At 62.5% G+C, this 56,211-nt stretch carries 55 protein-coding genes and 1 tRNA gene (2 of these 56 only partly in view); 37 read left to right on the top strand and 19 right to left on the bottom strand.

From position 1 onward, the window contains the following. Positions 1-626 carry the 5' portion of a ribonuclease PH gene (gene rph, locus ISP18_RS13575; protein WP_380012775.1) on the bottom strand. It extends 97 nt beyond the left edge of the window, so 626 of the gene's 723 nt are visible here — the first part of the coding sequence; the start codon lies at positions 624-626; the stop codon falls past the left edge of the window. A 74-nt stretch (positions 627-700) separates the two neighbouring features. Between rph and ISP18_RS13570 the strand changes: the two genes are divergently transcribed. From ISP18_RS13570 to ISP18_RS13540, 7 genes are all read left to right on the top strand, one after another. Beyond that, entirely contained in the window at positions 701-1,558 is an 858-nt protein-coding gene (locus ISP18_RS13570) for a YicC/YloC family endoribonuclease (RefSeq protein WP_380012772.1), read from the top strand. Next, on the top strand, positions 1,555-2,199 hold the full coding sequence (gene gmk / locus ISP18_RS13565) for a guanylate kinase (protein WP_380012769.1): 645 nt from the start codon (positions 1,555-1,557) through the stop codon (positions 2,197-2,199). Before ISP18_RS13570 ends, gmk begins: the two co-directional genes overlap by 4 nt. Before the next feature lie 99 nt (positions 2,200-2,298). Next, entirely contained in the window at positions 2,299-3,135 is an 837-nt protein-coding gene (locus ISP18_RS13560) for an ABC transporter ATP-binding protein (protein WP_380012766.1), read from the top strand. Then, entirely contained in the window at positions 3,132-3,908 is a 777-nt protein-coding gene (gene mlaE / locus ISP18_RS13555; RefSeq protein WP_380012763.1) for a lipid asymmetry maintenance ABC transporter permease subunit MlaE, read from the top strand. The genes ISP18_RS13560 and mlaE overlap by 4 nt, the downstream gene beginning before the upstream one ends. 37 nt (positions 3,909-3,945) lie before the next feature. Further along, positions 3,946-4,821 carry an outer membrane lipid asymmetry maintenance protein MlaD gene (mlaD, locus tag ISP18_RS13550; protein ID WP_380012760.1) on the top strand — a complete coding sequence of 292 codons (876 nt, stop codon included), beginning with the start codon at positions 3,946-3,948 and terminating at the stop codon, positions 4,819-4,821. A 23-nt stretch (positions 4,822-4,844) separates the two neighbouring features. Beyond that, complete coding sequence (locus ISP18_RS13545; protein ID WP_380012758.1) at positions 4,845-5,528, top strand: MlaC/ttg2D family ABC transporter substrate-binding protein; 684 nt, start codon at positions 4,845-4,847, stop codon at positions 5,526-5,528. Next, the gene (locus tag ISP18_RS13540; protein ID WP_380012755.1) at positions 5,515-5,823 is read left to right on the top strand and encodes an STAS domain-containing protein; all 309 of its coding nucleotides are present in this window, start codon (positions 5,515-5,517) and stop codon (positions 5,821-5,823) included. Before ISP18_RS13545 ends, ISP18_RS13540 begins: the two co-directional genes overlap by 14 nt. A gap of 79 nt (positions 5,824-5,902) precedes the next feature. Here the strand turns inward: ISP18_RS13540 and ISP18_RS13535 are convergent, their stop codons facing one another. Next, positions 5,903-6,697, bottom strand: coding sequence for an MlaA family lipoprotein (locus ISP18_RS13535; protein WP_380012749.1), 795 nt, complete (start codon positions 6,695-6,697; stop codon positions 5,903-5,905). Positions 6,698-6,967: 270 nt separating this feature from the next. Here ISP18_RS13535 and rpoZ point away from each other — a divergent pair, with 270 nt between their 5' ends. The 7 genes from rpoZ to ISP18_RS13500 all read left to right on the top strand — a co-directional run bounded on the left by rpoZ (position 6,968) and on the right by ISP18_RS13500 (position 15,092). Then, positions 6,968-7,258 (top strand): DNA-directed RNA polymerase subunit omega, encoded by a 291-nt coding sequence (gene rpoZ / locus ISP18_RS13530; RefSeq protein ID WP_380012746.1) that lies wholly within the window; start codon positions 6,968-6,970, stop codon positions 7,256-7,258. A gap of 133 nt (positions 7,259-7,391) precedes the next feature. Then, on the top strand, positions 7,392-9,557 hold the full coding sequence (locus ISP18_RS13525; RefSeq protein WP_380012743.1) for a RelA/SpoT family protein: 2,166 nt from the start codon (positions 7,392-7,394) through the stop codon (positions 9,555-9,557). Between the two features lie 113 nt (positions 9,558-9,670). Then, complete coding sequence (locus ISP18_RS13520) at positions 9,671-10,054, top strand: RidA family protein (protein WP_380012740.1); 384 nt, start codon at positions 9,671-9,673, stop codon at positions 10,052-10,054. 80 nt (positions 10,055-10,134) lie between these two features. After that, a complete protein-coding gene (gene recG / locus ISP18_RS13515) occupies positions 10,135-12,249 on the top strand; it encodes an ATP-dependent DNA helicase RecG (RefSeq protein WP_380015839.1) in 2,115 nt (704 codons plus the stop codon). A gap of 50 nt (positions 12,250-12,299) precedes the next feature. Continuing rightward, positions 12,300-13,241, top strand: a complete 942-nt coding sequence (locus ISP18_RS13510) for a nucleoside hydrolase (RefSeq protein ID WP_380012738.1) — start codon at positions 12,300-12,302, stop codon at positions 13,239-13,241. Positions 13,242-13,312: 71 nt separating this feature from the next. After that, complete coding sequence (locus tag ISP18_RS13505; RefSeq protein WP_380012735.1) at positions 13,313-13,558, top strand: type B 50S ribosomal protein L31; 246 nt, start codon at positions 13,313-13,315, stop codon at positions 13,556-13,558. A gap of 238 nt (positions 13,559-13,796) precedes the next feature. Further along, entirely contained in the window at positions 13,797-15,092 is a 1,296-nt protein-coding gene (locus ISP18_RS13500; protein ID WP_380012732.1) for a citrate synthase, read from the top strand. 60 nt (positions 15,093-15,152) lie between these two features. On the opposite strand, the gene ISP18_RS13495 is transcribed toward ISP18_RS13500, so the two are convergent. Then, the gene (locus ISP18_RS13495; protein WP_380012729.1) at positions 15,153-15,830 is read right to left on the bottom strand and encodes a hypothetical protein; all 678 of its coding nucleotides are present in this window, start codon (positions 15,828-15,830) and stop codon (positions 15,153-15,155) included. Between the two features lie 48 nt (positions 15,831-15,878). Next, positions 15,879-18,410: a penicillin-binding protein 1A gene (locus ISP18_RS13490; RefSeq protein ID WP_380012726.1), complete on the bottom strand. Its 2,532-nt coding sequence runs from the start codon at positions 18,408-18,410 to the stop codon at positions 15,879-15,881. A 250-nt stretch (positions 18,411-18,660) separates the two neighbouring features. Here ISP18_RS13490 and ISP18_RS13485 point away from each other — a divergent pair, with 250 nt between their 5' ends. From ISP18_RS13485 to ISP18_RS13435, 11 genes are all read left to right on the top strand, one after another. After that, entirely contained in the window at positions 18,661-19,719 is a 1,059-nt protein-coding gene (locus ISP18_RS13485) for a pilus assembly protein PilM (protein ID WP_380012723.1), read from the top strand. Continuing rightward, positions 19,719-20,420, top strand: coding sequence for a PilN domain-containing protein (locus ISP18_RS13480; RefSeq protein ID WP_380012720.1), 702 nt, complete (start codon positions 19,719-19,721; stop codon positions 20,418-20,420). Before ISP18_RS13485 ends, ISP18_RS13480 begins: the two co-directional genes overlap by 1 nt. Beyond that, positions 20,417-21,085, top strand: a complete 669-nt coding sequence (gene pilO, locus ISP18_RS13475) for a type IV pilus inner membrane component PilO (RefSeq protein ID WP_380015837.1) — start codon at positions 20,417-20,419, stop codon at positions 21,083-21,085. The genes ISP18_RS13480 and pilO overlap by 4 nt, the downstream gene beginning before the upstream one ends. After that, the gene (locus ISP18_RS13470; protein ID WP_380012717.1) at positions 21,082-21,615 is read left to right on the top strand and encodes a pilus assembly protein PilP; all 534 of its coding nucleotides are present in this window, start codon (positions 21,082-21,084) and stop codon (positions 21,613-21,615) included. The genes pilO and ISP18_RS13470 overlap by 4 nt, the downstream gene beginning before the upstream one ends. Positions 21,616-21,670: 55 nt before the next feature. Beyond that, entirely contained in the window at positions 21,671-23,833 is a 2,163-nt protein-coding gene (gene pilQ / locus ISP18_RS13465) for a type IV pilus secretin PilQ (RefSeq protein WP_380012714.1), read from the top strand. Between the two features lie 126 nt (positions 23,834-23,959). After that, the gene (locus ISP18_RS13460; RefSeq protein ID WP_380012711.1) at positions 23,960-24,955 is read left to right on the top strand and encodes an AAA family ATPase; all 996 of its coding nucleotides are present in this window, start codon (positions 23,960-23,962) and stop codon (positions 24,953-24,955) included. After that, positions 24,952-25,884, top strand: coding sequence for a DUF58 domain-containing protein (locus ISP18_RS13455; protein ID WP_380012708.1), 933 nt, complete (start codon positions 24,952-24,954; stop codon positions 25,882-25,884). The genes ISP18_RS13460 and ISP18_RS13455 overlap by 4 nt, the downstream gene beginning before the upstream one ends. Next, positions 25,881-26,384 carry a DUF4381 family protein gene (locus ISP18_RS13450; RefSeq protein ID WP_380012705.1) on the top strand — a complete coding sequence of 168 codons (504 nt, stop codon included), beginning with the start codon at positions 25,881-25,883 and terminating at the stop codon, positions 26,382-26,384. Before ISP18_RS13455 ends, ISP18_RS13450 begins: the two co-directional genes overlap by 4 nt. Then, positions 26,377-27,354 (top strand): VWA domain-containing protein, encoded by a 978-nt coding sequence (locus ISP18_RS13445; protein ID WP_380012702.1) that lies wholly within the window; start codon positions 26,377-26,379, stop codon positions 27,352-27,354. Before ISP18_RS13450 ends, ISP18_RS13445 begins: the two co-directional genes overlap by 8 nt. Further along, positions 27,351-29,273 (top strand): tetratricopeptide repeat protein, encoded by a 1,923-nt coding sequence (locus ISP18_RS13440; protein ID WP_380012699.1) that lies wholly within the window; start codon positions 27,351-27,353, stop codon positions 29,271-29,273. The genes ISP18_RS13445 and ISP18_RS13440 overlap by 4 nt, the downstream gene beginning before the upstream one ends. After that, positions 29,270-31,006 (top strand): BatD family protein, encoded by a 1,737-nt coding sequence (locus ISP18_RS13435; RefSeq protein WP_380012696.1) that lies wholly within the window; start codon positions 29,270-29,272, stop codon positions 31,004-31,006. The genes ISP18_RS13440 and ISP18_RS13435 overlap by 4 nt, the downstream gene beginning before the upstream one ends. Here the strand turns inward: ISP18_RS13435 and ISP18_RS13430 are convergent. Beyond that, entirely contained in the window at positions 30,993-31,514 is a 522-nt protein-coding gene (locus tag ISP18_RS13430) for an O-acetyl-ADP-ribose deacetylase (protein WP_380012693.1), read from the bottom strand. The two genes, ISP18_RS13435 and ISP18_RS13430, sit on opposite strands and share 14 nt — an antisense overlap. 44 nt (positions 31,515-31,558) lie before the next feature. Here ISP18_RS13430 and ISP18_RS13425 point away from each other — a divergent pair, with 44 nt between their 5' ends. Continuing rightward, entirely contained in the window at positions 31,559-32,059 is a 501-nt protein-coding gene (locus tag ISP18_RS13425) for a MarR family winged helix-turn-helix transcriptional regulator (RefSeq protein ID WP_380012690.1), read from the top strand. 55 nt (positions 32,060-32,114) lie between these two features. On the opposite strand, the gene ISP18_RS13420 is transcribed toward ISP18_RS13425, so the two are convergent. From ISP18_RS13420 to ISP18_RS13410, 3 genes are all read right to left on the bottom strand, one after another. Further along, positions 32,115-33,557 (bottom strand): M20/M25/M40 family metallo-hydrolase, encoded by a 1,443-nt coding sequence (locus ISP18_RS13420; protein ID WP_380012688.1) that lies wholly within the window; start codon positions 33,555-33,557, stop codon positions 32,115-32,117. A gap of 89 nt (positions 33,558-33,646) precedes the next feature. Beyond that, the gene (mscL, locus tag ISP18_RS13415) at positions 33,647-34,048 is read right to left on the bottom strand and encodes a large-conductance mechanosensitive channel protein MscL (RefSeq protein WP_380012685.1); all 402 of its coding nucleotides are present in this window, start codon (positions 34,046-34,048) and stop codon (positions 33,647-33,649) included. An 80-nt stretch (positions 34,049-34,128) separates the two neighbouring features. Continuing rightward, the gene (locus ISP18_RS13410) at positions 34,129-34,815 is read right to left on the bottom strand and encodes a fumarylacetoacetate hydrolase family protein (protein WP_380012682.1); all 687 of its coding nucleotides are present in this window, start codon (positions 34,813-34,815) and stop codon (positions 34,129-34,131) included. A 21-nt stretch (positions 34,816-34,836) separates the two neighbouring features. Between ISP18_RS13410 and ISP18_RS13405 the strand changes: the two genes are divergently transcribed. The 5 genes from ISP18_RS13405 to ISP18_RS13385 all read left to right on the top strand — a co-directional run bounded on the left by ISP18_RS13405 (position 34,837) and on the right by ISP18_RS13385 (position 39,631). Next, positions 34,837-35,031, top strand: a complete 195-nt coding sequence (locus ISP18_RS13405; RefSeq protein WP_380012679.1) for a hypothetical protein — start codon at positions 34,837-34,839, stop codon at positions 35,029-35,031. 68 nt (positions 35,032-35,099) lie between these two features. Further along, positions 35,100-36,335 (top strand): efflux RND transporter periplasmic adaptor subunit, encoded by a 1,236-nt coding sequence (locus ISP18_RS13400; protein ID WP_380012676.1) that lies wholly within the window; start codon positions 35,100-35,102, stop codon positions 36,333-36,335. Positions 36,336-36,434: 99 nt separating this feature from the next. Further along, positions 36,435-37,121, top strand: a complete 687-nt coding sequence (locus ISP18_RS13395) for an ABC transporter ATP-binding protein (RefSeq protein ID WP_380012673.1) — start codon at positions 36,435-36,437, stop codon at positions 37,119-37,121. A gap of 10 nt (positions 37,122-37,131) precedes the next feature. After that, complete coding sequence (locus tag ISP18_RS13390; RefSeq protein ID WP_380012670.1) at positions 37,132-38,301, top strand: ABC transporter permease; 1,170 nt, start codon at positions 37,132-37,134, stop codon at positions 38,299-38,301. After that, positions 38,282-39,631 carry an ABC transporter permease gene (locus ISP18_RS13385; protein WP_380012667.1) on the top strand — a complete coding sequence of 450 codons (1,350 nt, stop codon included), beginning with the start codon at positions 38,282-38,284 and terminating at the stop codon, positions 39,629-39,631. Before ISP18_RS13390 ends, ISP18_RS13385 begins: the two co-directional genes overlap by 20 nt. Before the next feature lie 41 nt (positions 39,632-39,672). On the opposite strand, the gene ISP18_RS13380 is transcribed toward ISP18_RS13385, so the two are convergent. Continuing rightward, positions 39,673-41,112 (bottom strand): MFS transporter, encoded by a 1,440-nt coding sequence (locus tag ISP18_RS13380; protein ID WP_380012664.1) that lies wholly within the window; start codon positions 41,110-41,112, stop codon positions 39,673-39,675. An 84-nt stretch (positions 41,113-41,196) separates the two neighbouring features. Between ISP18_RS13380 and ISP18_RS13375 the strand changes: the two genes are divergently transcribed. After that, positions 41,197-42,072: a LysR family transcriptional regulator gene (locus tag ISP18_RS13375; protein WP_380012661.1), complete on the top strand. Its 876-nt coding sequence runs from the start codon at positions 41,197-41,199 to the stop codon at positions 42,070-42,072. A gap of 3 nt (positions 42,073-42,075) precedes the next feature. Here the strand turns inward: ISP18_RS13375 and ISP18_RS13370 are convergent, their stop codons facing one another. The 4 genes from ISP18_RS13370 to ISP18_RS13355 form a co-directional block, all read right to left on the bottom strand. Next, positions 42,076-43,464 carry a short-chain fatty acid transporter gene (locus ISP18_RS13370; protein ID WP_380015835.1) on the bottom strand — a complete coding sequence of 463 codons (1,389 nt, stop codon included), beginning with the start codon at positions 43,462-43,464 and terminating at the stop codon, positions 42,076-42,078. A 111-nt stretch (positions 43,465-43,575) separates the two neighbouring features. Further along, the gene (gene yedA / locus ISP18_RS13365) at positions 43,576-44,490 is read right to left on the bottom strand and encodes a drug/metabolite exporter YedA (RefSeq protein WP_380012658.1); all 915 of its coding nucleotides are present in this window, start codon (positions 44,488-44,490) and stop codon (positions 43,576-43,578) included. 145 nt (positions 44,491-44,635) lie between these two features. After that, the gene (locus ISP18_RS13360; protein WP_380012655.1) at positions 44,636-45,505 is read right to left on the bottom strand and encodes a methylated-DNA--[protein]-cysteine S-methyltransferase; all 870 of its coding nucleotides are present in this window, start codon (positions 45,503-45,505) and stop codon (positions 44,636-44,638) included. Between the two features lie 70 nt (positions 45,506-45,575). After that, on the bottom strand, positions 45,576-45,851 hold the full coding sequence (locus ISP18_RS13355) for a hypothetical protein (RefSeq protein WP_380012652.1): 276 nt from the start codon (positions 45,849-45,851) through the stop codon (positions 45,576-45,578). Positions 45,852-45,927: 76 nt separating this feature from the next. On the opposite strand from ISP18_RS13355, the gene ISP18_RS13350 reads away from it, so the two are divergent. Continuing rightward, positions 45,928-46,272: a Rieske (2Fe-2S) protein gene (locus ISP18_RS13350; RefSeq protein WP_380012650.1), complete on the top strand. Its 345-nt coding sequence runs from the start codon at positions 45,928-45,930 to the stop codon at positions 46,270-46,272. Between the two features lie 20 nt (positions 46,273-46,292). On the opposite strand, the gene ISP18_RS13345 is transcribed toward ISP18_RS13350, so the two are convergent. From ISP18_RS13345 to ISP18_RS13320, 6 genes are all read right to left on the bottom strand, one after another. Beyond that, positions 46,293-47,573 (bottom strand): nucleotide sugar dehydrogenase, encoded by a 1,281-nt coding sequence (locus tag ISP18_RS13345; protein ID WP_380015833.1) that lies wholly within the window; start codon positions 47,571-47,573, stop codon positions 46,293-46,295. Positions 47,574-47,654: 81 nt separating this feature from the next. Beyond that, positions 47,655-49,472, bottom strand: a complete 1,818-nt coding sequence (locus tag ISP18_RS13340; RefSeq protein ID WP_380015831.1) for an SLC13 family permease — start codon at positions 49,470-49,472, stop codon at positions 47,655-47,657. A 247-nt stretch (positions 49,473-49,719) separates the two neighbouring features. Beyond that, the gene (trmB, locus tag ISP18_RS13335) at positions 49,720-50,421 is read right to left on the bottom strand and encodes a tRNA (guanosine(46)-N7)-methyltransferase TrmB (RefSeq protein ID WP_380012647.1); all 702 of its coding nucleotides are present in this window, start codon (positions 50,419-50,421) and stop codon (positions 49,720-49,722) included. 70 nt (positions 50,422-50,491) lie between these two features. Then, positions 50,492-51,292 (bottom strand): thiazole synthase, encoded by an 801-nt coding sequence (locus tag ISP18_RS13330; RefSeq protein WP_380012644.1) that lies wholly within the window; start codon positions 51,290-51,292, stop codon positions 50,492-50,494. Between the two features lie 26 nt (positions 51,293-51,318). Beyond that, positions 51,319-51,519, bottom strand: coding sequence for a sulfur carrier protein ThiS (gene thiS, locus ISP18_RS13325; RefSeq protein ID WP_380015829.1), 201 nt, complete (start codon positions 51,517-51,519; stop codon positions 51,319-51,321). A 143-nt stretch (positions 51,520-51,662) separates the two neighbouring features. Beyond that, positions 51,663-53,747: a DUF6600 domain-containing protein gene (locus tag ISP18_RS13320; RefSeq protein ID WP_380012641.1), complete on the bottom strand. Its 2,085-nt coding sequence runs from the start codon at positions 53,745-53,747 to the stop codon at positions 51,663-51,665. Positions 53,748-53,951: 204 nt separating this feature from the next. Here ISP18_RS13320 and ISP18_RS13315 point away from each other — a divergent pair. The 4 genes from ISP18_RS13315 to ISP18_RS13300 all read left to right on the top strand — a co-directional run. Further along, positions 53,952-54,025: transfer RNA gene (locus tag ISP18_RS13315), tRNA-Gly, on the top strand. A 52-nt stretch (positions 54,026-54,077) separates the two neighbouring features. After that, the gene (locus tag ISP18_RS13310; RefSeq protein WP_380012638.1) at positions 54,078-54,527 is read left to right on the top strand and encodes an ATP-dependent zinc protease family protein; all 450 of its coding nucleotides are present in this window, start codon (positions 54,078-54,080) and stop codon (positions 54,525-54,527) included. Beyond that, positions 54,524-55,450 carry a 30S ribosomal protein S6--L-glutamate ligase gene (gene rimK, locus ISP18_RS13305; protein ID WP_380012635.1) on the top strand — a complete coding sequence of 309 codons (927 nt, stop codon included), beginning with the start codon at positions 54,524-54,526 and terminating at the stop codon, positions 55,448-55,450. Before ISP18_RS13310 ends, rimK begins: the two co-directional genes overlap by 4 nt. 385 nt (positions 55,451-55,835) lie before the next feature. Further along, positions 55,836-56,211: the 5' portion of a response regulator transcription factor gene (locus ISP18_RS13300; RefSeq protein WP_115494911.1), read on the top strand. 311 nt of this gene lie beyond the right edge of the window; 376 of the gene's 687 nt are visible here — the first part of the coding sequence; the start codon lies at positions 55,836-55,838; the stop codon falls past the right edge of the window.

Below are 56,211 nucleotides of genomic sequence, written 5' to 3'. Positions count from 1 at the left end.
CCTTCGGCCGTGCCTTGCACTTCGATGATGCCGCCACCATCGTTCATCACGATGTTCATGTCGGTGTCGCAGTTGGCGTCTTCGTCGTAGTCGAGGTCGAGCACCGGCATGCCTTGATAGACACCCACCGACACCGCCGCCACGGCGCCGATGATCGGGTTGCGACGCAGGTTCTCGCGCTTCATCAGTACATTCACCGCATCGACCAACGCGACGTAGGCGCCGGTGATGGCGGCGGTGCGCGTACCGCCATCGGCTTGAAGAACGTCGCAATCGAGTGTGATGACGCGTTCCCCGAGTGCCTGGCGATCCACGCAGGCACGCAGGCTGCGGCCGATCAGTCGTTGGATTTCCATGGTGCGGCCACCCTGGCTGCCGCGCGTGGCTTCGCGCTGCGTGCGGGTGGAGGTGGCGCGCGGCAGCATGCCGTACTCGGCGGTGACCCAGCCTTCGCCCTTGCCGCGCAGCCAGGGCGGCAGGCGGTCCTCGATGCTGGCGGTGCAAAGCACACGCGTATCGCCGAAGGCGATCAGCACGGAGCCTTCGGCGTGACGGGTGTAATGACGCTCGATGGTGATGCTTCGTAACTGATCACTGGCGCGACCGCTTGGACGGGACACTGGCATATAAGGTTTATTGGGCAAGTCAGGATGAGACAGTTTACCATTGACCTCTTTCCTTACCGTGCGAGCTCATTTCCATGATCCGCAGCATGACCGCCTACGCGTCCGCCGAAGTCGCCACACCCACCGGGACGCTGACCTGCGAGCTGCGCGCGGTCAATCATCGTTACCTGGAACTGGGCCCACGTCTTCCTGACGAGATGCGCAGCTTCGAGTCCGCGCTGCGCGAGCGCATGGCCGCTCGCCTTTCGCGCGGCAAGGTGGACGTGATCGTGCGCCGGGGCGAATCGCGTGGTGAATCGCTGCAGGTAGATAGCGCCATGGTGGGCCGTCTGTCCGAGCTGGCGTTGGATATGGAAGCGCGCTTTCCGCGCATGCGCATCGAATTCACCGAATTACTGCGGTTCCCCGGCGTTCTGCAGCACGCGGAAATGGATCAGGACGCGCAGCAAGCCCTTCTGCTGGACGTGCTCGACCGGGCGCTGGATGCACTGACAGCCACACGCGAGCGCGAGGGTGCCAAGCTCGCCGACATGCTGCGCGAACGGTTGGATGCGATCGAGCGCATCGTCGCTGACGTGCGTGGCTGGATGCCGGAGATCCGTGTAGCGCTGCGCGCGCGGCTGGAATCGCGTCTGGCCGATCTGAAGCAGCCGGTCGATCCCGGACGGCTGGAGCAGGAACTGGTGTTGCAGATCACGCGCTCCGACGTGGATGAGGAACTGGATCGCCTGAGCACGCATTTTGCCGAAACGCGCCGCGTCCTCGGTCTGAAGGAGCCGGTGGGTCGGCGTCTGGATTTTCTGATGCAGGAATTCAACCGCGAGGCGAATACGCTCGGTTCTAAGTCGGTGGATGCGCGCACGACCAATGCGGCGGTGGAATTGAAAGTGCTGATCGAGCAGATGCGTGAGCAAGTGCAGAACATCGAATGAGCACGCATATCTCCAACGCAGGAAGCGGGGGCACCTTATTCATCGTTGCCGCGCCCTCGGGTGCGGGCAAATCCACGCTGGTGAACGCGCTGCTGGAGCGCGAGTCGAGCATTTCGCTATCGATCTCCCACACCACGCGTCCGCCGCGTCCGGGCGAGCAGTACGGCCGTCACTATTACTTCGTCGAGCGCACTGAGTTCCAGCGCGAGGTGGCCGAGGGCATCTTCCTGGAACACGCCGAAGTGCACGGGAATTTCTACGGCACCTCGCGCAACACTGTGCAGGAGCTGTTGCAGCAGGGGCGCGACGTGCTGCTGGAGATCGACTGGCAAGGCGCCGCGCAGGTGCGCAAGGCCAAGCCCGATTGCGTGAGTGTGTTCATCCTGCCGCCATCGCGAGCGGAGCTGGAGCGCCGGCTGCGCGGGCGCGGCTCGGACAGTGAGGAAGTGATCGAGCGGCGGCTGCGCAATTCGCGCGGGGAAATCGCGCACGCTCACGAGTTCGACTACATCATCGTGAATGACCGGTTCGAAGACGCGCTGGACACGCTGCAGGCGATCGTACGAGCGGTGCGCCAACGCACCGCGCTGCAATGTCAGCGTCACGAAAGCTTGATCCGGGAACTCCTGGCCGATCGCTGAGCTCGAATTCGGACTGTTCCGTACTATTACTGTACCGGGTCGGATAGCATTAGCTGCCCAGTTCAGTTAACTTTTACACTTTCCCCTCATCCCCTTGCCATGACCGATACCGTCCAAGCCCAATCCGAGGATCGTGCCCTAGTGCGCATTCGTGGCCTCACCACGGTGCTCAACGGCAAGACCGTGTTCGACAAGCTGGATCTGGACATCCCTCGTGGCAAGGTCACCGCCATCATGGGCCCCAGCGGCACCGGCAAGACCACCCTGCTCAAGCACATCACCGGCCAGATGCGCGGCAATGCAGGCGAAGTGTGGGTGGATGGGCTGAATGTGGCGAAGTTGTCACGTCAGGCGCTGTTCGATCTGCGCGAGCGTGTCGGCTATCTCTTCCAGAACTCCGCGTTGCTCACCGATTTCGACGTGTTCGAGAACGTGGCGTTTCCGTTGCGCCAGCACACCCGCTTGCCGGAAGTGCTGATCCGCAACATCGTGCTGACCAAGCTGCAGGCGGTAGGTTTGCGTGGTGCGGCTTCGCTGATGCCCACCGAGCTTTCCGGCGGCATGGCGCGTCGTGTGGCGTTGGCGCGCGCGATCGTGTTCGATCCCATGCTGATTCTCTACGATGAGCCGTTTGTCGGCCTGGATCCGATCGCGCTCAACCAGGTGCTGAAGCTGATCCGCACGCTCAACGAGACGCTGGGCATCACCAGCGTGCTGGTGGCGCACGAGTTGGAGGCGATCAAGCAGGTGGCCGATCACATCTATTTGATCGCCAACGGCAAGGTGGTGGCGCACGGTGATCCCAACACCATCGCCAGTGACGGTTCGCCGTGGACGCGCCAGTTCTTTGGCGGCGACGCGGACGGTCCGGTTCCGTTCCAGTATCCGGCCGACGATTACGCCGAGGCCCTCGGTTTCAGGGAAGGTGCAGCATGAGTGCGCGGATAGAGCGCGGCGAAAATGTCGTAATCGTATCGCTGGCCCAGATCGGCCGCTGCGGGTTGTTTTTGCTGCGAATCCTTGCGGCTATTCCAAACAGCTTGCGGCATGCGCGTGAAACGGTGCGCCAGCTGTGGTTCGTCGGCGCGATGAGCCTCACCATCATCATGACTTGCGGACTGTTCGTGGGTATGGTGTTGAGCCTGCAGCTCTATCACGTGCTGGCTATCTTCGGCGGCACCTCGGCTACCGGTTCTGTGGTGGCGCTATCCGTGTACCGGGAACTCGGGCCCGTGGTGACGGCGCTGCTGTTCGCGGGGCGCGCGGGCACGTCGATTACCGCGGAAATCGGTCTGATGCGTGCCACCGACCAGATCGCGGCCATGGAAATGATGGCGGTGGACCCGATCGCCTATGTGGCTGTGCCGCGCTTTCTTGCCGGCCTCGTGGCGATGCCGCTGCTGTGCTGCGTGTTCTGCGGTATGAGCATTTTTGGCGGTCATCTTGTCGCTGTGGACTGGCTGGGCGTCGACAACGGCACCTTCTGGTCGAACATGACGGCCACCGTCACCGTGTGGGATGACGTGATCAATGGTGTGATCTGGAAGAGCCTGGCATTCGGCGCGGTGATTTCGCTGATTGCGGTATTCCAGGGCTACACCACAGCGCCGACCAGCGAAGGCGTGGCGTATGCCACCACGCGTACTGTGGTCGCTTCATCCATCGCGATTCTTGCGCTGGATTTCGTGCTCACCGCCTTCCTGATGTGACCCCTATGAATCATCGCTTCTTTCTGAGGACTTCGTCGTGAGCCAGAGAAAATCCTATGCCGTCGGCACCGGCATGTTCATCGTGTTCGGTTTCGCCGCACTGGCTTATCTCGCCACGCAGACGACCTCGGTCGTCAACAGTCACCAGGGCGCCAGCTACATGATCGATGCGCAGTTCGCCAATGTCGGCCAGCTCAAGGAGCGCGCGCCGGTGAAAGTGGCGGGCGTGCGCGTGGGTCAGGTGCAATCGATCGCGCTGGAGCCGGGCAAGGACGTGGCCGACGTCAAGCTTTCGATCGACAAGAAGTTCAATCAGATTCCCACCGATTCCACCGCGGTGATCTACACCAGCGGCTTGCTGGGCGACCAGTACGTGGGCCTGCAGTTCGGCACGGGCAAGAACTATCTCGGCGAAGGCGGGCACCTGGTGCTGACCCGTTCGACGCAGCCGCTGGAGGAAATGCTCGGCAAGTTCTTCGGCGCCGGCGGCGCGGCCGACGCGATCGGCGGCAATTACAAGGTGACGGCGCACTTCACCAATGTCGGCGCGCTGGTGGTAGGCGCGCCCGTGAAGATGGCGGGTGTGGCCATCGGCAGCGTGTCCGATGTGAAAGCCGATCCGGTCAAGCTGGACGCCACCGTCACGATCGCCATCGACAGCAAGTACAACCAGATTCCCGACGATTCGGCCGCCGCCATATTCACCAGTGGTTTGATCGGCAGCCAGTATGTTGCGATCCAACCCGGCGGCTCGCCGAATTCGCTCAAGGATGGCGACCAGCTCGTACTGACGCAGTCGGCGATGCAGCTGGAAGATTTGATCGGCAAGTTTCTGGTCAGTGGTTCGTCCAGCGGCAGCAGCAATGCCGGTGGTAACGGTTCATCCAATAATCCGCCCGCCGGCAAGCATTGAGCCGGCTTTACTAGGAGTCATCCATGTTGCGTCAATTGGCTATTGCCACCGCCATTGCTCTGGGCAGCGTCGTCGCCGTCGCGCCGGCTTTCGCGCAGAGCGCATCTAGCGCGCAGTCGTCCAACGCATCGACGCCGCAGGCCGTCGTGGAGGACATCACCCATCAGCTCGATACGCAGATCGCCGACCACAAGGCTGAGCTGCAGAACAACAAGCCCAAGCTCGTCGATGAAATCAACAAGATTTTCCTGCCGTACTTCGACACCGATTGGGCGTCGATCCTGGTGCTGGGCATGCATGCGCGCGAAGCCTCACCGGATCAGCGTTCGCGCTTTGCGAAGGCCTTCTACAACTCGCTGACCAACCGTTATGCGGAAGGTCTGCTGGACTACAGCAAGGGCACGGTGAAGGTCCTTCCGTTCGCCGGCGAGGTCAATCCCAAGTACACCGTGGTGAAGACCATGGTGACCACCGACGACAAGAAGCAGATTGCAGTGAACTATGTGTTCCACCAGACCGCGGACGGTCAGTGGAAGGCCTATGACGTGATCATCGAAGGCATTTCCTACATCACCAACTACCGCAACCAGGTGGATGCGCAGATCAAGAAGGAAGGCCTGGATTCGCTCATCAAAGAACTGGAAACGCAGGGCGACAAGGCGCTGCAGCAGATGGAACAGGAAAACAAGGGCAATGGCGCCAAGTAAATCCGGCGAGTTTCGGGTTGCTTCCGACGTACCGGATACGGTCTCCGTATCCGGTACCTTGAATTTCGCCACGGCGGCGAATGCGCTTGCGGCTATGCGCGACGCTTTCGGCAAGTGTGATCGCCACACGCTGGATCTTTCCGCGGTGACCGTTTGCGACAGCGCCGGCCTGGCCTGTGTGCTGGCGGCGCTTTCCGAAGTCGATCAAGGTGGATGTCGGGTAGCCGTAAGTCATGTGCCGGCGGGCATGCAGGCGCTTGCGCGCGTCTGCGGCGTGGAATCCTTGCTGCACTGACATCTGGGCCTGGGTCACGTATTACAGGCAAAAAGAAACGGGGCTCTGATGAGCCCCGTTTTTCGTTCCATCGGCTGAATCAGGTTCCGCCGGATTTCTGCTGTTTCTGCTGCTCCCATTTCTGCTGCTCCTTGAGCAGCTCCTCGGGATCGAAATTTTGATTCTGATTCTGGTTCGATCCGCCTTGCTGCAGCTTCAGCATCACATCTGCCGGCGGGTTGCCGTCGTAGATCTTGTTGAGGCGGTTCTGGCGCCAGGCGTCCCGCACGAAGGCGTAGGGGTCATACGCCGTTTTCAGGAAGCTGTCCGCGTCGAGCAACTGCGCGCGCATCTGGATGAAGTAGACCACTTCGGGGATGTAGTACTGGCCCCAGTGGAACTTGTGGTTGCGTTCGAAGTAGCTGATCGGGTCGAACAGGTAGCCGTCCACCGGGTACTGCCACACGTCGCGGAAGGTCGACGGCCCGAGCAGCGGCACCATCAGGAAGTCGCCCTCAGGCACGCCCCAACGGGCCAGGGTGATGCCGAAGTCGGTTTCCTTGATCGGAATCTGCATCTTCGTGGCCGGGTCGAAGAAGCCGGCCAGGCCCACCGTCATGTTGATAAAGAAGCGGCCCGTATCGGTCATTGCATCGCTGGGGCGAGCCTGCAGCAGGTTGTTGGCGATGCTGATCGGGAGCTTGATGTTGGTGAAGAAGTTGCTGATCGAGGTCTGCACCGGCTTGGGCGTGACCTTGGTGTAGCCCACCGCCACCGGGCGCAGCACATGGGTGTCCAGCGCCATGTTGAAGGCGTAGCTCTTGCGGTTGAACTTCTCCAGCGGGTCGTCAGTGCGGGGTGGGGCGATCGCGCAGCCGGCGAGCAGCGTGAGCATGGCAAGCCCGGGCAACAGGCGGCTTAGGACGGGAAGACGGGGCAGGGAGGGCATCGGGTAAGGGGTCCGCTGCAAGGTTTCGGGAATTTAGAAAATTGTACTTTGTAGTTCTATATTGTGCACGTATTACCGAATTAGTTCGATCCTGCGCGCAACGGCCGCGCATGATAGAGCTAGTCCAGGCTTGCCGCGAGTCCGTCGCGTTGCTAGTCAGGTGGCCGGCCGATACACTGTAAGGCCGCATAAGTTTTTATAGTTCAAGGATTTCCCATGGCCCGTATCACCGTGGAAGACTGCCTCGATGTAGTCGACAACCGTTTCGAACTGGTGCTGATGGCGACCAAACGCGCCCGCCAGCTTGCCAATGGTGCCGAACCGGCAGTCAACCCTGACAACGATAAGCCTACCGTGTTGGCACTGCGTGAAATCGCAGACCGCCGCATCGACCAGGCGACCATCGACGAGATCGATCGCTCCGAACGCGAGCGCGCTGAGCGTGAAGCCCTGGAATGGGCCGCACAGGAAGTCGACGACGACCTCACCAAGGGCGGAGACGATTGATGGATAGCGGTGGCTGTCGACAGCGTACAGGTCGAGCCGGGCGCACCGGATCGGCTGGACGCGCGTTGCGCCTCCGCTTCCTTCCTTCCAAACCTCGCAGCGAGGCGACTGCCTGAAAGGGCGTCGAGACTCGATGACGGCGGTCACGCATCCCGAGCTCGAGGATACGTCCGCATTCCCGCCGTACGTATTGGCTCTTAAAGAACGCCTGGCCTATCTGCCCGAGCAGCAGGTCCTGCGCGTGCTGCGCGCCTACCAGGTAGGCGCCGTGGCCCATGAAGGGCAGACACGCAAGAGCGGTGAGCCCTACATCACCCATCCGATCGCGGTGGCCGGCATCTTGGCCGAGTTCGGCATGGATGCGGAAACCATCATCGCGGCGATTCTGCACGACACGCTGGAAGACACCGAACTCACCCGCGTCCAACTGGCCGGCGAATTCGGCGAGCCTGTGGCGGAACTGGTAGACGGCGTCACCAAGTTGGACAAGATGCGCTTTTCCAACCGTCAGGAGGCCGATGCCGAAAGCTTCCGGAAGATGCTGTTGGCGATGGCGCGCGACCTACGCGTGATCCTGATCAAGTTGGCCGATCGCCTGCACAACATGCGCACACTCGGCGCCAAGGATGCCGAGTCGCGTCGCCGCATTGCTCGCGAGACGCTGGAAATCTACGCACCCATTGCGCAACGCCTCGGCATGAACAAGATCAAGGCGGAGCTGCAGGATCTGGGTTTCCGCGCGCTGCATCCCGATCGCTACCGTGTGATCAGCGAGCGCATCCGCGCGGCACTGGGCAATCGCCGCGAAGCGATGAGCCGTATCGAAGGCGCGTTGACCGCGCGACTGGTCGAAGAACGCGTTCCGGTGCGCGTGGTTGGGCGCATCAAATCGCCGTGGAGCATCTACTCGAAGATGCGCAACGAGCACAAGAGCTTCGCGCAGCTCATGGACGTATACGGTTTTCGCGTAGTCACCGACGGCGCGATGAGCTGCTACATGGCGCTGGGCGTAGTACATGCGCTGTACAAGCCGGTCGATCGCCGCTTCAAGGATTTCATCGCCATTCCCAAAGCCAACGGCTACCAGTCGCTGCACACCGTGCTGCTTGGGCCGTTCGGCGCACCGATCGAAGTGCAGATACGCACCGAGGAAATGGATTCAGTGGCCGAACGCGGCGTCGCCGCACACTGGGCCTACAAGACCGAAAGCGGCCCGGCAAACAGCGCGCAGGCGCGTGCACGCGAGTGGCTTTCCGCGCTGGCCGATAGCCAGGCGAACACGCCGTCCGCGGCGGAGTTCATCGAGAACGTCAAGATCGACCTGTTTCCCGATGAAACCTATCTGTTCACGCCGCGTGGCGACATCCTGTCGCTGCCGCGCAATGCCACAGCGCTGGATTTCGCCTACGCCGTGCATACCGACGTGGGCGATCACGCAGTGGCGGCGCGCGTCGACAAGAAGCTGCTGCCGCTACGCGCACGGCTGGAATCGGGGCAACTGGTCGAGATCATCACGGCACCGTCCGCGGTGCCCAATCCGGCTTGGCTGGAGTTCGTGGTCACCGGCAAGGCGCGTACCGCCATCCGCCAGTACCTGAAACATCTGCAGCATGAAGACGCGGTCGATTTCGGTCATCGCATGCTCGATCGTGCACTCGATGCGCTGGGCAGCAGCCTGGATGTGATCCAGCCGGCGGCGCTAGAGAAATTCCTGCACAAATCCAAATTCAAGCGCCTGGAAGAGTTGCTGGCCGACATCGCGCTGGGCAATCGCATGCCCGACCAGGTGGCCAGCCAGCTCGTGGCCGCACGTGGCACCACCGCGCGCGGTGCGACGGCGACGCATCCCACCGAGAAGATTCATATCACCGGCGCCGAGCGCGGCGTGCTGAGCTTCGCCAACTGCTGCCATCCGCTGCCGGGCGACGAGATCGTGGGTTACCTCTCGCCAGGCAAAGGCATCGTCGTGCATCGCGCCGAATGCCCGAATATGGCCGAGCTGCGCAAATCGTCGCCCGAGCGCTGCGTGGATATCGAATGGGATCGCGACGTGCAGGGTGACTATCGCGCCGAGCTGCGCATCGAAGTCATCAACCGCCCGGGCGTGCTGGCCACGGTGGCGGCAGCGATTGCCGCGGCCGACTCCAACATCGAGAACGTGGAATACGTCGAGCGCGACATGGCCGCCGCCACGCTGCTGTTCACCATCGAGGTGAAGAACCGCAAGCATTTGGCGGAAGTGATCCGGCGCGTGCGGCGTACGGGTGTGGTGAGCGGGGCGTATCGATATCCGCTTTGAAGGCGGGGAACAAAGAACAGGGAGCATCGAGATTTCGCGAAGCATCTGTTCCCCGTTCCCCGTTCCCCGTTCCCATTACACTGTTGCCTTTGGCAGCAATGGATCGACTCTTCATGCCCCGCACCATCATCTCCACCGACAAAGCCCCCGCCGCGATCGGCCCCTATTCGCAAGCCGTGCGCGCCGGCAGTACCGTGTATTTCTCCGGACAGATTCCGCTCGATCCGGCCAGCGGCATGCTGGTGGAAGGCGACATCAGCACGCAGACGCGCCGCGTGTTCGACAATCTGAAAGCGGTGGCCGAAGCGGCCGGCGGCTCGTTCGACAAGTTCGTGCGCGTAGGCATCTACGTGACAGATCTGGCCAATTTCACGGCCGTCAACGCGGTGATGAACGAATATTTCCAGCCGCCTTATCCGGCGCGTTCCACCATCGAAGTGGCCGGCCTGCCGAAGGGCGCGCAAGTGGAAGTGGATGCGATCATGGTGCTGGACTGATCGACGCGCGAGCGGACTGCTGACAACCACCGTCGGCAGTCTTACTCGCCATGCCAGCCGGCTCGGTTAGTCTTGTATCGATGGCCGCTCTGAAACCCCAAACTGCGACAGTGACGAACGACGACCCCGGCAAACGGCCGGTCACGGCGCTCGGCGGTGTCGGCCCGGCGCTGGTCGAGTCGCTGGCGCGCCTTGGACTGCACCGCGTGCAGGATCTTTGGTTCCACCTTCCGCTGCGTTACGAGGATCGCACGCATCTGACGCCACTGGCGGACCTGCGTCCCGGCATGCGGGCACAAGCGGTAGGCACGGTAGAGGCGGTGGAGAAGGGCTATCGCTATCGCCCGCAATTGAAAGTGGCGATTGGCGACGGCGTGATGCAGACGCTGCTGCTGCGCTTTTTTCATTTCAACCGCGCGCAGGCCGAGCAGTTCCGTGTCGGCACGCGGCTGCTTTGCTATGGCGAAGTGCGCCAGGGCAACGCCAGCTTGGAGATGGTGCATCCGCAGTACCGACGGTTGGACGAAGACACGCCCGTTGCACTGGAGGATCTACTCACACCCGTGTATCCCGCCACGGAAGGGCTTGGGCAGAAGCGCTTGAGCAACGTTGTCGCCAAGGCGCTGCAACAGCTGCCCGCGGAGGCGCAACTGGAACTGATTCCGCCCGCACTATGCGCCAAGTTTGGGTTGACCTCGCTGCGCGAAGCCTTGCTGTACGTGCACCGGCCGCCGCCCGATGCGCGTATGGACCAATTGATCCAGGGTCGCCATCCCGCGCAGCAGCGCTTGGCTTTCGAAGAACTGCTCACCCAGCACATGAGCCTGAAGCGTTTACGCGCCGCCGTGCGCGAGCGTCGCGCGCCGAAGCTTGGCGGCGACGGCGTACTGCGGCAGCGCTGGCTGACGTCGCTGCCGTTCCGGCTGACCGCGGCGCAGCAGCGCGTTATCGAGGAAATTTCTGCCGATATCGCGCAGCCTCGCCCCATGCTCCGCCTTGTGCAGGGTGACGTCGGTTCCGGTAAGACGGCCGTCGCGTGCGCGGCGGCGCTGGCCGCTGTGGAGGCTGGTTATCAGGTCGCGCTGATGGCGCCGACGGAATTGCTGGCGGAACAGCATCTACGCAACTTTCGTTACTGGCTGGAACCGCTGGGCATCCACGTCGAGTGGCTGGCTGGCAAACAGCAAGGCAAGGCGCGCCAGCAGGCGATGCGCCGCGTGGCCGAAGGCGCGCCGATCGTGATCGGCACGCACGCCTTGATGCAGGAAGGCGTGGCGTTCGCGCAGCTCGGGTTGGTGATCGTCGACGAGCAGCATCGTTTCGGTGTGCAGCAGCGCCTGGCCTTGCGTGACAAAGGGCTGGAGGGTGAATTGGTGCCGCATCAACTGGTACTCACTGCGACGCCGATTCCGCGCACGTTGGCGATGAGTGCGTATGCCGACCTAGATATCTCTGCCATCGACGAACTTCCGCCCGGACGCACACCGGTGCAGACGATTGCGATTTCCAACGCGCGCCGCACCGAAGTCATCGAACGCATTCGCGCCGCCTGCCTGGAAGGACGCCAGGCGTACTGGGTGTGCACGTTGATCGAGGAATCCGAACAACTGCGCGCGCAGGCTGCGGAAGCGGCGCATGCGGAGCTGTCGCACGCACTCACCGAGTGTCCGGTGGGCATCATTCATGGACGCATGAAGCCTAAGGAAAAACAGGCGGTGATGGATGCGTTCAAAGCCGGTGAATTGTCAGTGTTGGTTGCCACCACGGTGATCGAAGTAGGTGTGGATGTGCCTAATGCTAGCCTGATGGTGATCGAGAATAGCGAGCGCCTGGGCCTCGCTCAATTGCATCAGCTGCGTGGACGTGTGGGGCGCGGCGCCGTTGCATCCAACTGCGTGCTGCTCTATCAGCCGCCGCTGGGTCAGCTTGCGCGCGAACGCCTGCAGGTGATGCGCGAAACCAACGATGGTTTCCGCATCGCCGAGAAGGATCTGGAGCTGCGCGGCCCCGGCGAAGTGCTCGGCACGCGGCAGACAGGGCAGCTGAATTTCCGCATGGCCGATCTGGCGCGCGACGCGCACTTGTTGCCGGCCGTGCAGCAGGTTGGCGAGTACATGCTGGCGCATCATTCCGAGCAGGCTTCGCGTTTGATCGAGCGCTGGATCGGCGGTGCGGCACGCTATGCAGGAGCGTGAGAAGCGGGTAGGTTGAAAGGGATGTAATTCGACTCGCGCTATTCCTGACCATGACCAAACCGCAGCTCCTGATCGATACCGATCCCGGCGTAGACGACGCCCTTGCCATCCTGATGGCTCATGCGCACGCCGACGTGCATGGGTTGAGCATTGCGGCCGGTAATGTCGGGCTGATGCATACCACGCGCAATGCGCGCACGCTGGTCGATCTGGTGGGTGCTTCCACGCCGGTCTTCGCGGGCTGTGCAACACCGCTGGTGCACCTGCCTGAGGAAGATGCTGCTTTCGTGCATGGCCGTGATGGGCTGGGCGACGTGGGTTTCCCAGAACCCAAGGCCACTGCGGCCGATGAGCACGCCGCGCTTGCCATCCTGCGTCTGACGAGCGAACACCCGGGCGAACTGACCCTGGTGGCGTTGGCGCCGCTGACCAACCTCGCACTGGCGTTGCATCTGGATCCTTCGCTGCCCAAGCGCGTGAAGCGCCTGGTCGTGATGGGCGGTGCGGTGACCGGGCATGGCAACACCAACCGTGTGCCTGCCGAGTTCAACATCGGTTTCGATCCCGAAGCCGCGCATGTGGTGTTCGAAGGTTTTCCCGACTTCGACCTGGTCGACTGGGAGCTCACCTTGCGGCATGCCTTCGACGAGGACGAATTCGACCAGTGGCTAGCCGCGGGCGATCATCGGGCCGACTTTTTCAGGCGCGTGTTCCAGGTGGCACGCGAGACCAGCCGCCGGCGAGGGCGTCGCGGCATCATCGCCGCCGATGCGCTGGCGATGGCGGTCGCCATCGATCCTTCGGTGATAGTGCGCAGCGAACGCCGCCGGGTGGGCGTGGAGCTGGACGGCCGCCTTACCCGTGGAGCCACCGTGGTGGACTGGGGCGGGCGACTAGGCCAGCAGCCCCAGGCCAACGTGGTATTGGAGCTAGACCAGGTAAAGTTCCGCGCCATGGTGCGACGCGCCCTGGGCGCCGAACGGCTAGGCTGAACCGGTGGCTTGACCAAGCCTTTGAGCGGTCGATACAATACCGCTCTTTTCACGCACGCTTTGAGTCCGTCATGAAGCCCGATATCCATCCGAATTACCGCCAGGTGGTTTTCCAGGATCTCTCGTCCGATTTCGCGTTTCTGACGCGTTCGACGATTGCCTCCAAGGAAACCGTCAAGTGGGAAGACGGCAACGAGTACCCGCTGGTCAAGGTGGATATCTCCAGCCACTCGCACCCGTTCTACACCGGCAAGCAGAAGACGCTTGATGTCGGCGGCCGCGTGGACAAGTTCCGCCGCCGTTACGCGCAGAAGTAATCCGTTTGCAAACCTGCTGTCACCGGCAGGTATAGATATCTCGCACAAGGCAGGCCTCGCGCCTGCCTTGTGCTTTTTGCGTTGTCAATCGCACCATGCGCCGTCGAATCGTTTCGATATTGATGTGCGATAATGGGAGGGATGCATCGCCGCTTCCCCACGTCGATGCGCCTTTCCTTCGCCGGCTGGTTGCCGTTATGCGGTTGCCCCGGCGGCGACCCATGCGTAGGAGGTTTCCGTGTCCGATTCCAAATCCGTCAAGCTGGTAGATGAGTCCAACGGCCGCAGCAGCGAGCTCCCCTTGCTCACCGGTACGCTTGGTCCCGCTTGCATCGACATTGCCCCGCTGTACAAGGACACCGGGCACTTCACCTACGATCCCGGTTACGGCAGCACCGCCAGCACCAAGAGCGCCATCACCTACATCGACGGCGACGAAGGCGTGCTGATGTACCGCGGTTATCCGATCGAGCAGTTGGCGCAGCAATCCAGCTTCCTCGAAGTGGCCTACCTGCTGCTGCACGGTGAGCTGCCGAACAAGAGCCAGTTCTCCGGCTTCGAAAACGACATCACGCATCACACGATGATGCACGAGTCGCACAAGAATTTTTTCCAGGGCTTCCACCACGACGCGCATCCGATGGCCATGCTGGCCGCGTCGGTGGCGTCGCTGTCCGCGTTCTATCACGACGATCTCAACGTCGATAACCCGGAAGACCGCAAGCTGGCCGCGATCCGTCTGATCGCAAAGATGCCCACCATCGCCGCCGCCTGCTATCGCTATTCGATCGGCTGGCCGTTCCGCTATCCGCGCAACAACCTCGAATACGTCACGCGCTTCCTGCACATGATGTTCGAAGTGCCGAGCGAACCGCTGGAGCTCAGCCCAACGTGTGCCAAGGCGCTGGATCTGCTCTTTATCCTGCACGCCGATCACGAGCAGAACGCATCCACCTCCACAGTGCGCCTGGTCGGCTCCACCGGCGCGAATCCGTATGCATCGATCGCCGCCGGCATCACCGCGCTATGGGGTCCCGCACACGGCGGCGCCAACGAAGCCGTGCTGAAGATGCTCGAAGAGATTGGCTCGCCTGACAAGGTGGAAAACGCCGTCAAGCGCGCCAAGGACAAGAACGACAACTTCCGCCTGATGGGCTTCGGCCACCGCGTGTACAAGAACTTCGACCCGCGCGCGAAGATCATCCGCGAGATGTGCCACAAGGTGCTGGCCGAAATGGGCGTCAACGATCCGCTGCTCGACGTGGCGATGAAGCTGGAAGAAGCCGCGCTAAAGGACGACTACTTCGTCGAGCGCAAGCTGTACCCGAACGTGGATTTCTATTCCGGCATCATCTACAAGGCGCTGGGCATCCCCACCGAGATGTTCACCGTGATGTTCGCCATCGCGCGCACTGCTGGCTGGATTGCACACTGGATCGAGCAGCACGAAACCCCCGGCTCTCGCATCGGCCGTCCGCGTCAGTTGTATGTGGGTGCGCCCAAGCGCGATTACGCAAGCATCGACAAGCGCTGATCGCTGCTTCTCCCGATATAAAAAACGCCCTGCATAGCCGGGCGTTTTTGTTTGCCGCATTTATTTGAGTGCGGCAGCAAGCTTGCGCTCGAAGTCTTCCTGCTCGTCATCTTCCTCCGCCAGCATGATCTCCACCGAAGCCAGCGATGCGCGGCGCATCGGTTTTTCATCGACGCGATCGAGCGGCGCTTGGCGCAGTACGTTGAGCGGAAGCACGGTGATGTCGAAGGGGAGATTGTCGGCAGCGAAAAGCATTACCGGGTATTCGGCCTGTTCGTCGCGGTTGAGGCGCAGGCGGCGGGTCTGCGTTTCGAACGGTACGCCGTGTTCGCGCAGGTAGATGCCGACGGCTTCGGGATCGTCGCTGAAGACGTGCAGGCACACGGCAGAGTGCGCATCGGCGATGCCTTCTAGAACGGCGCCGACTAGGCGTGGCTCGAAGCGTGCCAGGAAGCGCATGGCTTCAACCGCTGCCTCGCGCCGTTCCCGCAGCAGTCGCGGCTGGCTGTCGGATTGAAACAAGCGCTGGTGCTCGCGCAGCGCCTCTTCGATTTCGTGGTTGCGGGGAAGCGCCTGCTCGTCGAGCACGCCCAGTCGTTCGGCGGCCTTGCGCTTGGCGCGGTGGAAGTCGCGGATGCCGTGTTCGCTCATCAGGCGCGCCGCCTCCTGGGCGACGCGTAACCGGTTGCGCTGTACGCGATCCTGCGCGTGGATGCGATGGTGTTCGCCTCGTGCCATGTTGCCGCCCTCGGTTTGCATCGTCCGCGGCAAGCCTACAGGAAAATTTCAGAAGATGTCGTTAGTCTGCTGTTGATCCTGGTTTTGTTGCTGCTGCAGCGCCTGGTTGTGCAGGCGATCGATATCTTCCACCTTGAAGATTTCCTGCATGGCATTGGGGTCGCCGACGGAGGTCGGCAGGCCGTTTTCGCGATTGATCAGCGTGGTTGTGATACCCGGTGGCATGGGCAGGCTCTTTTCGGGAGTGCCCTTTAGCACGTCGCCCTCGTAGTCGATCCAGATCGGCAACGCCGCCTTGGCGCCGAATTCACCTTTGCCCAAAGAGCTGAAATCGTCGAAGCCTACCCATACGGCGGTCGACAGATCACCGTTGAAACCGACGAACCATGCATCGCGGTGATCGTTGGTAGAGCCGGTCTTGCCGGCCAGGTCGCCGCGGTTGAGCACCTTTGCCGCGTAACCGGTGCCCATGGGCGACTGGATGACGTCCTTCATCAGCGAGGTCACCAGGAAGTCGTTGCGGATATCGATCACATGGGGTGCCAGCACCGGAGGCGCCTTGCCGCTGTTGTGCACGTCGGCCGGCAATGCGGTTTCGCCTGCCATCGCCACGCTTGTCGCGGGCGCCGGGGCATTGGACGAACTCGGTGATACGCCATTGGTGAGCATGTTCGCGGGCGGCGGCGCGGGCGGGCTGTTTTGCAGCAGACGCTCCGCGCAATCGGCACAGGCGCGCGCCGGATTGGCGACGTAGACCGGCTTGCCATCGCGATCATCGATCTCGTTGATGAAGTAGGGCGTGATCAGGTAGCCGCCGTTGGCGAATACGGCAAAGCCACGCGCCATGCTGAGCGGCGACACGGACGCCGTACCGAGCGCCATCGAGAGGTTGTTAGGCAGTGCATCGGGCGGAAAGCCGAAGCGTGTGACGTAATCGCGCGTGTAGCGCACCCCGATCGAATCGAGCAGGCGCACCGAGACCAGGTTCTTCGACTCGATCAGCGCCTCGCGCAGGCGGATCGGGCCGGAGAACTTGTTGTCGTCATTGCTCGGCGTCCACAAGCCGTTTGGCTGCGATGGGTCGGGCAGGGCGATCGGCGAGTCGTTGATGATGGAGGCCGGCGTGTAGCCGCGTTCGAAGGCCGCCGAATAAATGAATGGCTTGAAGCTCGAGCCCGGCTGGCGGGCCGCCATCACTGCGCGGTTGAACTTGCTGCGCTGGAAGTTGAAACCCCCGATCAGCGACTGGATTGCGCCGTTCTCGGGATCGAGCGACACCATGGCGGCCTGCGCCTTCGGGATCTGCGTAAGTTGCCATTCGTCCTTGTCGTCGCGGATCACACGAATAACGTCACCAGCCTTGAGTACGGTGTCGACCTTGGTGGGCGCGGCGCCGACGCGGGTTTCATTGACATAGGGGCGTGCCCAGTCCATTGCCTTGAGGTCGAGCTTGATCACCTGCTTGCTCGGTAGGAACACCGAGGCCTCAGTGGCGGAGGATGCGATCACCAGGCCGGGCGTGAGGCCGGCTACGTCCGTATAGCTGGATAGCAGATTGCCGTAATCGGTGTCGCCGGCGCCTGGGGGCAGCTCTTCGTGCGCCTCGGGGCCGCGCCAGCCGTGGCGGTGGTCATAGATCGCCAAGCCGTCGCGTACGGCTGCCACTGCCGCCTGTTGCCGGGTGCTAACCAGGGTGGTCTTGACCACGTAGCCTTCGGTCAGCGCGTCGTTGCCCAGGCGCTCCAGCGCTTGCAGTCGCGCCATTTCGGCCAAGTACGGGGCGTCCACCTGGATCGGCTGCTCGTGTGGGGCGGCGTCATCCGGTGCATGAATGGCCTGCTCGTACTGGGCCTGGTTGATGTAGCGATGCTCCAGCATCTGGCCCAACACCCAATTGCGGCGGGAGATTAGGCGCTGGGTGTTGGTCAGCGGGTTCACCGCCGAAGGGAGCTGGAAGGTAGAGGCGATGGCGGCGCATTGGGCTACGGTTAGCTGGTTCAGCTGCTTGCCGTAGTAATACTCGGCCGCGGCCGCGATACCGTAGGAGCGATGCCCCAGGAACATCTTATTGAGGTACAGCTCCAGGATCTGGTCCTTGCTGAGCTCGCTCTCCATGCGCAAGGCGATGAACATCTCGATCAATTTGCGGGAGTACAGCTTTTCGGGGCTCAGGAAGAAATTGCGCGCCACCTGCTGGGTGATGGTGGAGCCGCCCTGGGTCTTGTTGCCGCCGGATACCAGTACATGCAGCCCGGCGCGCATCACGCCGCGCCAGTCCACGCCCGGATGTGTATAGAAATCAGCATCCTCCGCTGACAGAACCGCATGCTTGAGCATGTCCGGCACCTGCTCCATGGATACCGGAATACGCCGCGTCTCGCCGAAGGTAGCGATCAATTTGCCGTCCGCGCTCAGCACTCGGAGCGGAACTTGCATGTGGTAATCCTTGAGCACATCCACTGACGGAATGCGGGGGGAGACCAGCCAGTAGGCCACTCCGATGGCTGCGGTGATCAGCAGAAGTCCGCTGAAGCCCAAAATCAGCAGCCAGCGCAGTAGGGCTTTCAAAAATCGCGTCATGTGGTTGTTGTAGCGAGACCTGAGTCAAAACAGTTCAGAGTATAGATGTAGCAGTATGTGCAACATCAGCAACGGATTAGCAAAACCTTAATCGCGGCACCGGTCGGTTGGTCCAAATGTGCAGGCCATCACGCCAAAAGTCTCGAAGAAGATCGCGTAGGCCGTTGCTATTGCATTAATTTTTCGATCTAATGACCCGGCAATCCTGCCAGTATCTGGCGGAAGCGCCAGGGGTCAAGGGGGAATCATCGTGGGGCTCTTCACACCCAAGAAGCCGCCGCTCGTGGGCGTCGACATCAGTTCGACGGCCGTCAAGCTGCTGCAGCTCAGTCAGGCAGGAGGTCGCTATCGCGTGGAGCACTACGCGATCGAGCCGCTGCCCCCTAATGCCGTGGTCGAAAAGAACATCGTCGAGGTCGAGGCGGTGGGCGAGGCGGTGCGCCGTGCGCTCGCGCGTTCCGGCGCCAAGATCAAGCACGCGGCGGCGGCGGTGGCCGGTTCGGCGGTGATCACGCGTATTGTACCGATGCCGGCGGAATTGTCAGATGAAGACCTGGAAGGTCAGATCCAGGTCGAAGCGAACCAATACATCCCGTACCCGATCGAGGAAGTCAGCCTCGATTTTGAGGTACTCGGGCCGGTGCGCGACAACCCCGAAATGAACAACGTGCTGCTGGCCGCGTCGCGCACGGAAAACGTGGACATGCGCGTGGCCGCACTGGACCTGGGCGGCTTGACCGCACAGGTGATCGACGTGGAAGCGTTCGCGATGGAGAACGCCTTCACGCTGATCGCCGACCAGTTAAACGTCGGGCGTGATGCGCTGGTGGCGGTCCTCGACATCGGCGCCACCATGACCACGCTGTCGGTGCTGAAGAACCAGCGCACGATCTATTCGCGCGAACAGGTGTTCGGTGGCAAGCAGCTCACTGACGAAATCATGCGCCGCTACGGCCTTTCCTATGAGGAAGCCGGTCGCGCCAAGCGCAAGGGTGGGCTGCCCGAATCTTACGAAACCGAAGCGCTGCAGCCGTTTAAGGAATCGCTGGTGCAGCAGATCAGCCGCCTGCTGCAGTTCTTCTATGCCGGCAGCGAGTTCAGCAAGGTCGACCAGGTAGTGCTGGCCGGCGGCTGCGCCTCGATCGAAGGCATCACCTCGATGCTCGAAGAGCAGCTTGGCCTGCCGTGTGTGGTGGCCAATCCGCTGGCGCGCATGTCGCTCTCCAGCCGAGTGCAGGCGCAGTCGCTGACCCAGGATGCGCCGGCGCTGATGATCGCGGTCGGGCTCGCCATGAGGAGTTCCGACTGATGGCACGCATCAACCTACTCCCTTGGCGTGCCGAGCGCCGCAAGGTCCGCCAGCGCGAGTTCTTCATGCAGCTCGGCGCTGCCGCCCTGGCAGCCGTTGGCGTGATGTTCCTGTGGTGGTTCTGGATGGACATGCGCATCGACAACCAGAACGATCGCAACGCCTATCTGCAGGATCAGATCAAGCAGGTGGATGCGCGCCTGGCCAAGATCCAGGATCTGGAAAAGGTCCGCGCGCAGTTGCTGGCGCGCAAGCAGATCATCGAGCAGTTGCAGGCGAACCGCGCGCAGATGGTGCATCTGTTCGACGAGCTGGTGAAAACCGTTCCGGGCAGCGTGCGCGTGACCTCGATCAAACAAAATGGCGACCAGATGGTGCTGGGCGGCGTGGCGCAATCCAATGCCAGCGTGGCCGACTATATGCGCAACATCGAAGCCTCGCCGTGGATGGGGCAGTCCGATCTCAGCAAGACCGAGAACAGTCACGATTCCTCGCGCATGCCCTTCAGCTTCGGCCTGACCGTGGCGCTATCCAAACCCAAGGATGACGGCAACGGGCAAGGCAGTGCGGTACCGGCTTCGTCGAGCACCAGCGCCGCCGCACCGGCACCGCTGACTACGCCTGCCGCTACGACGCCCTCTGCAACCGCGCCTGTACCGGCCAAGCCGGGTGCCGCGCCAGTCAAGGGAGGGGCCAAATAATGAAACTCCTCGACGATCTGCGCAGTCTGGACCGCAACAACGTCGGCGGCTGGCCGAAGTCGGTCAAGACGTTCTTTACGGTGCTGCTGTTCCTGGTGATCGTACTCATCGGTTGGTACGTGGTGATCAACGATCAGCAGGACCAACTGCAGACGCTGGCGGGCAAGGAAGAACAGCTCAGGAGCGAGTTCTCCGAGAAGCAGGCCAAGTCAGTCAATCTCGAAGCATTGCAGCAGCAGCTGGATGAAATGAAGGACATGCTGCGCCAATTGCTGCGCCAGCTGCCCAGCAGGACAGAAATGCCCGAACTGCTGGTGGACGTGTCGCAGACGGCGTTGTCCGCCGGCCTACAGCAGGAACTGTTCCAGCCGGGCACCGAAGTCCCGAAGGATTTCTACGCAGAGAAGCCGATCCAGCTGAAGATGGTCGGCACCTACCACCAGTTCGGTGCCTTCATCAGCGGCGTGGCCTCGCTGCCGCGCGTGGTGATCCTGACCATGCATGACGTGTCGCTGACGCCGCTCAATCCGCCGGCCAAGGGTTCCGAACCTGCTTCCAACCAATTGCTGGTGCTGCAGGGTACGGTGAAGACCTATCGCTACCTCGACGATTCCGAGACCGGTGATACGGCGGGCAAGGCGAAGAAGCCCGGAGGGCGGAAATGAGAGTCATGACTGCCATGAAGCCGGCACGCCTCGCGAAGCTGTCGCTGATGGTCGCCACGGCGCTGATGCTCGGCGGCTGCACGCGCGGCATGTCCGATCTGCGCGACTGGGTTGCGCAGGAAAAAGCCAAGCGCGGTGCACCGATTCCGCCGCTGCCGGTGATCAAGACCTTCGAGACCTTCAACTACGCCGACCAGGACAAGCGCGACCCGTTCAGCCCCAGCCAAGACGAGCTGAACCAAGGCAGCGGTCCCCGTCCGGATGAAGGTCGGCCAAGACAGCCGCTCGAAGCCTACTCGCTGGATAGCCTGAAGATGGTTGGCACGATCGGTGCCGGTGCCACGACAGAGGCGCTCATCAAAGATCCGGGTGGCGTGATCCATCGCGTGCACATCAACGAATACATGGGCCAGAACTACGGCCGTGTCACCGCCATTTCCGGTGATCACGTCGACCTGGCCGAATTGGTTTCCAACGGCAATGGCGGCTGGATGGAACGTCCGGCCAGCATCGCGCTTGAGGCGAAATAGGAATACAGGGGCTGATGCAATGACTAATCCCAACCAACCAGTCCGGAGTCGTGCCATGCACCTGGCCAGCCGTTGCCTGATGACCGTTATGGTGCTGGGCGCAGCCGCCTGGGCGAACGCCGCCACTGCGGCCAGTACGCTGCAGAACATCACCTACAAGACGCTGCCGGGGGGCCGTGTCGAGCTGCGCATGAGCTTCGATGGCAGCCAGGTGCCGCAACCCAACATCTTCACCACGGAAACGCCACCGCGCATCGCGATCGATTTTCCGGATACCAGCAATGACGCCGCTCGCCACCAGGACATCGGTGTGGGTACCACTACAGGTGTGTCGGCCATTGCTGCCGGTGGACGCACGCGCGTGGTCGTCGAGCTGATGCAGGCATCCTCATACAAGTCGAGCGTGGAAGGCAACAGCCTGGTGCTGGTGGTCAACAACGGCACGCTGTCGCAGCCGGTCACCACGGCCGCCACGATCGATCCATCCAAGGCGTTGCCTTCGGCGATGAGCGGCCCGGCTATCAGCAACATCGACTTTCAACGTGGCGCCAACGGCTCCGGCCGCGTGCTGATCAACTTCAGCGGTTCCGGCGCGAACGCAAACATGCATCGCCAGAACGGCAACGTCGCGGTGGACATCACCAATGCCCAACTGCCGTCCGCGCAGGCCCAACGGCTGAACGTGCTTGACTTCGCTACGCCGGTGCAGTCGATCTCGCCGAAGTCCACACCCAATGGCGCGCACGTCGACATCGCTTTCAGCGGCGATGTGGAAACGTCTTCTTACCAGACGGCCAACCAGTACGTCGTCGAAGTGACGCCGAAGAAGCAGGATTCGAAGAACACCAATCCCGCTTCGGAAGCGCAACCGGTCTACACCGGCAGCCGCGTTACCTTCAACTTCCAGGACATCCCCGTGCGCTCGGCCCTGCAACTGCTGGCTGACGTTTCGGGGCTGAACCTGGTGGCTTCCGATACGGTGGGCGGCAGCGTCACGCTGCGCTTGGTGAATGTGCCGTGGGATCAGGCGCTGGACGTGATCCTGCGCGCCAAGGACCTGGACAAGCGCCGCGACGGCAACGTGATCTGGATCGCGCCGCAGAAGGAGCTGGCTGACTACGAGCAGAGCGTGGCCGATGCGCGCTTCAAAGCACAAGACACCGCGCCGCTGGTCACTACCTACATTCCAATCAGCTATGGCAAGGCGCAGGATATTGCCAAGCTGCTGACATCCGGCGCTCAGCAAAGTGCGGTTGGTGGTGCCACCGCAAACGGCGCGGCCGGCCAGCATCGCGGCTTCCTCTCGCCGCGCGGCAGCGTCACTTTCGATCTGCGCACTAACACTTTGCTGATCAACGATACGGCCGAAAAGACCGCCGAGCTGCGTGCACTCGTTGCGCAGTTGGATCGTCCAGTACAGCAGGTGCTGATCGAGTCGCGCATCGTTATTGCGACGGACCAATTTGAACGTGACTTGGGTGTGGCCTGGGGTATAAACGGCAATCGCACCAATCCAAGTGGCCAGGTTCTGCAGGTTGGCAGCGCGATCGGTTCCACGCAAGGCACTAACAGCTCGCCTACCACGCTCGGCTCAGGTGGTTTGAACGTAAACCTTCCGGCCAGCCCCACCACCGGTACCGCTTCTACACTCGCTGCGGCCATCCTCGGTAAGAACTACGCCTTGGATCTCGAACTGTCCGCTGCGCAAACTGAAGGTCGTAGTCAACTTGTTTCCAGCCCACGTGTGATTACCGCTAATCAGCAGGAGGCGGATATCCGCCAGGGCCAAGAAATCGGTTATGTCACGTACCAAAACAGCACCAGCGGTGGTGGTGCCAGCGGTACGGCCACCGTGGCGTTCAAGGATGCTGTGCTTGAGCTGAAAGTAACGCCCACCATCACGGCGGATAACCGGGTCTTCCTGGCGATCAACGTGAACAAAGACTCGTTGAACAAATACATCACTGTTCCCGGTAGTGGTCAGGTGCCAATCATCGATACGCGATCGCTCAACACCTCCGTACTGGTGGATGACGGCCAGACCGTAGTACTGGGTGGTATTTACGAGATCAGCAAGACCGACGCGGTCTCCAAAGTACCCGGCCTGGGTGACATTCCCGGCCTTGGAGTGCTGTTCCGCAACACTCAGCGCATCAACGACAAAGACGAACTGCTGATCTTCGTCACCCCGCGCATCCTCAGCGACAGCCTGCAATAAGCGCGGATTCACGCAGTAAACAAGGGGCGGCCAGTGTGCCGCCCCTTTTGCTTTGCGGTACGAGACGCATCAAACTTTCCTACCCAGCTGTGGTCTTACACCCACCAAGCAGTACAGGATTCTCGGATGGACATGCCCCAAATCCCCACGCCCGGGCATCTGCAACAAGCCTTTTTCCGCCTTCGCGATGACCTCCGGCAGCAGATCATCGGCCAGCCACGGCTGATCGACTGCCTGCTAATTGCCCTGCTGGCGGATGGCCATCTCCTGGTTGAGGGCGCACCGGGCCTGGCCAAGACCACCGCGGTGAAGGCCCTGGCCAGCCGCATCGACGCCGACTTCCATCGCGTGCAGTTCACGCCGGATCTATTGCCCGCAGACCTCACCGGTACCGACGTATTCCGGCCGCAATCGGGCAGTTTTGAATTCGAACGTGGCCCACTGTTTCACAATATCGTTCTGGCCGACGAGATCAATCGCGCGCCCGCGAAAGTGCAGTCGGCACTGCTGGAAGCGATGGCGGAGCGGCAGATCACCGTGGGGCGCAACACCTGGCATCTGCCTGAGCTGTTCATGGTGATGGCGACGCAGAATCCGATCGAACAGGAAGGCACCTTCGCGCTGCCGGAAGCGCAATTGGATCGCTTTATCATGCACGTGACGATCGGCTATCCCGACGCCACGGCCGAACTGGCGATCCTGCGCCTTGCGCGGGAACAGGCCAGCAAGCCTGCAAATTCGATCGATCAAACGCTTGCATCGGTATCACAGCAAGAAGTATTCGCTGCGCGCGAAGCCGTATTGGGCGTACACGTGGCGCCTGCGCTGGAGCAGTACCTCGCGCAATTGGTGTTGGCCACGCGCGATGCGGGGCGCTATGGGCCCGAGCTGAAGCGCTGGATCGCCTGGGGTGGCAGCCCTCGCGCCACCATTGCATTGGATCGTTGTGCTCGTGCTCACGCATGGCTGAGCGGTCGCGACTTTGCACTGCCGGAAGACGTGCATGCCGTGGTGTACGAAGTGCTGCGCCATCGCGTGCTGCTCAGTTACGAAGCAGAGGCCGAAGGCATTCGCAGCGAAAAAGTCATCAATCGTTTGCTGGATCTCGTTCCCCTGCCGTGAACGCCGTCGCATCGAGTCAGGCGGATGGCGACGGACGCGTCCGCGTATCGCTGGCCGAGCTGATCGCCTTGCGCGGTCGCGTCTCGCGTTTGCGCGTGCCGCCGCAGGACAGCCGTGCCATGCACGTCGGCGCGCAGACCAGCCGTCTTTACGGCCGCGGTATGGATTACGCCGAATCGCGCGCGTATCAACCTGGCGATGATGTGCGCCGCATGGATTGGCGGCTGACTGCGCGTCTCGGCCGCCTGCATACCAAGCTGTTCCAGGAAGAGCGTGAAGGGCAACTGCTGATTCTGCTCGACCAGCATTCGAGTATGCGCTTCGGCACGCGTGTGCGCTTTAAATCCGTGCAGGCCGCGCGTGCTGCGGCGTTGGCCGCATGGTACGCGGTGAAAGCCGGCGAGCGCGTCGGGCTGATGGCATTCGGTGAAAGCCACTATCTGCAGCGTCCGCGTGGAGGCGTGCGTGGCGCGCTGGACGTATGCGGCATGCTGGCCAAATGCGATGCAACGGTTTCAGGACAGAGCCAGTCGCTGTCGCAGGCGCTGCAGCACGTGATCAAGCTTCAGCGCGGCGCCAATCGCGTGTTGCTGATCAGTGACGGCCAAAGCAGCGATGAAGTAGCGCGCGATCGCCTGCTTGAAATGATGCGGCACACCGCGGTGCGTCTACTTATCGTTGCCGATGCGTTGGAACTTGAACAGGTTCCGGCGGGAAGCTATCCCATCGAGCATCATGGCGAACGGCGTCAGCTCGTTCTGCAATCGCAGGCTCAGCGTGAAGCCTTTCAGCAACGTCTCGGCGAAGGACAAGCACGGCTCACCGCCATGGCGACGTCGCTGGGCATTCCCTACCGCATCATCGATACCGCCGCCGATCCGCTGGATGCAGTAGGCGCCTTGCTGCGCAATGGGGGAGGGCGGCGATGAGCCAACAGCCTCCGCAAGCGTCAAGCGAACTGCCGCTGCGCGACATCCATCTTCCGCCTGATCCACCGTGGTGGCCGCCGGCGCCGGGATGGTGGGTGTTGTTCGTGATGGTCTGCGCAGCGCTTGTATTGGGGTTTGTGCTGTTGCGCCGGATACGCCGCGCGCGAATCTGGCGCGAACGCGTGATGGCCGAGATTCGGCAGTTGGCCGATCGCCATCCCAGCGATGACGCTGCCTACGCTGCAGCCTTGCATCAGCTTCTGCGTCGTGCCGCGTGGCGTTACGCGGTGGATGCGCATCATCTGCAAGGCGAACCATGGCGACGCGTGCTGGCGCAGGTGCCGGTCGATGCCGCCACGCTCGACACGCTAATGACACTTGAAGCGAGCATGTATCAGCCGGGCGCCACGTTCGATCGCGTTGCGATGGAAGAAGCCGTGCGCCGCTGGTTGCAGGCGGCATGGCGGCGCATGAAACCGTTGGAGACGGGTCATGCCTGAATTCGCATGGCCGTGGGTGTTCGTACTGCTGCCGTTGCCGTGGGTAGCGTGGCGCGTCTTGAAGCCGGTCTCGCCCGGACAGGCGTTGCGCTTGCCGCATGCGTCGCTGTCGTGGAGCGCGGGCAAGCATGTGTCCGCGGGCAGCACGGCATCGTGGCTGCTGGCATTGGGCTGGCTGAGTCTGCTCGTGGCTGCTGCCCGACCGCAGACGCTGGGGCCACCGCAGGCGCAAATGCATAGCGGTCGCGCGATGATGCTGGCCGTCGATCTGTCCGGCAGCATGCAGACGCCCGACATGGTGCTTGGCGGGCAGCAGCTCAGCCGCTTCGGCGCAGTGGAAGCCATTGCCGGCGATTTCATTTCCCGCCGCAGCGGCGATGAAATCGGCCTTGTGCTATTCGGCACGCGCGCGTTTCTGGTCACGCCGCTCACCTATGATCTCAGTGCCGTGCGCGCGCAGTTGCAGAGCGCCGTCGTCGGCTTGCCAGGTACAGAAACCGCGATCGGCGATGCCATTGCGGTGGCGGCGAAGCGCCTGGCCGCATTGCCGGAACAGGCGCGCGTGCTGATCCTGTTGACGGATGGCGTCAACAACTCAGGCAGCATCTCACCACAGGATGCCGCGCGCGCCGCGAAAGCTGCCGGCGTGCGCATCTATACCATCGGCGTTGGTGCTACGCGCATGGTCGTTCCAGGGGTGTTTGGCGATAGCGTGGTTAATCCGTCCGCCGATCTGGATGCGGACATGCTCACTTACATCGCGCATGAAACCGGCGGCCAGTTCTACCGTGCAACTGACGGCGACCAGCTCGCCGATGCCTATCGCGCCATTGATGCGCTGGAACCTTTGCCGCAACATGGCCCTACGTTCCGCCTGCATCACGAACTGTTTCGCGTGCCGCTCGCGCTTGCAGGGGCCTGTTTGCTGCTCGGCTTGCTGTGGCCACGCTGGAAGAGCGTCGGCGCATGAGCGAGGCTCTGCATCAATTCCATTTTCTGCAGCCGGTATGGCTGCTCGGTCTGCTGGGCTTGCCGCTGCTATGGTGGATCGGTGCACGCGGCGATGCATCGCATCGCGCGCTCAGCCGTCTGGCTGATCCGGAACTGCTGCCGCATCTGGTAAGCGGTCAGGCGCGGGAGGCACGTTGGCCATTGGGCTTGCTGGCCCTGGGATGGGCCTTGGGCGTGTTGGCCTTGGCCGGGCCTACCTGGAGCCGCATCACCGAGCCGATGTTTGCCGATCGCGCCGCACAGGTCGTCGCCATTTCACTGTCGCAGCATATGCTCGTGCACGACGTGCCTCCAAGTCGCATGGAGCGAGCACGCTACAAGGCGCGCGATCTGCTGACGGCCAACAAGGATGGCTTGAATGCATTGATCGGCTACGCCGGCCAATCCTTCGTCGTGGCACCGCTGACTAGTGATGCGCGCAGCCTGGATGCGCTGTTGGACGCGATGTCACCGGACGTCATGCCGGTCGATGGCGACAATGCCGCGCAAGCCATCGAGCAGGGCGTAAAGCTGATTCACGATGCCAAGCTGAGCAACGGTTCGATCGTGCTGATTACGGACAATGCCGATACCGCAGCGCAGGCCGCCGCGCGCGTCACGCTGTCCTCTGGGGTGCGCGTGTCCGTATTGGGCATCGGCACGGCACAGGGCGCGCCCGTGCAGCAGGCGGACGGCAGCTTCGCACACGACGACCAGGGCAATATGGTTGTGGCGCAACGCAACGACCAGGACTTGCGAGCGCTTGCCGAAGCAGGTGGCGGACGTTACATGGCGATGACTGCGAATGGCGATGATGTTGCCGCCTTGCACAGCATGTTGCAGCCCACGCAGCAGGCATCGATAGCCGAAGGACAAGTCGGCGATGTATGGCAGGACCGTGGCCCCTGGCTGCTGCTGCCATTGCTGCTGGTTGCGGCGATGGCATTCCGCCGTGGCTGGGTCTTGCTGCTGCCTCTGGTGTTGCTGCCCATGTTGCCCAGCACCGCCAAAGCATCCAGCTGGCAAGACTGGTGGCAGCGTCCGGATCAGCAGGCGGCCAGCGCCTTACGACAAGGCGATGCCACCAAGGCGCAGCGGCTGGCGCAGGATCCCGCATGGCGCGGTGCGGCGGCTTATCGCGCGAAGGACTACGCGGCTGCGGCGCAAGCACTGCAGCAGGCCAAGGGCGGCGATGCGCCATACAACCTAGGCAATGCGCTTGCCAAGCTCGGCCGCTATCCCGACGCGATCAAGGCTTACGATCGCGCGCTACAGCTTGACCCGCACAACGAGGACGCGCGCGCTAATCGCAAGGCCGTGGAAGAGGCGATGCGCAAGCAGCAAGCCTCGTCATCGCAGCAACAGCAGCAGTCGGGCGGGCAGAGCGGGCAGAACAATCCGAGTGGCCAGAACGGGCAATCCTCAGGCCAGCAGCAAGGCTCCGGCCAGGATGCGCAGAACAAGAACGGCCAGAATCAAAGCGGTCAGGACCAGCAGCAAAACCCGCAACAAAACGGTTCGCAGAATTCGTCCTCGGCGGGCGATCAGCAAAAACAGGACGCCCAGCGCGAGTCAAACGGATCGTCTGCACAGAACAAACCGCGCCAGACACCTGCGCCGGCATCCAGCAGCGAACGCGCGCAAACAGCAAAAGCGCAGCAGGGGCTGCAGTCGCAGATGGACAAGGCGTTGGCCGCCACACAAGCAAAGAAGAACAACGAACCCACGCATGAACTGGGCGCGATCGACAGCGACGATCCGCTGTCCAAGTTGCCCAACGATGTGCGCCGCGATCTGCAGCGCGTGCCGGATGATCCCGGTGCATTGCTGCGGCGTAAATTCGAGCTGGAGTACCGCGAGCGCATGGGTGCGCAGCCGGTGGAAGGAGATCAGCAGTGACGTATCGCTGGTTGTTACTATTTTTCTTACTGCTGCCGTGGTCGGTCATGGCGGCGAATGTGCAGGCAACGCTGGATCGCAACGACGTGCACCTCGGCGAAACCATAACGCTCAACCTGCGCATCGACGGCGCGATGGATGCGAGCACGCCCGATCTCAGCGCGCTCGATCACGATTTCGAAGTGCTCGGCACGTCCACCAACAGCACCCTCAGCATCGTTAACGGCAAGCAGAGCGCGCAGTTGATCATCGGCGTTGCGCTGCGCCCTAAGCACACGGGTGATTTGCAGATTCCGTCGTTGGCGTTGGCGGGCAGCCAAACCAATCCGCTGACCTTGCACGTGGGAGCGCCGGATAGCTCAGCCAGCAAGCATGCCGGCAAGGATGTGTTCGTCGAAGTTTCTGCCAGTCCGGACCATGCTTACGTCGGACAGCAGTTGCTCTATACCGTGCGGCTTTTTTTCGATGTCAATCTCAACAGCGGCAGCCTGGCCGATCCGCACGTTGACGGCGTAGATCTACGCAAGCTCGGCAACGACAGCGACTATGAAGCGGTGCGCAACGGTCGTCGCTACCAAGTGATCGAGCGGCACTATGCGTTGACACCGCAGCGCGCAGGGATGTTGACGATTCCGTCCATCGAGTTTCAGGGCGAAGCAGTCGATCCTGGCAATCCGAACGATCCCGGCGGCTTCTTCAATCCGGGCGGCTTGTTCGGCAACACCACGCCGATTACCGCCGATTCGCAGGAAGTGAAGATCGACGTACAAGCGCCGCCGGCGGATTGGGGCAAGACCGCATGGCTGCCTGCACGCGCGCTGACGCTCAGCGTGGAAGGCTTGCCGAGCGACGACAAGCTCACCGCGGGACAGCCGCTGAACCTGCGCATGCAGGTGGAAGCGCAAGGCTTGCCCGGCGATGCGTTGCCGGAGCTGAGCCTGCCCACCATTGACGGCGCGACGGTCTATCCGGATCAATCCAGCACCACCACGCACGACGACGGCCAATGGCTGACGGGGCGCCGCGAGCGCGGCTTTGCGATCTTTCCACAGCGTACGGGCACGTTGACCATTCCGGAAATCACGCTCACCTGGTTCGACGTGCAGAGCGGGCAGAGGCGAGTCGCGACGATTCCCTCGCATACATTCACCGTGGCGGCCGCGAGCGGAACGCCGGCTGCAGCGTCGTCGGCCGCGCAGCCTACCGGGGTTCCTTCACCTGCAACCGCGAGCAGTGCTGCTGTGCCTGCGCAGGCGGCATCCACATCCACGGCAAGCCCACCGACACCCTGGCGCTGGATCGCCATCGGCAGCATCGCGTTGTGGCTGATCAGCATGGCGGCGTTCTGGTGGTTCTATCGGCGCAAGCGGCAACCAGCATCTGCCGTAACGGCGCATGATGCTGGGCGTGTCGATTCGGCGAGGGCGTCGCGTCAAGCGTTTTTGGACGCGGCGCGAAGCCATGATCGCCCGGCACAAGCGCGGCGCCTGCTCGCCTGGGCGAGAGTGGAGCGTCAAGGCTTGCGAAACCTGGGGCAGGTGGCCGACGCCCTGGCTTCCGAGGAGCAACGCGCAGCGATCGAACTACTGCAGCGCGAGCAGTACGCAGGCGCGGCTGCGAAGCAGCACATCGACCTTGCCGCGACGTTCGCCGACGGCTTCGCGTGGCGCCAGGAAGGCAAACCCGAAACGGATTCGCCGTTGCCGCCGCTCTATCCGTTCAAGCTTGATTGAGCGCGTCGCGCCAGATCGACGCCATGCGCTCGTCGTAACAGCAAAGCTGCACGTCCATCGCGGTGTGTGCAGCTAGCGCGTCGTGCAAGCTTGTAATTGCTACGCGCGCCGCCTGTTCCGGCGGATAACCGTAGACACCGCAACTGATGGCCGGAAAGGCGATGCTTCGAACATCGTGCTCGGCAGCCAGTGCGACGCACGAGCGATAGCAGCGCGCCAAGAGTTTGGGTTCGCCATGCTGACCACCTTTCCACACGGGACCGACCGTATGGATCACATAGCGTGCACGCAGCGCGAAGCCAGCCGTGATGCGCGCCTCGCCGGTCGGGCAGCGCACGCCGGGCGCCACTTGCGGCAAAGCTCTGCAAGCTTCCAGCAAGCTAGGCCCCGCAGCACGATGGATCGCGCCGTCCACGCCGCCGCCGCCCAGCAAAGCAGAGTTGGCCGCATTCACGATGGCATCTACGGCGAGTCGGGTAAGGTCGGAGGTGACAACGCTAATGGGCATAATTCGGCTTATGCTTGCACAACGTGTTACTGGGCGATTGCATCATGCCAAAGACGGAAGACATTTCCTTCGGTTACTTGCTGAACGACATCACCTTGCTGTTTCGCAAGCATTTTGACCGGCGCGCAGTGAAATTCGGTTTGACGCGAGCACAGTGGCGCGCCACCAAGATGCTGTACCACCGTGAGGGCCTACGCCAGACGGAGCTGGCCGAATTCCTCGAAATGGAGCCGATCGCCGTGGGTCGCGTGATCGACCGCCTGCAGGCCGCCGGCTTCGTGGAGCGGCGTCCCGATCCCAAGGACCGTCGTGCCTGGCGCCTATACACCACCGCGCAGGCGAGCGGGGTGATTGACGATATGGAGCGTATCGCGCGCGAGCTGCGCCGCGAATGCACGGCCGGCGTCAGCTATGAGGAAATGACGCAGGCGATGGATGTGCTGACACGGTTGAAGGAGAACCTGCAGGCGCTCGATGTCGCTGAAACGCCGGTGGAATTCAATGGAGATGCCGAGGTCCCCTCTTCCCTTCAGGAAGAGGGATAGGTTGGCAATTTTAGGGTTCGTCGCCCCGGCGTTCACCGGGACGACGGAAGAATCCTCAATCCTCAGCCCCATCATGCGCAAACGCGCTGGGCGCTGAGCCGAAATTCCCATCCGCCTGCGCGGCCATGTAAGAGAACACGGCGTACACCGCTACGTTCTGCGCCAACTGTTTTGGATCGATCTTGTCCAGCGTGTCGTTGGGCGTGTGGTGCCAGTCGAAGTAGTACGTGCCGTCCTGCGTGAGGGTGAGCGCGGCCATACCCTTGCCGTGCATCTGCGATAGATCCGAACCGCCGCCACCTGGCTTCTTGGTGTCATAGCTCACGCCGAGCGGCGCCAGCACCTTGGCGATCTGCTGGATGGCGCCACGCGCTTCGGGTTTCACGCTGGCACTCATCCGCCACACGGGGCCGGCGCCAAAATCCGACTCGGTGCCGAGCTGGAACGTGCTCACCTCCGACGCATGCTTGTCGGCGTACGCACGACCGCCCCACAAGCCCATCTCTTCGTTGGCGAACGCGATCACCCGGATGGTGCGGTCGGGACGCTGCGGCAGATCGTGAATCACCTTGGCTGCACCCACCGCGATGGCCACACCTGCGCCATCGTCGATCGCACCGGTGCCCAAATCCCAGGAATCCAGATGGCCGCCAATGGCGATCACCTGGTCGGGATATTTGCTGCCGGTGATCTCGCCGATCACATTTGCGCCGGTGTACTGGCCTTCGATGCCGCAATCCAGGTCGAGCTTCACGGTGACGGGCTTGCCGTAGGCCAGCACGCGCTCGAGTTGATCGGCGTCAGGATTCGACAGCGCAGCGGCGGGAATCGCCTTGGCTGGATCGGTGAAGCCGGTCACGCCGGTGTGCGGCGTGCGGTCGTTGGCATCGGTACCGGCCGAGCGCAACAGGTAGCCGGCGGCGCCTTTCGTCTGTGCGATCACCGGGCCCTGCACGCGGATCGGCGAGCCGATGCGGCCGTAGTCCAGCCCATCTTTGTGTCGCTGCATGCGTTCGCCGATGTAGACGATCTTGCCTTTTACGCTGGCCGGGTCGGCGGCCTTCAAAGCATCCAGGCTGGCGAACTGCACCACTTCCGCGGTGAGGCCACCCTTGGGCGTACCTGGCGAATAGCCCAGCGCGGTAAGCGTCAGCGGCTGCGGAAAGGGCGCCACGATGGCGCCGTGTTCGCTACGGCGCACCCACAGCGGGTAGGTCACCGATTCGGTATAGACCTTGTCGAAACCCAGCGCCTTGAATTTCGCGATCATCCAGTCACGGCCGCGCGGATCGTTCACCCCGCCGGCAAGACGCGCGCCCACTTCGGTGGTCAGACCTTCCACTACCTTGTAGGCGGTGTCGTCGTGCAAGGCCTTGTCGCGCAGCTGTTCGGCCGTCTGCACCGCGGATGCGGGAATGGTGGTGGGCGCATCCTTGGCGTAGGCGAATCCGGTAGCCAGCATCAGGCTGGCAGCGAGCAGGGTGAGGGAGGGGCGCATCGGTGACTCCTGGTGACGAACCCCGGATTATGGGGCTCGCCTCGGACCGTGCTTAGGCCGAAAGTCATGCTCGACTTGGCGAACGCAGCTTATTGCTTGTTTTTTAGCAGGTCGCGAATTTCCGTCAGTAGCACTACGTCCGGCGGCGTGGCAGCGGCGGCCTTGGTGTAGAACCGATTGAGGACCTTCACCAGCAGGAAGATCGCGAAGGCCACGATCACGAAGGCGATGATGGCGTTGATGAAGCTGCCGTAGGCGAGGGCCACTTCGGGAATCTTGTGTGCCGGGTTGCTGTTGTCCGCCGCCCGGATCACCAGTTTCATGTCCGAGAAATCGATACCGCCGGTAATCCAGCCCAGCGGCGGCATGATGACGTCGTTCACCAGCGAGGTGACGATCTTGCCGAACGCCGCACCGATCACTACGCCCACCGCCATGTCGACCACGTTGCCGCGCATAGCAAATTCTTTGAATTCCTGCAGCATGCTCATTGTCGTCTCCCTTGGGTTGTGCGCCGAATGGCGTGAACTTTAATGCATGAGCGCGATGCGAAACGGCATGTGCCAGTGCATCACACGATTCGCCCTTCCAGCACGGCGATCTCTTGCAGTTCCGCGCGAAAGCGATCGCCGCGCTGCAATGCCGCTACACCGGCAGGTGTGCCGGTGAAAATCAGATCGCCGGGCTTCAACTCGAACAGCGTCGACAGCACCACGATGATGTCCGTCACGCCATGCACCATCTCGCCGAGCTGCCCCTGTTGGCGCAACTCGCCATTCACCTCGAGGCTGATGCGTGTATCGGCGTGGGGCGCCGCTTCGCTCGCCAGGCACAAGGCGGAAACCGGCGCGGAATGATCGAATGCCTTGGCCACGTCCCAGGGATGGCTCTTGGCCTTGGCGATGGCCTGCAGATCGCGCCGCGTGAGATCGAGCCCCACGCCGTAGCCGAAGATCGCCTGCGTTGCCTGCGCGGCATCCAGGTTCCGGCCGCCAGCCTTCAAGGCCACCACCATCTCCACCTCGTGGTGCAGGTCCGACGTGGCCGAGGGGTAGGGCACGTCCGCGCCATCCGCAACCACGGCGTCCGCAGGTTTACAGAAGAACATCGGCGCCGAAGCATCGACAGTGGCCCCCATTTCACGCGCGTGCTCGGCGTAATTGCGGCCGATGCAGAAAACGCGGCGGATAGGGAAGCGTTCCTCGCGGCCGATGACTGGGAGGCTGGGGATGGCAGGAGGATCGATGACATAGCGCATGGCAAAAAGGGTAGCAGCTTCATGCACCTGCCTGGCAAGAAGCAGGCTCTGGCAGGTATAGATTTGTCAGCACTTGCCGCGCGCCGCGCCGCCAAGTCAGCAAGCCGCAAGCGAAAATGCGCAGCCTATGCGGTCTTTGCGGCGGACACGGGCATTGTCGATTTCAGGCCCGCCCGCACGTCATTACACATGACAGGTGTCATCGGCATGGGTTGATGAGCGCACGTAGCAGGACGTGGCCGGGGCCATTATCGTGCGCGCATCGGGGACAACAGGACAAAAGCGTGAGCAATACCGATCTTCTGAAGGAACTACGGATCGAACGCCACCAGCGTGAAGATCACGGACATGGGTCGGGACGCTGGCCGTGGATCGTCGGCGTCATCGTGCTGGTGCTGCTCGTGTTGAGTGCCGGTGGCTGGTGGTGGTTCAGTCATCGCTCCATACCTGTACGCACCGCCCAAGCCGTGGCAGCCGCCAGCGATCCTGCCGCGGGCGCCGTGTTGCAGGCCACCGGCTATGTCACCGCACGCCGCCAAGCCACCGTTTCCGCGCAGATCACCGGCACTCTCACCGAGTTGCTGATCGAAGAAGGCGACCGCGTCAAGCAAGGCCAGATCCTGGCCAAGCTGGACGACAGCCAATACAAGGCCGCGCTTGATAGCGCCGTTGCGCAAGCCAACGCGGCCCATGCACTGGTAAACCAGTACCAGACGCAACTGGCGCAGAACCTGCGTGATGCGACGCGTAACGAGTCGCTGGCCGAGCGTGGTCTGATTTCCAAACAAGCCGCCGAACAATCACGCACGCTGGCCACCAGCACACGCGCGCAACTGGTCTCGCAGCAGCGGCAGGCCGCGTCCGCGGATGCGCAAGTGGTCGAGGCACAGGTGAATTTCGGCTACTGCCTGATTCGTGCGCCCTTCAACGGTGTGATCACCACCAAAGATGCACAGGTGGGCGAAGTCATCTCGCCGTTCTCCGCTGGCGGCGGCTTCACGCGCACTGGCATCGGCACCATCGTGGATATGGATTCGCTGGAAGTGGACGTGGATGTCAACGAGGCCTACATCGGCCGCGTCACACCGAACATGCCGGCCGAAGCGGTGCTCGACGCCTACCCCGACTGGAAGATTGCCGCACACGTCATCGCCATCGTCCCAGCGGCCGATCGCGGCAAGGCGACGGTGAAAGTACGCGTGGCGATGGAACAAAAGGACGCGCGCATCGTGCCAGACATGGGCGTGCGCGTGTCCTTCCTGGAAGCCAAGCCCACCGTCGCTGCGCAGGCGCCCAAAGGCGTGTTGGTACCGGCCAAGGCGATCGTGAAGCGCGATGGTAGCGACAGTATCTTTATCGTTGCGAACGGCAGAGTGCACCGGCAGACCGTGCAGCCTGCCACGCAGAACTACGGCGACATGCGCTTGGTTCCCGCTTCGGTGAATGCGGGCGACAGCGTCGTGATATCGCCGCCGGACGATCTGCACGACGGCGCGGACGTAAGCGTGCAATCACAATAGAACCATACCTCTCCCTGCTTGCAGAGGGAGGCGGACAAAACAAACGGCGCTGCTTTTTTCATGCGCAGCCCCAACAGTTCCACTCGGGAGGATGTAGCTATGCATACGTTGATCGAGATTCGCGATCTTTCCAAGGTTTACGAACGCGGCCGGCAGAAAGTGGAAGTACTGCATCACATCAACCTCAACATTGCCGAGGGCGATTTCCTGGCATTGATGGGGCCGTCCGGTTCGGGCAAGACCACGCTGCTGAATCTGGTAGGCGGACTGGATACACCGACGGGTGGCAGTATCAGCGTGGGCGGGCAGCGCATTGACCAGTTCGGTGCTGGCGCGCTGGCACGCTGGCGCGCCTCGAACGTCGGCTTTGTGTTCCAGTTCTACAACCTGATGCCGATGCTGAGCGCGCAGCGCAACGTGGAGCTGCCGCTATTGCTGACCAAGCTGTCCGCGGCGCAGCGGCGCAAAAACGCATCGATCGCTTTGCAACTGGTCGGCTTGGCCGATCGCGCGTCGCACAAGCCAAGCGAGCTTTCCGGCGGACAACAGCAGCGCGTGGCGATTGCGCGCGCGATCGTTTCCGATCCGGGTCTCTTGGTATGTGACGAACCCACGGGCGATCTGGACCGTCAATCGGCGGAAGAAGTGCTCGGCCTGCTGCGTCAGCTCAATCGCGAACACGGCAAGACCATCGTGATGGTGACGCACGATCCGAAGGCAGCCGAATACGCCGATCACACGTTGCATCTGGACAAGGGCACGCTGGTCGAGCAGGCCACGGCCTGAGGAGCTTGCGATGAAATACCTTCATCTCATCTGGGCAGCGCTGTTCCGGCGCAAGACCCGCACGATTCTTACTCTGGTATCGATCGCCGCCGCGTTCCTCCTGTTCGGCATGCTGGATGCCGTGCGCACGTCGTTCGATCAGGCGGGTAAAAGCGCCAACGGCGCGCAGCGTCTGCAGACTGGTTCGAAGCTGTCCTTCATCGAAACGTTGCCGCAGGGCCTGGGGGAGCAGATTGCTCGGGTGTCTGGCGTGAAATCGGTGGCATATTCCAACTGGTTCGGCGGCGCGTATCAGGACCCGCACAATCAGGTGTTCACCTTCGCGGTCAGCGACAACTACACCGACCAATATCCGGAAGTGGCCGTGACCGACGAGGAGCGCAAGACCTATCTGGAAACGCGCACTGGTGTTCTGGTGGGCGACAAGTTGATGGAGAAATACCACTGGAAGGTGGGCGACCAGATCCCGTTGCAGTCGAACATCTTTCCGCAGCAGAACGGCAGCAAGAACTGGACCTTCAACATCGTTGGTGTCATGCACCCCAAGGAAGCGAGTGCCGGCTTTTACAGCCAGATCATTCTCATGCACTGGAAGTATTTCGACGATAGCGTGGCGAAGGGCTACAACGGCGGCAGGGTGGGCTGGTTCGTTACGCGCGTGAACGACGTGAACCAGGCGGATCAGGTGGCCAAGGCCATTGATGCGCTATCGGCCAACTCTGATCACGAAACCCGCACGCAGACCGAAGCAGCTGCTACGGCATCGTGGATGAAACAGTTGGCCGACATCGGCCTGATTGTTGGCTCGATTATGGGCGCGGTGTTCTTCACGTTACTGCTGCTGACTGGCAACACGATGATGCAAGCTGTGCGCGAGCGCACGTCAGAACTGGCCGTGATGAAAACCCTGGGTTTTTCCGATCACAGTGTATTGGCGATGGTGTTGGCCGAATCGATCCTGCTGGTGTTGCTTGGCGGCGTGATCGGTATCGGGCTGGCGGCCTTGTTGATTCCCGGCGTGAGCGCAAACAGCGGCGGCATGTTGAATCTGCCGACAGTCGGCGCAAGCAGCTGGGGGCTGGGCATTGGCCTGATGTTGGTGATCGGCATGGTGGTGGGCGCCATACCCGCATGGCGTGCGATGCGCTTGAACATTGTCGATGCACTGGCCGGCCGCTGAAGGGAGCACAGTCATGAAATTTCTTTTCAATGTTGGCGTGGTGTTGGCACTGGGCGTTGCTCTGTGGATTTGGGGGAAGGCGCCTTGGTACGCAGTGATAGCGTTAGCCGTACTGTTTGTGGCGTGGCTAATATTCAGCCGTCGCGGCCAGCAAGCGGCTTCGGTCACCGGCGTGGGCATCAGTACGCTCAGGCAGCGTCTGGGTTCGTCATCGGTGGTCATCGTCGGTATTGCCGGCGTGGTCGGCGTGTTGGTGGCGTTGTTGGCCATGGGCGAGGGCTACAGCGAAACGCTGCGCAAAACCGGCAGCGACGATACCGCCATGGTGCTGCGCGGCGGTTCGGCCAGCGAAGTCAGCTCCGTGATGAGCCGCGACAGTATCGTGGTCATCAATCAGGCGGCCGGCGTCGCGCGCGACAGTCAGGGCAAGCCCATCACCTCCGGTGAAATCGTGGTGGCGGCCAATCTGCCGGTGAAGGGCGGTGCGCCGGACGAAGAAGGCAGCGTGCAGTTGCGCGGTGTGGGCGACGGTGCCTGGGCTTTGCGTCCCAATCTGAAAATCATCGCCGGACGCAAATTCCAGCCCGGCATGCGCGAACTGGTGGTGGGGCAGGGCGCGCAGCGACAGTTCGCGGGGCTGGAGCCGGGACGCGAAGTAAAGCTCGGTACGCAAACTTGGAACGTGGTCGGCGTGTTCGCTTCCGGCGATGCCTTGGATTCGGAAATCTGGGGTGATGGGGATGTGGTCGCCGAAGCCTACCGGCGCGGCAGCAGCCGCACCTCGGTGGTGGTCAAGCTTACCGACGCCAAGGCCTTCGATACCTTCAAGGCGGCGCTGGTGGGCGACCCGCGCCTGCAGGTGGACGTGGATACCACGCTCAACTACTTCAGCAAGCAATCCGAAGGTATGAGCAAGGTGATGCGCATCATGGGCATGACGGTGGGCACGATCATGGCGATCGGCGCGATCTTCGGCGCACTCAACACCATGTTCGCTGCCGTCGCTGCACGCGCGCGCGAAATTGCCACGCTGCGTGCGATCGGTTTTCGAGGCATGCCGGTGGTGGTGGCAGTGATGCTGGAAACCATGTTGCTGGCGCTGATCGGCGGCTTGATCGGCGGTGGCCTGGCTTGGCTGATCTTCAATGGCTGGACTGCCTCCACCCTGGCCACCGGTACTACCGGGCAGCTTGCGTTTACCTTCAAGGTGACGCCGGGGCTGATGTGGGAAGGTTTGAAGTCGGCGCTGGCGATCGGTTTCGTCGGCGGTCTGTTTCCGGCCTTGCGCGCGGCGCGTCTGCCGGTGACGACGGCATTGCGCGAGTTGTGATCGACGCAGGTTGGGGTGAGCGACGTGGCTCACCCCAACCGTCAATCGAGCGTTACCACGGGTACTGCATGCGTGCTGCGTCGCGTTGTTCGCCCAAGTGCAAGCGATAGCAAAGTGATCGCTACGAGCGCTGCCACATTGCAGCTAAGGCCGGTGGTAAATGCATGCGCATAAGCCATTACTCCGCTCTGTCCATGTAGCGCTGTGTAAAACACGCCGCCGATGATCGCCACGCCCAGCGCTGCGCTGATTTGCAGAGCCGTGATCACCATGCCGGAGGCAAGTCCTGCATGATGAGTGTCTACGCCGCTGATGACCGTTCGGATAAGTGCAGGCATTGCCACGCCGAATCCGAAACCGGCAAGTACAAGCCCCGGAACCAACGTGAAATGCGGCAGCGCGTGCAGCATCGCGGCAATGACAAGCCCGAAGCCAATCGCCTGGCATGCGCACGATAGCGTGAGCGTGCGGTGGCCGAGCGCTTCGATCACACGCGGTGCGATCATCGATCCGCAGAAATAGCCGACGGTGAACGGTACCGTCGCCAAGCCAGCCTGCAGCGCGCTGTATTGCAGGCCGCTCTGCAGATACACCGCGTAGGTGAGGAAAAACGCGGAAGTGAGATAAAAGCCCAGTGTGATGAGAATGCCCAGTGAAAAATCGCCTTCGTGGAACAGCCGCACATCCATCAACGGCGAGCCGCCACGCCCGGCCACACGCATCTCCAAGCGCACGAACGCGATGAACATCACGATAGCGCCGGCCAGCATCACATAGGTCCATGCCGGCCATCCTTGCTCGCGGCCTTCCACCAACGGATACACCAGTAGCGCCAGAGCGATCGACAGCAGCGCGACGCCGCCCAGATCCAGCCGCACGGCATGCGTGGCACGTGATTCGCGCAACAGCATCGAGCCACACAGCAGTGCACCGATGCCCACCGGCAGATTCACCAGAAAGATCAGTTGCCAGCCAAGCCCCCACCAATGTGCCGATACCAGCACGCCGCCGAGCAATTGCCCAAGCGTCGCGGCAACGCCGAACGTTGCCGCATATAGACCCAGCGCTCGCGGCTGTTCGGCCTGTGGAAACATCACCCGGATCGATGCCAATACCTGCGGCGCCAACGCAGCCGCGGCCATGCCTTGCACCATCCTGCCAGCCAGCAATGCCTGTGGCGACCATGCCAATCCGCACAGCAGCGAGGCGAGCGTGAACCCGCCGATGCCGAGCAGGAACATCCGCCTGCGACCGTACAGATCACCCAGCCTTCCACCGGTGATCAGAAACACCGCATACGTTGCTGCATAGGCCGAGATCACAAACTGCAGTTGCGCGGCGTTCGCATGCAGCGCGGCACGGATCGACGGCAGCGCCACGTTCACGATGAAGAAATCCAGCGGCGGCAGGAACGCGCCCGTCAGCAAAACGGGTAACGCCAACCATCGTCGCGGATCGCCCGCGGCGTCGTGGGTATTCATGTCTTGCTCCTGGATTAAACGAGCTTGGCACCCATGCTAGTCCGGGCCTAAGATAATGAAAACTCATAGCTAGATATTTCAGTCATGACTATTGAAAATGGATATCTGCAGCGGCCGCTGGATCTTGACGCCGTGCAAGCCTTCGTGCTGGTGGCCGATCTCAACAGTTTCACGCGCGCGGCCGAGGCGCTCGATACCACGCAATCGGCGGTCAGTCTGAAGTTGAAACGACTGGAAGACCGGCTCGGGCGCCGCCTCCTCGAACGCACGCCGCGGCGCGTGAAGCTGTCGTCTGAGGGCGCGGAGTTTCTCGGTGCCGCACGCGAGTTGCTAGACGCGCACGAGCGAGCTGTGAACGGACAGGTTGCCGCTCGGCTAAGCCTGCGCATTGGCATCAGCGACCAGGCCGCCGGCATGGAATTGCCGGCGCTGCTCGCCAAGCTCGGCGCTTACGATCGAACGCTGCGCTTGGAAGTGCGCATTGGACCTTCCTATGGACTGCTGGGCGCGTACGACCGTGGCGAAATCGATGTTGCGATCGTATGTCGAGACAACGCGCGCGCTGATGGCGAACGCCTGTTTGTCGAACCGTACAGCTGGTTCGCATTGCCTGATTGGGAATGGCCGCGCTCGGAACCCTTGCGCATTGCGTCGCTGGCGTCGCCATGCACTGTCCGCGCAATGGCGCTGAAGACGCTCGACGAAGCGGGCGTATCGTGGACCGAAGTGTTCGTCGGTGGCGGTCTGCCAGCTGTAGCAGCCGCTGCATCAGCGGGATTGGCGGTGGCACCGTTGCCGCGGCGGGTCTGTCCTACCAATGTTGCCGATGTCGGCGAACGCCTGGGCTTGCCGAAATTGCCACCTACCGAAGTGATGCTCTACAACCGCACCACCGAGCCGCGCACGCGCGAAGCTGTGCGTATTCTCGTCGCGGCGTTGCGCGCAATGGTTGCCGGTTGATGCTCAGGGCATCACCGGCGGTACGTACTGCAAAGTAAGCCCGAGCAACCACAGCAGTCCCAGCACCAGCGGTACGTGCACCGCCAGTTGGATGAAGGTGAAGCCCACCACGTCGCGTGCCTTCAAGCCCAGAACGCCCAGCAGTGGCAGCATCCAGAACGGGTTGATCAGATTCGGCAGCGCCTCGGCCGCGTTGTAGACCTGCACCGCCCATCCCAGGTGCACGTGCAGATCGTTCGCTGCCTGCATCACGTACGGCGCTTCGATCAGCCACTTGCCGCCGCCCGATGGCACGAAGAAGCCAAGCACGGACGAATACACACCCATCACCAACGGAAAACTGCCGGTGGAGGCGATATGCACGAACAGACCTGACAGTCGATGCGCGAGCGTTTGGCCATCCAAACCCGGCGCGTGCGTCAGCAGCGCGGCAATACCTCCATAGAGCGGAAACTGGATCAGCACACCCGCGGTACTAGGCACCGCACGCGTCACCGCATTGAGAAAACTGCGCGGACGCCAATGCAGCAGCAGGCCCACAGTAAGGAACAAAAAGTTGTAGGTATTGAGATTGGCGATGGCGGTAACGACGGGTTTGCTGGCGAACTCGTGACCGAGCCAGCCCAGCCCGAGCAGGCCGATCAAGACGGACAACGCGGGGCTGTATTCCAGCCATTCGCCGGGACGGTTGCGCGGTGGCAAGGCTGGCGTGGAACTCTCCACTGCATCGAAGTCCTGTGCCGTACGCGCCCGCGCATCCGAAGGCGCGGTGAACCAGCAGATCACCAGCGATACCAGGATCAACACCGAGGTCAGCACCATCGACTGCCACAGAAAAATCGTCTGACTGAAGGGCAGAATGCCGGTGATGGAAAGCAGGCCCGGCGGCATGCTTTTCGGATTTGCCTGCAACTGCGCTGCGGATGAAGATAAACCCATCGCCCACACCGCGCCAAGGCCGAGATAAGCCGCCGCGCCTGCCGCGCGATAGTCCATGCGCAAGGCTTCGCGTCGCGCCAGCGCGCGTACCAGCAAGCCGCCGAACACCAGCGAAAAACCCCATGACAGTAACGAGGCGAGCATGCTGATCAAGCCCACAAAGCAGATCGCACCGCGTCCGGTGCGCGGCACGCTGGCCAGTAAATCGATAAAGCGCGCCACGATCGGCGCGGTCGCCACCACGTAACCGCCGATCACCACGAAGGCCATCTGCATGGTGAAAGGAATCAGGCTCCAGAATCCGTCGCCGAAGGCATTGACGGTCACCGCGGGCGTGGTGCCGAAGCCCAACACCACGGCAGCGACCACGATCACGCCCAACGCCGCAAAGACCCATGCATCGGGAAACCAACGTTCCGCCCACGCAGCGCTGCGCAGGGCAGCGCGTGCCATCCAGCCGTCGGTTGCGTTGCCCATAGCCGCGTGCCCCTTTTAGGAATGCGGCTATGGTGATGCGATCTCACGGGCGGCGGCAAGGGGCCGCGCGTGTCGCTTCCATGGCAATCAATGCGCGCGCTTTTGCCGTGCGAACGTGATGATGCCAACGCCAAGCAGAATGACGGCCATGCCGGCCAGATCGTACGGCCCCACTTTTTCACCCAGCAGCAGCACGCCGAACAGCACGGCCACCGGCGGATTGACGTAGGCATAGCTGGTCGCGAAGGCAGGGCGCGCGTGCTTGAGCACGTACAGATAAGCACTGAAGGCGACCAACGACCCGAACACCACCAGATACCCCGCCGCCAACGTGGCGCGCAGCGTGGGATGTGCGGGCAGTTTTTCGTCGCTCAGGAATCCGGTGATAAGCAAGGCGACGCTTCCGCACAGCATTTGCGTGGCGGTGTTCATCATGCCATTGGGCATGTCCTGCCGACGGCTCCACACTGAGCCGAACGCCCATGCGGCCGCGGCAATCAACAAGGCGATGGCGCCGATGTGCGAACCGGACAATGCACTGCCGAGATTCAACACGATCACGCCGACAAAGCCGATCAGCAGGCCCGTCGTTTCCGCTTTGGTCGGCCAATCGCCGTAAAGGCTCGCGAAGATGGCGGCGAACAAGGGCATGCTCGCCACGGCGACCGCGGAAATGCCCGAGCTCACGCTTTGTTCGGCGTAGCACACCAAGCCGTTGCCGAAGCCCAGTAACAGCACACCGGTGAACGCCGCGTTGCGCCACTGGCGCGCGCTCGGCAGCGGCGTGCCGCGCAAGCGCAAGTAACCGAACAGCAGCAGACCGGCCACGGCGAAACGCAACCCCGCCAGCAAAAAGGGTGGATAGCTTTCGAGCGCGACGCGTATACCTAAGTACGTGGAACCCCACACGATGTACAACGCGAGCATCGCCAAGGGCACCCACGCACCCGCGCGGCTCTTGTCGCTTGCGGCGGCAAGCGTGTTGGTAGCGGAGTCGTTCATGAGCGGGGATAGAGAGGGGCAGGCGTAACGATACCTGCATGCAGGGCGTTGCAGTAGCGAAAGCCTTGCAAGCTAGTGTTGATCGGGAGTCAATGTGCCTGCAGCGCATCAATCCCCCCTCTCCTCCGGGGAGAGGGAGTAGGTATTACGAAGCCTTGCTTGCGCCGCGCTGCTCTTCCTGTGCCAGCAAGGCGCGCTTGCGCTCCACGCCCCAGCGCCAGCCGCCCGCCGAGCCGTCCTCGCGCACGATGCGATGACACGGCACGATCAGGGCCAGCCGATTGCTGCCGCACGCCTGTCCGATGGCACGTGCGGCGCCCGGTTTGCCGAGTTCCGCGGCAAGTTCGCCATAGCTCTTGGTGGTGCCAGAGGGTATGCGCGTAAGCGCTTCCCATACGCGCCATTGGAAGGCGGTCGCGGCGACGTCGAGCGGCGGCATGTCCGGCGCTGCGCGATCGCTCCAGCCCAGCTCGCTGGCGATGCGCGCAATCACAGCGTCCAGCCATTCCTCGCGCCCGTTGTCGACGCGTTCGCGGGGGGCCTTGGGGAATTCGTCCGCTAGCCGTTGTTGCAGTTCTTCATCGCTCGCGCCCAGCGTGACGGCGCAAATACCTTTCGCCGTGGCGGCGACCAGCAGCTGGCCCAGTGGCGTGCTGGTGGTGGTGTAGCGAATGTGTGCCCCCGCGCCGCCAGCGCGATAGCTGGCCGGCGTCATGCCGAGCAGGCGGTTGGTATGTTCGTAGACGCGGCTGCCGGAACCGAAGCCGGCGTCATAGACCGCATCGGCGACGGCAGAACCCTTGCGCAGCGCACTTTTGAACTGGCCGAAGCGGCGCGCGCGATGGTATTCGGCCGGGCTCATGCCATAACGGCGGCGAAACGCGCGCTGCAGGTGGCTGGGGCTCAGTTTGGCCGCACTGGCCAGGGTGGCGAGCGAGGGGGCTTCCGTCGCACGCTCGATCAGCGCGCGCACATGTTCCAGCGGAGCTTCAAGGGTGGCGAGAGAGTTGCGCATGGCCATATCCGAAGGGGATTTGCCGTCAGCTTAGGCGTGCCACCCGACGGCAGCTATCCGGATTTTGCGCTTAGTGATGCGCCACCGGACGCGAGTGATGGATGACCACGTACTCGCCTTCCAGTACTTCCGGCTGGCGTGCCTGCCGAGCGGCGCCCGGCATCGCGGCGCGACCGCGCTTCCACTGCCGCCAGACCAGCCACAGCGCGCCGCCGACGGTCAGCACGCCGGCCACGACCAGCCCGAACACCATCAGCACGCCAATGACAATCAGGCCTAGCACCACCGATAAAGCCTGGGCGAGCGGATGACGACGGCGGTACTGAAGCGAATGAACGGCGCGCATGTTAAAAATCCGTGTGGTAAAATCAAGGACTTACGCGCGTAACGATGAGGCCATAGAGCCTCCAAGGCAAGTGCCGATGGAAACAGCCGCATCCCCTCTTTATCTTTGCCGGCTGCACGATATGCCTGACGGCGAAGCCATGGCGCTGGACGTGATGCTGCCGGGAGGCGAGGAAAGCGTGATCCTGCTGCGGTTGGGCGAGCGGGTGAACGCCTGGTTAAACATTTGCCCGCATGCTGGCCGTCGCCTGGACTGGGCGCCGGGCAAGTTCTTGGTGTCGAAAGGCATGCTGGTTTGCGCCGCGCATGGTGCCTGCTTCGGCGTGGATACCGGCGAATGCGTGAGCGGCCCTTGTCGGGGCGAAAGCCTCCGGACGGTGCCGGTGCGCGTGGAGCAAGGTAACGTGCTGTTGGATGCGTAGGCTGGGATTGTTATCCCAACCTACAGCCGCGCATCTACCAGTTCCTTTGGCAACACACCCTTGATGTCGTACACCACGCCGTGGGGCATGGCGAGCGCACGCACGTCGTAAGCGACGCCGGCTTTGAACTGCTCATGCGCCACCGCGAGCACGACAGCCGCGTAGCTTCCTTTCGCTTCCACGCTCGGCAGCAGATTCAAGCCGTAGTGCTTGCGCGTTTCCTCGGCGTCGGCCCAAGGGTCGTGCACGTCGACGGCGGCGCCGAAGCTTTGCAGTTCGCGCACCAGGTCGATCACGCGCGTGTTACGTAGGTCCGGGCAGTTTTCCTTGAAGGTGAGGCCCAGCACCAGCACGCGGCTGCCGCGAATGGCATGGCCCTGGCCGACCATCAGCTTGATCACCTCGGCGGCCACGTGTTGGCCCATTGCGTCGTTGATGCGGCGGCAGGCGAGCAGAATGTCAGGGTAATAGCCGGTGGATTGCGCTTTTTGGATCAGATAGTACGGATCGACGCCGATGCAATGACCTCCGACCAGGCCGGGTTGGAACGGCAGGAAGTTCCACTTCGTGCCCGCGGCCGCGAGCACGTCCTGCGTGTCGATGCCTAAGCGATGAAAGATCAACGCGAATTCGTTGATCAACGCGATGTTGGCGTCACGCTGTGTGTTTTCGATCACCTTGGCCGCCTCGGCCACCTTCAAACTCGACGCCTTGTGCGTGCCGGCCGTGATGATGCGCGCGTACAACGCGTCGACGAAATCCGCCGTTTCTGGCGTGGAACCGGAGGTGATCTTCGGGATCGTGGTGAGCCGGCGCAGCTTGTCGCCGGGATTGATGCGCTCGGGGCTATAGCCCACGGTGAAATCGGTATTGAACTCAAGGCCGGAAGCGCGCTCCAGTTCGGGCACGCAGATTTCTTCCGTAGCACCAGGATACACGGTGGATTCGTAGATCACCACGTCGCCGCGCTTGAGCACGCTGCCGACCATCTGGCTGGCGCGGATCAGCGGCATGAAGTCCGGACGCTTGTGCTCATCCACCGGCGTGGGCACGGTGATGATGAAGACGTTGCGATCGCGCAGTGCCTCCAACTCGGTGGCAAAGTACAACTGTGTGGCGGCGCGCAGTTCGTCTTCGGAGGTTTCCTGGTTGCCGTCCGTGCCTCGCTGCAAGGACTCCACACGCGCGGCGTCGATGTCATAACCGAGCGTATCGAGGAGGCGGCCGAATTCCACGGCGAGCGGCAGGCCGACATAACCGAGTCCGATCACGGCAAGACGAGGGTCGCTGGGATGAGTGATCACGGGTCTTTCGCCAGGTATCGAAGTAAGTGTGAGGCCAAGAGCCTGCGCGCAGGATACCTGCTCATGCCGAACCAGGCGCTAGCGATACATAAGGTTGATCATCACCATCGTGATGATCAGCACGATAAAGGTGAGCGGCACGCCCGCGCGCAGGAAATCCTTGGCGTTGTAGTCGCCCGGGCCGGTCACCATCATCAGCGCCGGATGGCCGGAACTGAGCAGGAAGGTGTTGGACGAAGACACCGCCACAATCAACGCATAGGCGGAAGGATTGCCGCCCGTGGCCACCGCCACGCTGATCGCCACCGGCACCATCATCACCGTGGCGCCCACGTTCGACATCACCTGCGAAAACAGCAGGGTGAGGATAGCCAGCGACGTCTGCAGCACCCACGGCGACGCATGCCCCAGATGCAGCAGCACCTCCTGCGCTACCCACGCGGCGGTGCCGGTGGAATCCATCGACCAGCCCAGCGGAATCAGGCAGGCGGTGACGAAAATCGTTTTCCAGTTGATCGCCTTGAACGCCTCGTCCATGTTCAGCACGCCGGTGAGCAGCATGCCGACCGCGCCGGTCATCATGGCGATGGAAAGGTCGAGGTTGGTGAACAGCGCAAGTCCCTTGGCGAGCAGGAAGAAACTCACGGCCTGCCAGATCTTGTTGGGGCGCTGTTCTTCGCGCGGGATGTCAGTGACGACCACCAGATCCTTGTCTTCGGTGGCATCCTGCAAGGCCTTCCAGCTGGAATGCAGCACTAGCGTGTCGCCAGTGCGCAGGCTTACCGAGCGAAGGTCATCGCGGTATACCTGATCGCCGCGCGTTACCGCCAGCACCGAGATGCCATAGCGCTTGCGTAGGCGCAGCTCGCCGACCGATTGTTTGAGAAAACGCGAGCTAGGTGGGATGACTGCTTCGGAAATGCCCGCGCGCGTGGGATTGAACAGCTCGCCCAATTGCCGCATACGCGGCGAAACGCGACATAGCTGGTTGTTGGCGAATCGATTCAGTTCCTCGCGCGGCCCCAGCACACCGAGCACCGAACCCACCCAGATCACCTGGTCGGCCGGTGGCGCCATGCGCGCGTCGTTGCCACTTTTGATCGCCAGGATCAGTGGCGCGCCATGCAGTTGTTCCACCTCGCCGATGCTCATCCCGACCAGCGGGCTTTCGGCGGTGACCGTGAGCTCCGCCGTCTCGCCGACAATGCCGTAGGTTTCGGCGAAGTAGCTCTCGGTACGACCGGGCGTCACTTTCTGCCGCTCATCTTCGCGTTCTGGCAGCAGCTTGTTGGTGTAGAGGTAGAAGAACAGCACACCGGCTACGGCCAGAGCGAGGCCCACCGGCGTGACGCTGAAGAGCCCGAACTTCGGCACCGTCTGCGCGCCGGGCGGCAGGTTGGCGTTGGCGCTGGCGATCAGGTCGTTGAGCACGATCAGCGGCGAGTTCGCGATCAGCGTGGTGTTGGTGGCAGTGAGGATGCAGAAGGCCATCGGCAGCAGCAGGCGCGAGATCGGCACACCGGTGCGCGCGGAAAGGCGGCTGGTGACCGGGATCATCAGCGCCGCCAGCGCCTGGCTGGGAATCACCGCGCTGAACAGGCTGGTGACGGCGTTGATCACCACGCCCAGCCGCGATTCCTTGCCGCGCGCCATGCGCATCACGAATTGCGCGGTAAGACCCAGCACGCCAGCGCGATCCAGCCCCGCGCCCATGATCATGATCGCGATGATGGCGATCACCGCGTTACCGGCGAAACCGTTGAACACGCGGTCGGACGGAATCAGCCCGGTAAGGCCGATCACCACGACCACCAGCAAGGCCACCATGTCGGCGCGAATCCATTCCAGCACCAGCATGAGCATGGTGAAGCCCACCAGCCCCAGCACCAGGATCATTTCGGGGGTGAGGGTCAGCGCCACTGTCGACCATCCCTGTCGGGCACGGTGGGGTGGATGCGATTGGGCAGCTCTTGCTTCACGCGGATGGCTCGTCCCTGTTTAACGCGGGAGTATAAGCGTCTGCGTGGGATGGCTGGTGAACCGTTGCCGCATCTCGGGTGGTCGAGGAGCATCACATGCACGATATCGGCTGCACCTCACCGCCAACCTACGAGTTACGCCGGGCCAGTTGTATGCGGCGGTATCAGCGCTTGCGGTAGAGCAAATCCCACACCCCATGCCCGAGCTTCAGTCCGCGCCGTTCGAAATGCGTCTCGATGCGCCACGCGGGCTTCTCCGCAAACTGCCCTGGCCCCACTTCGTTGCACCAGTCAGGCGCGGCTTCCATCACTTCCAGCATGTGCTGCGCATAGGGCTCCCAGTCGGTGGCCAGATGCAGCAGGCCGCCGGGCGTCATGCGTGAAGCAAGTAGGGCGACGAAGCCGGGCTGCACGATGCGCCGCTTGTTGTGGCGTGTCTTGTGCCAGGGGTCGGGAAACCAGATGCGCACCTCGGCCAGCGAGCCGGGGGCGATTTCGTTTTCCAGTACTTCCACTGCATCGTGTTTGTACAGATGCACGTTGGCGGCATTCCGCGCGGCGAGGGCATTCATCAGCCGGCCGACGCCGGGGCCGTGCACCTCCACGCCGAGGAAATCGCGCGCTAGGTCGTGCTCGCTCGCCCACGCCAGCGCCTCGCCGTTGCCGAAGCCGATCTCCAGCACGCGCGGTGCTTGGCGGCCGAAATGTGTGTCGAAATCCTGCGCCTTGCCGGTGTAGTCGATGCCGAAGCGCACCCAGTGCGTTTCGAACGCGCGTTGCTGGGCGGGCGTCATGCGGCCTTCGCGCAGGACGAAGCTGCGGATGCGGCGGAGGTGTGGGTTGTCGTGGTCGGAATGATCAGTCATTGAGGTTCTGGCGTGCTCTCACTGAGAGAGTCCCTCTCCATTCGGGAGAGGTGCTCTGTTCCGGAGGGCGTTAACCAATCGTCCCGTCAATCGGACTCGACGCCGATGCAAACCGCTTGCGCGGAATCCGCCCAGCGCGGAAGGCAGCGCGGCCGGCTTCGATCGCCAGCTTCATCGCGTGCGCCATCAGTACCGGATCCTTCGCGCCGGCGATGGCGGTGTTCATCAGCACGCCGTCGCAGCCCAGCTCCATAGCAATCGCCGCATCGGAAGCCGTGCCCACGCCGGCATCGACGATGATCGGCACCTTCGCGTTCTCGATGATTTCCAGCAAGTTGTATTTGTTCTGGATGCCGAGGCCGGAGCCGATCGGTGCGGCCAGCGGCATTACCGCTACGCAGCCGATCTGTTCGAGCTTTTTGGCCAGGATGGGATCGTCGCTGGTGTAGACCATCACGTCGAAACCATCGGCCACCAGTTGCTCGGCGGCTTTGAGCGTTTCGACCACATCGGGGAACAGCGTGCGTTCGTCGCCCAGTACTTCCAGCTTCACCAGCTTGTGGCCGTCCAGCAACTCGCGCGCCAGCTTGCAGGTGCGCACCGCGTCCACGGCGTTGTAGCAGCCGGCCGTATTGGGCAGCAGCGTGAATTCGCCGGGCGGCAATGCGTCGAGCAGGTTCGGTGCGTTCGGATCCTGGCCCAAATTCACGCGGCGGATGGCTGCGGTGACGATCTCGGCGCCGGCCGCCAGGGTGGCGCGGCGGGTTTCGTCCAGATCCTTGTATTTGCCGGTGCCGGTGAGCAGGCGCGAGCCGTAGCTCTTGCCGGCGATGACCAGGGAATCAGTGATGTCGTGAGTTTTGATATTCATACCTGGGGTGCTCCGGCGGCGAGGGCTCAGCCGCCGCCGATGGCGTGGACGATTTCCACCTTGTCGCCTTCGCGCAGGGCGTAAGCGTCATGCTGGCTGCGCGGCACGATTTCTTGATTCACTTCGACCGCCACGCGCCGACCGGCATAGCCGGCCTCGTGCAGCAATTGGGTGATGGTGAGGTTGTTGCCGCAGTCGCGCGGATGGCCGTTGAGGTTGATCTGCATCTGGCCATTGTAGCGGCAGGCCCCCGTGGTTGGCCTGCTTTTGGGGTTCACCCGGGTTATCCAGGTTTTTCATTCGGTGCAAACAAGGTACGCAGCCTCGGTCGCCATGCCCTGCGCAAGCAGGGCATGGCGACCGAGGATCGCTAGTGCTGACTGTCGCCCTTCGACGGTGGCGTGTAATGCTGCGGATGCGGTGCGTTCTGCTGTGGATGTGGTTGCGCCTCGGGACGCGCCACCTCCGGATGCGCGTACTGCTGCGGCATCGGCTGATACGAGGGCACGGGCTGCACTTCGCGTGGTGCTTGCATTTCACGGGGCTGCTGTTCCGGCACGTATTGATGCGCACGCTGCGCGGCGTCGAAGCGCTGTTGTTGCTGTTGCTGCTCGATGATCGCCTGCCGCTCGCGCTCCTGCTGCACGTAAGGTTGTTGCGGTGGCGTGTAGTGAGGTGCTTGCTGTATCGATTGCGGCGGCACGTAATGGGGCGCTTGCTGCACTGATTGCTGTGGCGTGTAGTGTGGTGCCTGCTCCACCGATTGTGGTGGCACGTAGTGCGGCGGCTGCTGTGCTTGATGGATCTGCTCGGCCGGTGCGAAATGCGGCACTTGCGGCAACGTGGGTGCGGCCGGACGTGGAGCGGCTTGCGGCTGCGCGGGCGCGTTATATCTCGGGAACGTCTGTCCGGACACCACTCGTGGCGCCACATGCTGCGGCACGTTCAGTACGCGTACGTTGGAAGCGGGCTGCCCTGCATGGAACGATGCGGCCGCCGCTGCAGCCGGCGCGCGTATCGCCACCACCGGACGATTGAACCCGGCGGCCGGCAACGGGCGTGCATTCGCGTTGCGTGGCGGGCCGAAGCTGGTTGGCAATGGACGCTGCAGCGTGGCCGGCGACATCACTGGCGCGCCGGCTAGCTGTTTGGGATCCATGTGCGACTGATAGCTCTGCACATTCCGTGCGCTTGCAAAGGCTTGTGCAGGTACGGAGGTGAACGCGTGCGGCACATCGCGATTGGTGTAGTTCACGCCGGTGATCGGGCGACCGTCGCGATAGAAGTTGTACTGATTATGGATGTTGTTGATCACCGTCACCTGGTTGATGTTGCGTGCGATGCGGATGTTGGTGACGTTGACGTTGGTGTAGTAGTTGCGCGAGGCGCGGTACCACGGGTTGTACACCTCGTGCGGACCGAGCGGGAACCAGCCCACGGGGCCGCCCCTGCCGATGCCGACGAAGGCGACCAGCGCCGGCGCATAGATGGGTCGCGTGCGGGGTGGGCACGGTATCCATCCCCATCTGTTGCGCAGGTGTACCCAGCGGCCATAGTGATAAGGCGCGAACCCCCAGGGCATGGCATCTACCCAGGTCCAGCCCCATGGTCCGACCCATACCCAGTGCCCGAGGCTGTAGGGCGCCCAGTCGGCGGCCACCGTGGTCGGGTACCACACAGCACCGTAGTCGTCGTCCTGTTGCCAGTTGCCGTATTGATTCAAATCCTGCGCGCCGACCACGTCCGGCGACACATATTGCTCAGTATTGGCGTTGGTGTACTGCGCATCGCGGTCGTTACTCCAGGCGTCGAAAGCGTCGCGGCCCTGGATGTCGCTCACCGTCATGTCGTTCAACGAGGAATCGTTGAACTGGTAGCTGCGTCCGCTGAATACCTCACGCTGCGCGCTGTTTTCGCCATAGACGATGCCGCCGCCGTCGAACGCGGTCACGGTGGTGCCGTTGCCGTTGGCGCCGACGTCCACGCGGAACGTGCCGGGCTGGTTGATCACCAGGGCGACCGTCGGCGTGTCGATCTCGTAAGTTGCACCCTGGTCGATGCTGCGCACGGTGATACTGAGCGTGCCTTGCGTCAGCTCGAACTGGCCGATCTGGTCGTTGAGGTTGAGCACGCCGATATCGCTCTGGCTGTCGATGCGCAGTGCGGCGCCGCCCAATTCCAGTTCGGCGCGGGCGTCGGGGCCGCTGGACAGCTTGTCGCCGTTGGTCAGCGGTCGGTTGACGTCGGCGGCGCTCCAATCGGTGCCGCCCGCCGGCATCAAGCCCAGGTCGCCGGAGGTATACGAAAGCCGGGCGACGCGGGCCGGGGGATCGGCGGTGTCGCCCTGGCTATCGTCCGTCTGGGCCAAGGCCAAGCCGGTGCATAGCAAAAGCGCAACAGTCAGAAGGATGCGCCATCCGCGCGAACATGACTCGATAGCATTGAGCACACGCATGGGACTCTCCATTGCTGCAGCACGCGAAACGGTCGCGCCCCGTGTTCATCCGTGTATGTGTCAATCATCTTGCGGATGGATCATGAGCGTTGCCTTAGGGCCGTAACCGCCGTTGCCGATGGTTTAGGAAGGGCGGCACCGAAAACCGGATTCGCGTCCAGGATTCCCAAAAGCCGCATCCCCCGGTTACCATCGCCGGACGTTGCGGGTGTAGCTCAATGGTAGAGCTGTAGCTTCCCAAGCTACTGACGAGGGTTCGATTCCCTTCACCCGCTCCATCACCCCTTCCGGTCCCCACCGAGACTCTCAGACCCGACAGCGTGTGCTGACATGGCGGACGTGATCACCCTCGGTTGGCGGGAACGGCTGGCATTGCCCCAGTTCGGCATTCCTTTGCTCAAGGTCAAGCTCGACACCGGCGCGCGCAGCAGTTCGCTGCACGTGGATGAACTGGAAACCTTCATCCGCGACGGCCACACCTGGCTGCGCTTCATGGTAGGGCTGGGGCGACGCTCGGTGCGGCAGGTGCAATGCGAGGCGCCGTCGTGTGATCGGCGTGTGGTGGTAGATACTGGTGGCGGGCGCAGTGAGCGCTGGTTCATTCGCACTGAAGTGATGCTGGCCGGCGAGCGTTTTGAAGTTGACATAAATCTGACGGATCGCAGGCACATGCTGTTTCCTATGCTATTGGGGCGCACCGCGCTGGTCGGTCGCTTCAAGGTCGATCCCGCACTTTCCTATACCTTGCCAAAGCCCGCGCACATACAGCCCCATCTATGAAAATCGCCATCCTTTCGCGTAATGCGCGGCTGTATTCCACCCAGCGTCTGGTGGAAGTGGCGCGTGTACGCGGCCATGTGGTGCGCGTGCTCGATCCGCTGCGTTGCTACGTGCGCATCGCACCGGGCGAAGTGGAGATCCGCTACAAGGGTAAAGCGTTGCACGACATCGATGCGGCGATTCCGCGCATCGGCACGTCCAGCACGTTCTACGGTACGGCTGTGCTGCGCCAGCTCGAAATGATGGGCGTATACACACCCAATTCCTCCGATGCGGTGCTCCGAGCGCGTGACAAGCTGCGTTGTCTGCAGATTCTCGCCGCCAAGGGTCTGGACATGCCGGTGACGGTGTTCGGCGACAACCCCGACGACACCACCGACGTGCTGGACTTGCTGGGCGATCCGCCGCACGTGATCAAACTCAACGAAGGCAGCCAAGGCACCGGCGTGGTGCTGGCGGAAAAGCGCAGCGCCTCACAAAGCGTGGTGGAAGCGTTTCGCGGCCTGTATGCCAACTTCTTGGTGCAGGAGTTCATCGCCGAGGCCAAGGGCAGCGACCTGCGTTGCTTCGTGGTGGGCGGGCAGGTGGTGGCGGCCATGCAGCGTGAGGCGGTGCCGGGCGAGTTCCGCGCCAACCTGCATCGCGGTGGCACCGCCGTGGCGGCCAAGCTGACTCCCGCCGAGAAGCGCATTTCGGTGGACGCGGCGGCGGCCCTGGGCTTGGGTATCGCCGGTGTCGACCTGTTGCGTTCCAAGCGCGGCCCGCTGGTGCTGGAGGTCAATGCATCGCCGGGGCTGGAAGGTATCGAGGCGGCATCGGGCGTGAACGTGGCCGAGCACATCATCCGTGACCTTGAGCGACACGTCGGCAAGGAAAAGAAGCGGGGAGAGCCCCGTTCACGCAGCGTCGACAATTCCAACTAAAGCTGTAGCGCGTGGGCTCACTCGGCCGGCAAGCCTTGATGCATGCGCCTTTGCGGCATACCTCACTCTGAATTTTGCGAAGGCACCAAGTGACATTAACCTGCCAGTGAGTGCTGGTTAACTATCGCGTAACCGCCCGCCCCCTATAAAGGCACCACTGTTTGTTTGCCCGCCACTTCAATACGCAAGTGCGATAGCAGACGACGGTATCGGGGCAGTAGCTTCAGCCCGGGTGCAGCGACGCACGGTCGCCGTATCCGGGCTTTTTCTTTTCTGGCGACCCTGCAAACGCTGGCGTTCATCATGGCGCTTAACATTTGCGCCGTTCACTCGTTAAGCTTGCAGGCACCGCTGGCCTTGCGCCGGCTGCGTAGCGGAGAAACGCATGCGCGTTCTAGTGATTGAAGATAACAGCGATATCGCGACCAACATTGGCGATTATCTGGAAGATCGCGGCCATGTAGTGGATTTCGCAGGAGATGGCGTCACCGGCCTGCACTTGGCCGTGGTGCACGACTTCGACGTCATCGTGCTGGACCTCACCCTGCCAGGCATGGACGGCCTGGACGTGGCCCGCAAGTTGCGTCACGAAGCCCACAAGCAGACCCCCGTGCTGATGCTGACCGCCCGCGACGCGCTCGAACAGAAGCTCACCGGCTTCGAGTCCGGCGCGGACGACTACATGACCAAACCCTTCGCCCTGCAGGAGCTGGCCGCGCGCCTGGAAGTGCTGGCGCGCCGCGGCAAGGGCCCGCAGAGCC

Origin of the sequence: Dyella humi, assembly GCF_044904605.1 — a bacterium.
GTDB classification, from domain to species: Bacteria; Pseudomonadota; Gammaproteobacteria; order Xanthomonadales; family Rhodanobacteraceae; genus Dyella_B; species Dyella_B humi.
Note: the sequence above shows the minus strand (reverse complement) of the source record. Positions and strands in the feature narration are given on the sequence as shown.

What these genes read in the sequence shown, in the direction of transcription:
- ISP18_RS13570 (WP_380012772.1), top strand. Translation starts at nt 701, where the DNA reads ATGATCCGCAGCATGACCGCCTACGCGTCCGCCGAAGTCGCCACACCC.
- gmk (WP_380012769.1), top strand. Translation starts at nt 1,555, where the DNA reads ATGAGCACGCATATCTCCAACGCAGGAAGCGGGGGCACCTTATTCATC.
- ISP18_RS13560 (WP_380012766.1), top strand. Translation starts at nt 2,299, where the DNA reads ATGACCGATACCGTCCAAGCCCAATCCGAGGATCGTGCCCTAGTGCGC.
- mlaE (WP_380012763.1), top strand. Translation starts at nt 3,132, where the DNA reads ATGAGTGCGCGGATAGAGCGCGGCGAAAATGTCGTAATCGTATCGCTG.
- ISP18_RS13545 (WP_380012758.1), top strand. Translation starts at nt 4,845, where the DNA reads ATGTTGCGTCAATTGGCTATTGCCACCGCCATTGCTCTGGGCAGCGTC.
- ISP18_RS13540 (WP_380012755.1), top strand. Translation starts at nt 5,515, where the DNA reads ATGGCGCCAAGTAAATCCGGCGAGTTTCGGGTTGCTTCCGACGTACCG.
- ISP18_RS13535 (WP_380012749.1), bottom strand. Translation starts at nt 6,697, where the DNA reads ATGCTCACGCTGCTCGCCGGCTGCGCGATCGCCCCACCCCGCACTGAC.
- rpoZ (WP_380012746.1), top strand. Translation starts at nt 6,968, where the DNA reads ATGGCCCGTATCACCGTGGAAGACTGCCTCGATGTAGTCGACAACCGT.
- ISP18_RS13525 (WP_380012743.1), top strand. Translation starts at nt 7,392, where the DNA reads ATGACGGCGGTCACGCATCCCGAGCTCGAGGATACGTCCGCATTCCCG.
- ISP18_RS13520 (WP_380012740.1), top strand. Translation starts at nt 9,671, where the DNA reads ATGCCCCGCACCATCATCTCCACCGACAAAGCCCCCGCCGCGATCGGC.
- recG (WP_380015839.1), top strand. Translation starts at nt 10,135, where the DNA reads ATGGCCGCTCTGAAACCCCAAACTGCGACAGTGACGAACGACGACCCC.
- ISP18_RS13510 (WP_380012738.1), top strand. Translation starts at nt 12,300, where the DNA reads ATGACCAAACCGCAGCTCCTGATCGATACCGATCCCGGCGTAGACGAC.
- ISP18_RS13505 (WP_380012735.1), top strand. Translation starts at nt 13,313, where the DNA reads ATGAAGCCCGATATCCATCCGAATTACCGCCAGGTGGTTTTCCAGGAT.
- ISP18_RS13495 (WP_380012729.1), bottom strand. Translation starts at nt 15,830, where the DNA reads ATGGCACGAGGCGAACACCATCGCATCCACGCGCAGGATCGCGTACAG.
- ISP18_RS13490 (WP_380012726.1), bottom strand. Translation starts at nt 18,410, where the DNA reads ATGACGCGATTTTTGAAAGCCCTACTGCGCTGGCTGCTGATTTTGGGC.
- ISP18_RS13480 (WP_380012720.1), top strand. Translation starts at nt 19,719, where the DNA reads ATGGCACGCATCAACCTACTCCCTTGGCGTGCCGAGCGCCGCAAGGTC.
- ISP18_RS13470 (WP_380012717.1), top strand. Translation starts at nt 21,082, where the DNA reads ATGAGAGTCATGACTGCCATGAAGCCGGCACGCCTCGCGAAGCTGTCG.
- pilQ (WP_380012714.1), top strand. Translation starts at nt 21,671, where the DNA reads ATGCACCTGGCCAGCCGTTGCCTGATGACCGTTATGGTGCTGGGCGCA.
- ISP18_RS13460 (WP_380012711.1), top strand. Translation starts at nt 23,960, where the DNA reads ATGGACATGCCCCAAATCCCCACGCCCGGGCATCTGCAACAAGCCTTT.
- ISP18_RS13450 (WP_380012705.1), top strand. Translation starts at nt 25,881, where the DNA reads ATGAGCCAACAGCCTCCGCAAGCGTCAAGCGAACTGCCGCTGCGCGAC.
- ISP18_RS13445 (WP_380012702.1), top strand. Translation starts at nt 26,377, where the DNA reads ATGCCTGAATTCGCATGGCCGTGGGTGTTCGTACTGCTGCCGTTGCCG.
- ISP18_RS13440 (WP_380012699.1), top strand. Translation starts at nt 27,351, where the DNA reads ATGAGCGAGGCTCTGCATCAATTCCATTTTCTGCAGCCGGTATGGCTG.
- ISP18_RS13430 (WP_380012693.1), bottom strand. Translation starts at nt 31,514, where the DNA reads ATGCCCATTAGCGTTGTCACCTCCGACCTTACCCGACTCGCCGTAGAT.
- ISP18_RS13425 (WP_380012690.1), top strand. Translation starts at nt 31,559, where the DNA reads ATGCCAAAGACGGAAGACATTTCCTTCGGTTACTTGCTGAACGACATC.
- ISP18_RS13420 (WP_380012688.1), bottom strand. Translation starts at nt 33,557, where the DNA reads ATGCGCCCCTCCCTCACCCTGCTCGCTGCCAGCCTGATGCTGGCTACC.
- mscL (WP_380012685.1), bottom strand. Translation starts at nt 34,048, where the DNA reads ATGAGCATGCTGCAGGAATTCAAAGAATTTGCTATGCGCGGCAACGTG.
- ISP18_RS13410 (WP_380012682.1), bottom strand. Translation starts at nt 34,815, where the DNA reads ATGCGCTATGTCATCGATCCTCCTGCCATCCCCAGCCTCCCAGTCATC.
- ISP18_RS13405 (WP_380012679.1), top strand. Translation starts at nt 34,837, where the DNA reads ATGCACCTGCCTGGCAAGAAGCAGGCTCTGGCAGGTATAGATTTGTCA.
- ISP18_RS13395 (WP_380012673.1), top strand. Translation starts at nt 36,435, where the DNA reads ATGCATACGTTGATCGAGATTCGCGATCTTTCCAAGGTTTACGAACGC.
- ISP18_RS13390 (WP_380012670.1), top strand. Translation starts at nt 37,132, where the DNA reads ATGAAATACCTTCATCTCATCTGGGCAGCGCTGTTCCGGCGCAAGACC.
- ISP18_RS13385 (WP_380012667.1), top strand. Translation starts at nt 38,282, where the DNA reads ATGCACTGGCCGGCCGCTGAAGGGAGCACAGTCATGAAATTTCTTTTC.
- ISP18_RS13380 (WP_380012664.1), bottom strand. Translation starts at nt 41,112, where the DNA reads ATGAATACCCACGACGCCGCGGGCGATCCGCGACGATGGTTGGCGTTA.
- ISP18_RS13375 (WP_380012661.1), top strand. Translation starts at nt 41,197, where the DNA reads ATGACTATTGAAAATGGATATCTGCAGCGGCCGCTGGATCTTGACGCC.
- ISP18_RS13370 (WP_380015835.1), bottom strand. Translation starts at nt 43,464, where the DNA reads ATGGCACGCGCTGCCCTGCGCAGCGCTGCGTGGGCGGAACGTTGGTTT.
- yedA (WP_380012658.1), bottom strand. Translation starts at nt 44,490, where the DNA reads ATGAACGACTCCGCTACCAACACGCTTGCCGCCGCAAGCGACAAGAGC.
- ISP18_RS13360 (WP_380012655.1), bottom strand. Translation starts at nt 45,505, where the DNA reads ATGCGCAACTCTCTCGCCACCCTTGAAGCTCCGCTGGAACATGTGCGC.
- ISP18_RS13355 (WP_380012652.1), bottom strand. Translation starts at nt 45,851, where the DNA reads ATGCGCGCCGTTCATTCGCTTCAGTACCGCCGTCGTCATCCGCTCGCC.
- ISP18_RS13350 (WP_380012650.1), top strand. Translation starts at nt 45,928, where the DNA reads ATGGAAACAGCCGCATCCCCTCTTTATCTTTGCCGGCTGCACGATATG.
- ISP18_RS13340 (WP_380015831.1), bottom strand. Translation starts at nt 49,472, where the DNA reads ATGATCCTGGTGCTGGGGCTGGTGGGCTTCACCATGCTCATGCTGGTG.
- trmB (WP_380012647.1), bottom strand. Translation starts at nt 50,421, where the DNA reads ATGACTGATCATTCCGACCACGACAACCCACACCTCCGCCGCATCCGC.
- ISP18_RS13330 (WP_380012644.1), bottom strand. Translation starts at nt 51,292, where the DNA reads ATGAATATCAAAACTCACGACATCACTGATTCCCTGGTCATCGCCGGC.
- thiS (WP_380015829.1), bottom strand. Translation starts at nt 51,519, where the DNA reads ATGCAGATCAACCTCAACGGCCATCCGCGCGACTGCGGCAACAACCTC.
- ISP18_RS13320 (WP_380012641.1), bottom strand. Translation starts at nt 53,747, where the DNA reads ATGCGTGTGCTCAATGCTATCGAGTCATGTTCGCGCGGATGGCGCATC.
- ISP18_RS13310 (WP_380012638.1), top strand. Translation starts at nt 54,078, where the DNA reads ATGGCGGACGTGATCACCCTCGGTTGGCGGGAACGGCTGGCATTGCCC.
- rimK (WP_380012635.1), top strand. Translation starts at nt 54,524, where the DNA reads ATGAAAATCGCCATCCTTTCGCGTAATGCGCGGCTGTATTCCACCCAG.